Genomic DNA, 45,073 nt, shown 5'->3' with positions numbered 1-45,073 from the left:
CAGCCGGGCCGTGGCGCCTTACTTGTTGGCGGCCAGCCCCAGCTTGCGGACGATCTCCGCTTCTAGGGCGTACTGCTGGGCGGCATAGGCGGCATAGTCCTTGCCGTCCATGTAGACCAGCTCCTGCCCGTACTGGGTCAGGATCTGTTTGAAGGCATCGGATTCGGCCACCTGCTTGAAGACGGCATGCAACCTGGAAACGACGGCGGGCGGCATGCCCTGGGGGCCGGCGATGCCGAATGGCGCGTTGGCCGGCGGCGTGCCGTCCACTTCGTGCAGGGTGGGCGTGTCGGGATACTGGGCGCTGCGCTGTTCGCCCCAGGTGACCAGCATGCGCATCTTGCCGGACTGCACCATGGGCTGCACGGTGGTCGAGCCGGCGTACGCCGTGACCTGGCCCCCGATCACCGCGGTCAGCACCTCGGATTCGCCCTTGTAGGGGATATGGCGCCATGTCACGCCGTTGCGGCCGGCAATGTCTTCCATCATCACGTTGGAGGCGCTGCCGACGCTGGCCGTGCCATAGGTGACTTCATTCGGGTGCTGTTTGGCGTAGCTGATGAAGTCGGCCCAGGTCTTGTACGGCGAGGCGGCGGGCACCGCCACGCCCAGCGTGTAGCCGCTGAGCATCATGACGTAGGTGAAGTCGCGCGTAGGGTCGTAGCCCATGTCCTGGATGTGGGGCATGCGATAGACCGGGCTGGGCAGGACGGCCAGCGTGTAGCCATCGGGACGAGCAGCCTTGATGGCGCGCGCGCCCATGGTCGCGCCGGCTCCGCCGCGGTTCTCGATGACGATGGCCTGACCCAGCTCGGGCGCGGCGAGTTCGGCGAACTTGCGGATCACGATGTCGGTGGAACCGCCCGCCTGGTAGGGCACGATGATGTGGACAGGCTGGGCGGGATAGGGGGCGGCAGCGGCAGCGGGCGCCGTGATGGCGGCGCCCGCGAGCGGCAAGGCGCGGGCCGCGCAAGCCAGCGCGGCGGTGAAGTAGCGGTGCAGGCGCAGGGTCATGGTGATCTCCATTCGATTCAGGCGGCGGCCCATGCTTGCGCGAATGCGCGCTGGAAGTTTCCGCCCAGCACGCCCAGGATCTGGCTGTCGGTCAGCCCGGTCTGGTGCAGCGCGTGGGTGAACGCGGGGAATTGCGCCGGCGTCGGCGTTTCCACGGGATAGCGCGCTTCCATGACGTCGCCAAAGGCATCGGAGAAGTCGCCGCCCGATTTGGCGTACTTGGTGCGCGACATCACCATTACGTGGCGCACGGCCTCATAGGTGTCGACCGACGGGAAGTCGGTGCCGATGCCCACATGCTCGTAGCCGACCAGTTCGCCGATGTACTTCACGTTGGCGACGAAGTCCGACAGCAAGGGTTGCTGGCGTGGATCCCCGCGCCAGCTCAGGTAGGCGTGGATGCTGCAGCCGACCACGCCACCGGTCGCGGCGACCGCCTTGATGACCTCGTCCGACTTGTTGCGCGGACGCGTGATGACGGCGTTGGCGTTGGCATGGGTCAGCAGCACGGGCTTGCTGCTGTGATGGGCGGCATCCAGGCAGGTCTGCGGCGCGCAGTGGCTGAGGTCGATGGCGATGCCGACCCGGTTCATCTCTTGGACCATCTTCACGCCCAGGTCGCTGAGGCCGGCGTTGCGTTTTTCCAGGCAGCCGTCGCCCAGCAGATTGGCTTCGTTATAGGTCAGCTGGATGACGCGCATGCCTAATTCATGGAACAGGGCGACGCGGTCGATCTGGTCGCCCAGCGGTTTGCCGTTCTGCCAGCCCATGATGAGCCCCAGCTTGCCGGCCTGCTTGGCGCGGGCGATGTCATCGGCCTTTTCCACCAATAGCCAGGGCGAGTCCGGCGCCGCGCAGCGCTGGCGCCAGGCCATGCAGTCGCGCAGCGCCTGCTCGAAGTCCGCACCCATCTCGCTGATCGTGACGTTGATGGCGCTGACGCCGCCGGTCAGCATGTCGCGGGTGCTGCCGTCGCTGAAGAAGACCAGGCCGTCGACGACGGTGGCGCGGCGATGCAGGTCGACGCTGTGGCTATCCATGAAAGAATTCCCCTGTGGTTGTATGAGTGTTCGGAGGCTTGCCGCCGTCATGTGCCGTAGCGGCCGTAGCGGAATGGGTGCAGATCGATGGCCGGCGTCTGGCCCTGGATCAGTTGCGCCATGGCTTCGCCAACCGCCGGGCCGATGCCGAAGCCGTGGCCCGAGAAGCCGGAAGCCAGGTAGAGCCCGGGCAGCCCGGGCACCGCATCCATGACGGGCATCGCGTCCGGCGTGACGTCGATGTAGCCGGCCCAGGACTGCGCGATGCGCGCCGCGCGGAAGGCGGGAAAGGCCTGGACCAGCCTGCGCCACGCCTGCTCGACGCCGCGCCTGGACGGCGACGGATCCAGCACGCGATGCCGTTCGAAGGGCGATACGCGATCAGCCGGGAAATGGCGCGGGATCTTCAGTTCCTCGAAGAAACGCTTGCCGAAGCGCAGCCGCACGAAGCTGCTGTTGGCGCGCCACGCGCTGAAGAAATGAGGCATCAGGCGGAAGGTGTCGGGCACCACGTCCGCCATCGATGCGCCGAACTGCGATACCGAGTATCCGCCGTCGGCGCGCTTGCGGCAGGTGAAATCCTTGCCATTGATGGCGGCCAACGGGCCCGTGTCCAGCGGGGTCGTGCGCAGCACGGATCCGCGGACCTTCAATTGCGGGAAGTCGGCGCCCAGGTTGCCGCAGAACAGCCGCGACCAGGCGCCGGCTGCGACCAGTACCGCCTGGGTTGCGACGCGGCCGCGCTCGGTAAGCAAGGCGGATACGCGGCCAGCGCTGCGTTCCACGCCGCGCACGGCGCAGCCTTCCAGGATGTGCGCGCCCGCTGCGCGGGCCAGTGAGGCTATGCCGCGCGTTGCCAACTGCGGTTCGGCGACGCCGTCCGTGGGGCTGTACATGGCGCCCGTCCAGGCGCGTCCGGTCGACGACAGCATTTTCCGCAGCATGCGGTTATCCAGCAGGCGGGCATCCACGCCATGCGCGCGCGCGCCGTCGATCCAGGCCTGGTGGCCCGCCGCGTCCGCGTCGTTTTCCTGCAGGTAGAACATGCCGCTGCGGCGGAAGCCCACGTCCACCGTGGCCTGGATCTCCTGCCACAGCTGGTTCGCGCGCTGGGCCAGGGGCACTTCAGGCAGGTCTCGTCCCAGTGTGCGCACCCAGCCCCAGTTGCGCGACGATTGCTCGCAGGCCAGCGTGCCTTTTTCGAACACGGCGACCCGCAGCCCGGCGCGCGCGAGGGCGTAGGCAGTGCTGATGCCGATGATGCCGCCGCCGACGATGGCCACGTCGACAGCGGCAGGCAGCGCCGTGTCCGAGGCTGCGTCTGAACTGCCGTTCGCGGCCTGTGGCCTGGCGTTGGCCAGCGCCGGGTCATGGGATGGATACGCTTGCATGAAACCCCAATTTGTTTAATTATCGCTATTCGATAACAATATGCGTATATCGATAAATCTGGGTGTTCTTATACTGCTCGCGGGGCCAGGCCACAACGTAAGGGTTTCCCTAGGCCAGCTTGCTTTCCCGGTTTTTGCGGACAAAATTCCCTCCCAGCCATACACACGGAACCCGAATGTCTGAACCTTCCGCCTTGATGATCCAGTCGCTGGAAAAAGGGCTGGCCGTGCTGGAGTCCTTCCGCGGCCACGCCTCCTTGAGCTTGCAGGAGATGGCCCGCGAGAACGGCATCACTATCGGCTCGGCGCAGCGCGTGGCCTACACGCTGGAGAAAACCGGCTACCTGGCCAAGGATCCGCGGAGCAAGCGCTACAGCATGACCGTCAAGGCCGTGGGTCTGGGCTACAGCTATCTTTACCGGCAGCCCTTGTTCCAGCATGCGCATGCGGTGCTGCACCAGGTCAACCAGGAGTGCGGAGAGATCGTCAACCTTGCCGTGCCCGATGGCGACAACATGGTGTTCGTGATGCGCGTGGCGCCAGCCAGGCACATTCCCGAGTACCTGCCGGTAGGCACGCAGATACCGTGCGTGGCGACTGCCTCGGGGCGCGCGCTATGGGCCTTGTTGCCGCCGGACGAACTCGAGCTGAAGTTGCGCGGCATCACGTGCGTCAAGCACACGCCGCGCACCACCACCGATATCGGCAAGCTGCGCGCCTTGATCGAAGAGGCCAGGCGCGACCAGTATGCCTATGCCGACGAAGAGTTCTACACCGGGGACCTGAATGTGGCCGCGGTCATCCATGACGACCAGGGCAATCCCCTGGGCGCGCTCAACATATCCGTGCCCAAGCCGCGCTGGTCGTTGGAGCGCGCGCGGGAGGAATTGGGGCCGCTGGTGATCAGGGCGGCACGGGCGATCAGCAAGCGCAATTGATGCGGGCTGGCCGCGCAAGCCGCGGCCTGGCGCCCGCAATGGTCACGCCTGGACAGCACCCCAGCGGCTGGCAGAGAACTTTTCAGCCATCATCAAGCCGCCGCGCTCCGTCGCCATTTCGGCGATGGCCTCGCCCACCGCCGGTGCGATTTGAAAACCTCCACCCGAGAAGCCGAAGGCATGCAGCAGCCGCGGCACCCGGGGGCTGAATCCGATCACCGGGTTCTTGTCGGCGAAGTAGCCTTCGATGCCGGACCAGCAACGGATCACGCTGGCGCAAGCCAGGGCGGGCAGTACGGTCGGTGCGGCGCGTCCAAGTTCGGCGAGCGCGGCGCGGCCAGGCCGGCTGCGGTCTCCTGGCAGCGCGCTGCCGTAACCGCCGCCCATGACGACGTTGCCGCGCGCGACCTGCCGGGCATAGAAGCCGCCGCCTTCCACGCCCAGCGACACGCCGATCTGGGGCGTGAGCGGCTCGGTGACCAGCATGGTCGGATACTTGACCTGCAAGGGCATGTCGTCGTCGAACCACCGGGCCACCGCCGCGCCCCAGGCGCCCGCCGCATTGATGACCGTGGCGGCGCGTATGCGCCGGCCGTCGGCGGCGGTCAGCAGGAAGCCGTTGCCCTGGGTATCCGCATGGGTGATGGCGCAGTGTTCGAGCAGTTGGGCGCCGGCGCGGGCGGCGGCATGGGCGAAGGCGGGCGCCACGAGGCGCGGATTGGCCTGGCCATCTTGCGGGCACAGCGAGCCGCCGGCGAGGTCCGGACTTAGCGCGGGAAAACGGCGGCGCAGCTCGGCGGCCTCGATGATCTCCAGGCCCAGGTCGAAGTCGCTGACCTTGTCGCGGTAGGCGCAAAGCTTTTCCAGGTCGGATTCGGTGCGTGCCAGTTTCAGGTGGCCGCTGCGCACGTATTCCGCGTCGGTGCCGATGAGTTCGGGCAGGCGCGACCAGATGCCGTGCGCGCGTTGCGCCAGATAAAGTTGTTCGATCGAGCGTCCTTGTCGGCGCACGCCGCCGAAGTTGACGCCGCTGGCGCGTGCGCCGCTCGCGCCGCCGTCGATCAGCGCGGTGGCGACGCCCATGCGGCGCAGCGCCAGGGCGGCACTGGCGCCCACCAGGCCCGCGCCGATGATGGCGACTTCCGTATGCAGCGGGTTCATGGTTGCGCCTTGCCGAGCATGGCCAGGTTCAGGGGCTTGACCGGCGCCTGGCCGCGCAGGCGGCCAATGTCCGCCAAGGCCAGTCCGCGGCAGTCGGCCAGCAGTTCGGCCGCGCCCGCCTGGCACATGCGTCCCTGGCACAGGCCCATGCCGATGCGTGTCAGCGCCTTCAGTCGGTTGAGGTCGTCGATGGCGTATTGCCCGGCCGCCGCGCGCAGCGCGCCGGCGCGCACTTCCTCGCAGCGGCAAACCATGACCGAGTCGTCGCAGTTTGCGCCAGGCAAGGGAAAGGCCTGGTCCAGGCCGCGCCGGAACCGCGCCCAGCGAGCTTGGCGGCGGGCCAGCCACTGCATTCTGGCAGCGCTGACGGCGATGCCGCTGTCCGCCAGCATGGCGAGCGCGGCGCGTTCGCCCGCGAGCTCGGCCAGGACGGCGCCGCCTATGCCCGCGCCGTCGCCGGCCAGGTAGACCCCGGTGGTCGAACTGCGGCCATCGGCATCGCGGCGCGGCAGCCAGGCGCGTTGCGACGCGTCGAAGTCGAAGACGCAATCCAGCAGGTCGGCCAGCTGCGTTTCGGCGCGCAGCCCATGGCCGACCGCCAGCGCATCGCAAGCGATGGCTTGCGGCTTGCCGTCGAGGGTCGCGAGCACGCTTTCGATGCGGCCTGCGCCCTGCGCTGCGTCCAGCCGCGCGCCATGGTGCACGGCCACGCCGTGGGCGCGCAGCCATCCCAGGTAGTACAGGCCCTTGGCCAGCATGCCGGGCTGGCTCAGCAGGGCCGGCGCGGCGCGGACCTGGCCGCCCAGCGGCGCGCAGTCCAGCACGGCCTGCACCTGGCCGCCGGCGCGCGCATATTGGTAGGCGACCAGATAGAGCAGGGGGCCGGTGCCGGCGAACACGATGCGCGGTCCGAACAGGCAGCCCTGGCTTTTCAGCGCGATCTGCGCGCCGCCTAGCGAGTAGACGCCGGGCAGGGTCCAGCCCGGGAAGGGCAGCACGCGGTCGGTGGCGCCGGTGGCGAGCAGCAGGCGGGTGTAGCCCAGGGTTTCCAGTTCGCCGTCGCGGACCAGGTCCAGGCTGCCCGGCGTGGCGTTCCACACCGCGGTGGCGGCGCGGTAGTCGGCGCGGGCGGCCAGGTCCGCGCCCGCCGCGTGGATGGCTTGCGCGCGTTTCCACTCGAAGCCATAGCGCTGGCGCGCCGTGCCGCGCGGGGCTGCGCCCTGGCGATAGATCTGGCCGCCGGGCAAGGCGGCTTCGTCCACGATCACCGGACGCACGCCGTGGCGCAGCAGCGTCTGCGCGGCGCGCACGCCCGCGGGGCCGGCGCCCACCACCACCATGCGCGGCATGTCATCGGCGCCTGGAGGATTCATCGGCATGCGAGTTCTCCTGGCTGGGCGCTGACCAGCTCCATACCGTCTTCGACCGCGGTGGAACAGGCGCGCAGACGCGTGCCGTCCGCCGTCTGCACCCAGCAATCCTGGCAGGCGCCCATCAGGCAGAAGCCGGCGCGCGGCGCGCCTTCGCCCAGGGTGACGCGCAGTTGCTGCGCGGCCAGTAGCAGCGCCGTCAGCACGGTGTCGCCCTGATGGGCTTGCAAAGGCAGGCCGTTCCAGCTCAGGCGCAGCGGCGCAGAGTCGGGCGCGGACACGCGGTGCAGCAGCGGTTTCATGCAACGGTCTCCGTACGGCGCAACTGCGACAGCGTGCGGTCCGGCAGGATGATGTCGGCGTCGTAGCGCAATTCCACGACGGCTGGCATGCGGTGCTCTTGGGCGTATGCCAGCGCGGCGTCATAGGCAGGCGCGAAATCCTCCGTGCGCTCGACCGCGGCGCCGTAGCCGCCGTAGCTTTGCGCCAGCCGCGCGAAATCCGGGTTGACCAGTTCCGTCGCCAGCGCGCGGCCGGGGTAAGCGCGCTCCTGATGCAAGCGGATGGTGCCGAACAGGCCGTTGTTGAAGACCAGCACCACGATGCCCAGCCGATATTGGACGGCGGTGCCCAGTTCTTGCATGGTCATCTGGAAACAGCCATCCCCGGCAAAGCAGACCACCGCGGCATCGCGGTCGCGCAGCTTGGCCGCAATGGCTGCAGGCAGGCCATAGCCCATGGCGCCGACAGCGGGCGCAAGCTGGCTGCCCGGTCCCTTGAAGGCGATATGCCGGTGCGCGTAGAGCGCATAGTTGCCCGCGCCCACGGTGACGCAGGAGCGCCGGGGCAAGGTGGCGGCGACGTGGCGCGCTGCCGCATTCAGGTCCAGCGGGCCGGGTGTGGGCGCTAGCGCAGGGGCCGGGGCCGCTGCTACAGAGCCGCGGCAGCGTGGCTGCCATCCCGGCGTCGGCGCCAGTCCGGCGGCGGCCTGGGCGAAGCCTTCGACGCTGGCGACCATGCCCAGCGCCGGCGTGCACAGCCGACCGATCTCATTGGCGTCGGGGTGGATGTGCACCAGGGTTTGGCGCGGCGTGGGCGAGGCCAGCCATTCGTAGTTGATGGTGGTCGGCTCGCACAGGCGGGTGCCCAGCGCGATGACCAGGTCGCTGTCCATGACGGCGCGCTTCTGGTGCGCAGGCATGCTGGCGCTGACCTGACCCACGAAATTGGGATGATCGTTGTCGAACAGCTCCAGGCGGCGCCAGGCGGTGGCCACGGGCAGATCGAAACGCAGCGCGAAGTCGCGCACGGCGGCGCGCGCGGCGGCCGGCCAGCGCGAGCCGCCCAGCAGCAGCAAGGGCCGTTCGGCGGCTTCCAGCAAATCGCGCAGGCGCAGCATGTCCGCGTCGGCGGGGCGGGAGCAGGGCGCCGCCGCCGGGGCAGCCAATGCCGTGTCGGCGAGACTGGACAGCATGTCTTCGGGCAGGGAGAGGACCACTGGCCCCGGGCGTCCGCCGGTGGCGATCGCCCAGGCGCGCGCCAGGTACTCGGGGATGCGGTCGGCCCGTTCGATCTGCGCGACCCATTTCGCCAGCGGCGCGTACATGGCGCGGTAGTCCACTTCCTGGAAGCACTGGCGGTCGACGGTATCGCTGCCGACCTGGCCGATGAACAGGATCATGGGCGTGGAGTCTTCCCTTGCCGTGTGCACGCCGATCGCGGCGTTGGTCGCGCCCGGACCGCGGGAAACGAAGCAGATGCCGGGCTGGCCGGTCAGCTTGCCGTGCGCCTCCGCCATGTAGGCGGCGCCGCCTTCCTGGCGGCAGACCACGGCTTCGATCGTGTCGCGCCTGGCGTAGAGCGCGTCGATGCAGGGCAGGAAGCTCTCGCCCGGCACCATGAAGACGCGCTCGACGCCATAGGCCTGCAACTGCGCGACCAGCAATTCACCGCCGCTGCGCGGCCCGGGGGCGGGCGTGCTCATGCCGCGTCTCCTTGCAGCGCGCGCGCCACGCGCTCCGCGCCGTAGTCGCGCTCGGCCGCGGCCCGGCTGACCTTGCCGCCCAGCACGTCGTTGCGGATGGCGGCGGCGCCGCGTTCGGCGGGCAGGCCGTAGCCGCCGCCTCCGGGCGTCTCCAGGCGCACGGACTGGCCGCTGGCAAGGGGATGGCTGGCGATTTTGTTGGGCAGGCGTTGCTCGTCCGCGCGGCCTGGATTCTGCACGACGCGGGACGTGCCGCCGGTCAGGCCGCCGTTCAAACCGGCGGCGCCGAACAGCGCGGCGTCGCAGCGTATGGTGCAGATCAACTGGTCGTGCAGGGAGCGGATCTGGCGCGCGATGCCCATGCCGCCGCGATGGCGGCCCGCACCGCCGCTATCGTTGACCAGCGCGTACTCCTCGACCAGCAGCGGATATTCGATCTCCAGCGCTTCGGCAGGCAGGTTGGAGGTATTGGTCACGTGCACCTGGATGCCGTCCATGCCGTCGCCCTGCGCCCGTCCGCCCGCGCCGCCGCCCAACGTCTCCAGGTAGACGAAGGTGCCCTTGCCGTCCTGCATGGGTACGGAGAACAGCATGGAAGGCATGACGTCGTTGCACGAGGCCATGGCGCGGTCGGGCGGCAGCAGCTGGCCCAACGCGCCGATGACGGTGCCGGCCACGCGCTGCGCGGTCGTGACGCGCGCGCCCACCGCCGCCGGAAAGCGCGGATTGGTGATGGTGCCCTCGGGGGCGGTGATGGTGATGGGCTGGAACAGGCCGTTGTTGGGCATGAGCTCCGGGTCGAGCATGGCCTTCACGGCGAAGTAGACGCTGGCGTTCAAGGCGCTGGCGGGCAGGTTGAAGGCGCCGCGCGCCTGCTTGCTGGTGCCGGTGAAATCCACGTGCAGCTGGCCTTCGCGCGCCTGCACGTTGGCCTGGATGGTGACCGGGTCGCCACCCATGCCGTCGTCGTCCATGCGCTCGGTGAAGGTATAAGTGCCGGCGGGCAGTTGCGCGATGCGGTTGCGCAGGCGCCGTTCCGTGTACAGCATGATGCTGTCGATGGCGGACAGCACGGTCTGCAGGCCGGACTGCTGCACCAGTTCCAGCATCAGCCTAGCGCCCTTGTCGTTGGTGGCGATCTGGGCGCGGATGTCGTGCATGCGGTTGTCCGGTTCGCGCGTGTTGTGCGCGATCATCTCCAGCAGGTCCATGTCCAGCTCGCCCTCGCGCACGATGCGCATGGCGGGCAGGCGGATGCCTTCCTCCCACACCGTCTTCAGATGGTGCGAGGTGGAGCCCGGAACGGCGCCGCCCACGTCGGTATGGTGGCCGATGTTGGCCGCGAAGAAGCGCAGCGCGCCTTCGTGGAAGATGGGCGTGATGACGGTGATGTCGGGCGCATGCGTGCCGCCCGCCAGATAGGCGTCGTTGCACAGGAAGGCGTCGCCCGGCCGCACGCCGGCCGCGCCGTAGCGCCGCAGCACGGCGTCTATGCCGCCGGACAGCGATCCCAGGTGCACCGGCACGTGGGCCGCCTGCGCCACCAGGCGGCCGGCGGCGTCGAACAGCGCCACGGAGCAATCCTTGCGCTCCTTGATGTTGGTGGAAAAGGACGAACGGATCAGCGTGTTGCCCATCTCCTCGGTAATGGACAGCAGGCGGTTGCTGAAGACCTCCATTTCTATGGGATCGAAGGTGTCGGTGCCGGCGGCGGAAGTCGATTGCTTGGTCATGGCAGCGCCTTAGGAATTGAGGTTGACGATGAGGTTGCCGTATTCGTCGGCGCGCGCCTGCTGGCCCGGCAGCACGACGGTGGTCGAGCTCATTTCCTCGATCACGGCCGGTCCGTCCACCGGCACATCCACCGGCAGCAGGGCGCGGCGCAGGATGGGCGTGTCGACCCAGCCCGCTCCCTCGAAATACACGTTGCGGCGCTCCTTTAGGGCGCCGTCCACGGTGGCGCCGCCCGGCACGCGGGCCAGCGGCGCGCGCGGCACCAGGCCGGTGGCGCGCACCCGGCAATTGACGATCTCCACCGGACGGCCGGCGGCGTCATAGCCGTACTCGCGCACGTGCGCAGCGCTGAATGCCGCGACGAACTCGTCCAGCGGCATCAGTTGCATGCCGTCCAGCGGTACGGCGATTTCGAAGTTCTGGCCCTGGTAGCGCGCGTCGATCACGGCGGACAGGCGCTGCTCCGAGTCGTTCACGCCTTCGCTGGACAGCCAGGCCCGGGCCTTGCCGGCCAGGGCTGCCAGCGCCTGGCGGACCACCGTCCAGCCGTCGGCGGTGGCGTAGGCCATCAAGGTCTGCACGAAGTCCATGGAAATGTCGGACAGCAGGATGCCGCGTGCGCACATGGTGCCGGGCTCCTGCGGGATCAGCAGGGTGCCGATGCCGCAGTCGCGCGCCAGTTCGGCGGCATGCAGGCCGCCCGCGCCGCCAAACGCGCACAAGGCGAACTTGCGGATGTCATGCCCGCGTTCGGTGGAGACCGCGCGCACCGCACGCGCCATGTTGGAGTTGGCGATGCGCAGGATGCCGTAGGCGGCCTCTTCGATGCTCAGTCCCAGCGGGCGGGCGATCTGCGCTTCCAGCGCTTCGCGCGCCTGGCGCGCGTGGACGGCCATGCGGCCTTCCAGCAGCGCAACCGGATTCAGGCGGCCCAGCACCACGTGGGCGTCGGTGATGGTCACGACTTCGCCGCCGCGGTTGTAGGCGATGGGGCCCGGCACCGCGCCCGCGCTCTGCGGGCCGACCTTGAGCGCGCCCGCGTCGTCGATGCGCGCGATGCTGCCGCCGCCCGCGCCGATGACGTGCACATCCACCATCTGGGTCTTGACCGGATAGTCGGCCACCAGGCGGCTGGAGGTGAACAACGGCCGCAGCTCGGCCACCAGCGACACGTCGGTGCTGGTGCCGCCCACGTCGAAGGTGATCAGATTGGGCAGGCCCGCCACGCGGCCCAGTTCGGTCGCGCCGATCACGCCGGCGGCGGGACCCGACACGCAGGTGCGCACGGGGGCCGTCAGCACCGATTCCACCGACATCAGGCCGCCGTTGGAGTGCACCGTGGTCGGCTCGGCCGCCACGCCCATGGCGCGCACGGAGCTCACCAGGTTGCGCATGTAGCCGGCCATGCGCGGGCCGACGTAGGCATTGAGCGCGGTGGTCGACATGCGCTCGTACTCGCGGAATTCCGGCAGGATCTCGCTGGACACGCTCAGGTAGACGCCCGGCAGGTGTTCGGCCAGGATGTCGCGGGTGCGGCGCTCGTGCGCATCATTGCGGTAGCTGTGCATGAAGCAGATGGCGACCGATTCGACGCGGGCCGCGGCCAGTGCGCGCGCCACCGCCGCCACCTCGTCCTCATCCAGCGCCTGCAGCACCACACCGTCGGCGCCGATGCGTTCGGTCACTTCGAACCGCCACTCGCGCGGCGCCAGCGGCTGCGGCTTGGTGACGTTGTAGTCGTACAGGTGAGGACGCGTCTGGCGGCCGATCTCCAGCACGTCGCGAAAGCCGCGCGTGGTGACCAGCGCGCAGCGCGAGCCCCTGCGCTCGATGACCATGTTGGTGGCCACCGTGGTGCCGTGGCCCACGTGCGCCAGTTCGGAACCGGCGATCTCGTGTTCGCGTATCAGGTGGGCCAGGCCGGTCTGGATGGCCTCGGACGGATCATGCGGTGTCGAAGGCACCTTGTAGTAGTGCAGTTCACCGGTGTGCTCGGCAAGCAGGGTGAAATCGGTGAACGTGCCGCCTACGTCGAAGCCGACGCGAAAACGGCGGGCGCCCGGGGCGGATGCGGTCTGGGTCACGCTGGTCTCCAGGATGCTGGCGCGCAAGGCGCCGGGAGTGGGATGACCAGAATGCTATTGACGCACCATCATTCGGTCCAATCAAAGATTGGTATCAGTGATTATCACTGTGGTGAATGATTTGTCAGTACGTCAATACGGATGAGACTCAGCCGGCTGCGCCTGATCGAACACCATCCCTTGCGCCTGGCAGACCTTGAGGATCTCTTCGCGCAGCCAGCGATGCGCGGGGATATTGTCCGAACGTTCGTGCCAGATCAGGTTGACGGTGCGCGGCGCGAAGGGGAAGGGCGCTTCCACCGCTTCCAGCAAATGACTATAGGGACTGTTGCGCACGGTGTTCAGGGGTACCACGCAGATCAGGTCAGTCTCGGCCAGCAGGCGCGGGGCCAGCGCGAACTGGTTGATGGTGAGCACCACGTTGCGCTTGTAGCCGTGGGGCGCGAGTTCGTGGTCGATCAGGGTCGGGGTGCCCAACAGGCTCACCATCAGGTGGCGCGCGCGCAGGAAGTTGTCCAGGGTGAAGCGCGGCTGCGCCAGCAGCGGGTGGCCCTTGCGCATGGCGCAGACGTAGGTCAGCGTTTCCAGCGGCAGGGTGCGCAGGGACGAGCCGAAGTTCGAATACACGCCCGCCGCCATGTCGACTTCGCCTTTTTCCAGCAGCACGCCGGCGTTGTCCAGCGAGTAGGGATGCAGGTGGATGCGGACGTTGGGCGCCACTGTCTGCTGTTCCACGAACAGCGGGCGGATGACCTGGTCCGCCACGTAGTCGGACATGGCCATGCGGAACACGGCCTCGGAGCGCGCCGGATCGAAGTCGTTGCGTTCCAGCGTGTCGGCAATGCGGGCCAGCGCGTCGCGGATCGGGGGCCACAGGAGTTCGGCGCGCTGCGTGGGCAGTACGCCGCCCTGGATCTTCACGAACAGCGGATCCTTCAAGGTCAGCCGCAGCCGGTTGATGGCATTGCTGACCGCGGGCTGCGTCATATGCAGGGCGGAGGCCGCGCGCGTGACGTTGCGTTCGGTCATGACCGCGTCGAAGATGCGCAGCAGGTTCAGGTCCATCGAGGTCAGCATGGCGGTCCCGGGTGATTATCAACGTTGGTGATAGAGATCTATTTTAATTGTTGATTAGCCATATAACACGGGACCGCTTAATCTTCCCCGGGTGCAAGCGCAGTCGTTACACCACGAGGGGAAATCATTGATGGTCAAGCATCTGAAAACTCTGGCCGCTGCCTGTCTGGCGGCCGGGATCGCCGCGCCCGCGATGGCCGCGGACGCCTATCCCAGCAAGCCGATCACGATCGTCCTGCCGTACGCGACCGGCGGGTCGGCCGACATGCTGGCGCGCTTCGCGGCGCAGGCCTTGCAGGCCGAACTGGGCAAGCCGGCCATTGTCGAGGCCAAGCCGGGCGCGGGCGGCGTGCTGGGTACCGAGTTCGTCTCGCGCGCCGAGCCGGACGGCTACACGCTGGCGTTGACCGCCAGCGGCACCATGGCCGTCAATCCTTATGTCTACAAGCTGCGCTACAAGCCGCTGGAAGACTTCAAGCAGATCACGGTGCTGGTCGACCTGCCTTTCGTGGTGGTCACGAACAATGAATTCCCTGCCAAGAACCTGCAGGAATTCATCGACTACGGCCGCAAGAATCCCAACAAGATCACCTTCGGCAACGCCGGCCTGGGCACGCAGCAGCATCTGACCCAGCTCATGTTCGCCCGCGCCGCCGGCATGCAGGTCAACATCGTGCCCTACAAGGGCAGCAGTCCGGCCATGAACGATCTGCTGGGCGGCCACATCGACGCGGTGCTCGACAACACCGGCGTGCAGACGCCCTTCATCAAGGCCGGCAAGGTGCGGCCCTTGTTCGTCACCAACCCGGAACGCGTGGCGGCCCTGCCCGACGTGCCCACCGCGCCCGAGGCCGGCCTGCCGGGATTCTCCGCGGTCGCCTGGTTCGGCCTGGCCGCGCCCAAGGGCACGCCGGACGAGATTGTCGACAAGATCCAGCAGGCCCTGGCGCGCGAGTTCGCCAAGCCGGAAATGAAGCAGCGCCTGCTGGACCTGGCAATGATCCCGCGCGTGTCCACGCCGGCTGAAACCACCGCCCGCGTGAAGAGCGACCTGGAAACCTTTGGCAAGATCGCCAAAGAGGTCGATCTCAAGCCGATGTGAAGCCTTGCCGCGTCAGCGGCATGGCCCCGGCACTGCACCGTAGCGAGCGGGTTGCGCAAATTGGCAGCGCGCCCGCCATTCTTCAGCTGCGCTTCCCCAGTCCGTAAAAACCCGGGTTTCTTGGTGTTTTATATCGTACTACGATCTATTTTCGTATCACGATAAAAACTCCAAGGAGCGGGGATGGAACTTGTCGATAACCTCATGCTGGGGTTCTCCGTGGCGTTTACGCCGGAAAACCTGCTGTATGCGCTGTTGGGATGCGTGCTGGGCACGCTGGTGGGGGTGCTGCCCGGCCTGGGACCCGTGCCCACCATTGCGATGCTGCTGCCGATCACTTATGTGCTGCCGCCCGTCGCGGGGCTGATCATGCTGGCTGGCATCTATTACGGTACGCAGTACGGCGGCTCGACCACCGCCATACTGGTCAACCTGCCAGGCGAGACGTCAGCCGTCGTCACGGTTCTCGACGGCCACCAGATGGCCCGCAACGGTCGCGGCGGCGCCGCGCTGTCGCTCGCCGCCATCGGCTCTTTCTTTGCGGGATCGGTGGCCACCATGCTGATCGCGGCATTCGCGCCGCCGCTGGCCGAGGTCGCGTTCAAGTTCGGGCCGGCCGAGTACTTCTCGCTGATGACGCTGGGCCTGGTGGGGGCGGTGGTGCTGGCCTCCGGTTCGCTGGTCAAGGCGATCTGCATGATCCTGCTGGGCCTGCTGCTCGGCCTGGTCGGCACCGACGTCAATTCCGGCGTGGCCCGCTACGACTTCGGCATTCCTGAACTGCAGGACGGCATCAATTTCGCGATCGTGGCGATGGGCGTGTTCGGCTTTGCCGAGATCATGAACAACCTGGAACTGAAGGACAAGCGGGTCGAGATCACGGACAAGGTAGGCTCGCTGTATCCCAACCGGCAGGAGATCCGCGAGGCGGCGCCTGCGATCGTGCGCGGCACGGCGGTGGGATCGATGTTGGGCATCCTGCCCGGGGGCGGCTCGGTGCTGTCGGCCTTTGCTTCCTACACGCTGGAAAAGAAGCTGTCCAAGGAACCCGGGCGTTTCGGCAAAGGCCACCCGGCCGGACTGGCCGGGCCGGAATCGGCCAATAACGCGGGCGCGCAGGCGTCCTTCATCCCGCTGCTGACGCTGGGCATTCCGGGCAATGCGGTAATGGCGTTGATGGTGGGCGCGATGACCATCCACAACATCCAGCCCGGCCCCCAGGTAATGACCAGCCATCCCGAGCTGTTCTGGGGCCTGATCGCGTCGATGTGGATCGGCAACCTGATGCTGGTGATACTCAACCTGCCGCTGGTCGGGCTCTGGGTCAAGCTGCTCAAGGTTCCCTATCGCGTCCTGTTCCCCGCGATCCTGGTGTTCTGCACGATCGGGGTCTACTCGCTCAACTACAACACCTTCGATCTGTACATGACGGCCTTCTTCGGCGTCGTCGGCTACATCTGGAGCAAGCTGCGCTGCGAGGGCGCACCCTTGCTGCTTGGCCTGGTGCTCGGCCCCATGATGGAAGAAAACTTCCGCCGCGCCCTGCTGCTGTCGCGCGGCGATTTCACGACTTTCGTGGAGCGGCCGCTGTCCGCATCCCTGCTGGGCGCGGCGCTAGTGCTGGTGGTGCTGGTTGCCTTGCCGAACATCCGCAAGAAGCGCGAGGAGGCGTTCGTCGAAGAGGACTGAGGAGGCGGACGCTCCTGAACTTATGCCGAATCGCGCTTCGGGCAGCACTTACTGCCTGCCGTTCTCGATCTCCAACTGCTGCCGATACTCCGCGCCCGTACGCATCCTGACATACTCCGCATAGCGCTGGCGGTACTTCAGACTGAACACGTCAGGCCCTTGTGACCCGCGATAGAGGTCCGCCATGCCCGAGCGCTTCCACAGGTTCAGGTCGGCGCGGACTTCCGCGCGCGTCTTGGATGTGGTGGCGGGCCGGGACGGCGGGTAGTCCAGCTCGCCGTAGGTGACCAGGCCGGCGGCCTTGGCGCGTTGCAGCTCGTCGGCGACTTGGGCGCTGGTCTTGCCGGTTTGGGCGGGCGCGATGGCGGGCGGATAGTCCAGCTCGCCGTACGTGACCTGGCCGGCGTTCTTCGCCTGCTCGAGCTCGAGCCTGACCTGTTCGCGGGTCTTCGGCTCGGCCTGGACAGCCGGGGCCGCAGCGGCAACGGAAATGGCAAGGATCAACAGGGTCAGACGATTCATAATTTCTCCATGGAACGTGGTCCGGCAATCTCAACAATCCAGGGGAGGCAGATGGCCTCCCTGAGGCCGGCGCCCTTGAAAGCCGCTGTAGCGGCCGGTCTTCAAGCGGCATGGAGAAATTCTAGGGAGCGGGCGCGGACAGAATCCGGACAGGCGGATTAGCTTTCTGTAATGTCCGCCGCCACGATGCTGAAGCCTATGGTCGTGGTCCGGTTCGCCGATCTGGCGTAGCTGCGGCCGCCGTGCATGCGGGCGATGGCGGCGACGATGGCCAGCCCCAGCCCATGGTGGTTGGCGTCGAACTCGCGCGAGGTGTCGCTGCGGTAGAAGCGGTAGAAAAGCCGCGGCAGATGCTCTTCCGGTATCGGCTCACCCTGGTTGCGCACGGATATCAGGATTTCTTCGGGGGCGCCGCGCGCGATCTCGACTTCGATCACGCTGCCCGGGGCGGCATAGCGCACGGCGTTCGAGACCAGGTTGGACACGGCGCGCTGAAATAGCGTCCGGTCGACCTGGGCCGGCGCATCGCCCACCACGGCGATATCGACTCCGGCGTCCAGGGCTTCGGCCTCGTGATACTGCGTGACCTCCTGGACGATGGCGGACAGGCTGTCCTGCCAGCTGCCTCGGGCCTGCGCGCCGCGGTCGGCTTGCGACAGGAACAGCATGTCGTTGACGATGCTGGAGAGGCGTTGCAGTTCCTCCAGATTGGAGCCCAGCGTTTCCAGCAGCGCTTGCGGCGATGGGCGCGTGCTCAGCGCCAGCTCGGTCTCGCCGATCAGGGTCGCCAGCGGCGTGCGCATCTCGTGGGCGACGTCGGCGTTGAATCCTTCCATCTGCACGTAGGCGCGCTCAAGCCGTTGGAGCACGGCGTTGAACTGGCGCACCAGCGGCCGGATCTCGCAGGGCTGGCCGCTTTCGTCGAGCCGTTCGCCGATGCGGTCCGGAGACAGCTGCGCCGCCTGCTTGCCCAGCGCGTCCAGCGGCGCCAGCCCGCGGCGCACCAGCAGCGTGCCCACCGCCGCCACGACGATGGCGCCCGCCAGGGCGCAGGCAAACAGGGTCCAAGCCAGCGCCTTGCGCAGCAGGATGTCGCTGGATATGTCCAGCACCAGTTCCGCGTTCATGGCGTCGCCGGGCGCGCCGGGATAGGGCAGCGTGAAGGCGATGCGCCGCTCATGGTGGAAATCGTTGTCGCCGGCGATAGGGCTGCCGTAGTAAACCTTTTCGCCGTCAATTTCCAGCACCAGCGAGAAATCCGGACGGCCATAGAAGAAGTCGCTCAGCTTGTGGCGCAGGCGGGTCGAGTCCTGGCTGGCGGCGTTTTCCTCGACCAGGTGTCGCACGACTTCGACCTTCTGTTGCAGCAGGGCTTCCTGGCGGCTGGCCAGGTTCAGGTTGGTCGCGTAATAGACCGCGACGCAGACCAGGCCAAGTGCGATGAAGGTCTGGATCGCCAGCCAGCGCGACAGCCAGCGATGCAGCGATTTGGGGCGCTGCCCGGACATCAGTCGCTCCGCGGTTCCAGCACGTAGCCCATGCCGCGCACGGTATGCAACAGCTTCTTGTCGAAGGGTTCGTCGACCTTGCCGCGCAGGCGGCGGATCGCGACCTCGACCACGTTGGTGTTGCTGTTGAAGTTGATGTCCCACACCTGTTCGGCCAGCTCCAGCCGCGACAGGACTTCTCCCTGCTTGCGCATCAGCAGCGCCAGCAAGGTGAATTCCTTGGCGGTCAGGTCCAGCCGCACGCCGTCGCGGCTGGCGCGTCGGCGCAGCAGGTCCAGCTCCAGCCCGTCGATGCGCAGCACGTTCTGGCCGATGGTTTCGGTCTGGCCGTGGCCGCTGCGCCGGCCCAGCGCCAGCACGCGGGCCAGCAGCTCCGACAAGGCGAAAGGCTTGGCCAGGTAGTCGTCGGCGCCGTCGCGCAGGCCCTTGACCCGGTCTTCGAGCTTGTCGCGCGCGGTCAGCATCAGGACGGGGACGCGGCTGCTCTTGCGGATCTCGGCCAGCACGGAAAAGCCGTCCATGGCCGGCAGCATCACGTCCAGCAGGACCAGGTCGTATTGGCTTTCACGGACCAGATGAAGGCCAGTGACGCCGTCCAGGGCCACGTCGACCACGTAATTGTGTTCAGTCAGCGCTCGCCGCAAGTACTCGGCGAGTTTTTTTTCGTCTTCGATTACGAGTACTTTCATATCAGCGGAATAAAAAGAGTGCGCGGAAGTCCTCGGATCCTGCGTCCTATTCTAGGCGGAATCGTGGCGGGGAAAGAAACGCAAACAGGGCGGCCCAGCCGCCCTGCGCAGCGCCGGCAGGCACGCGAGACGCGTCCGCCACGGGGCCGGCGGTTCAGCCCGGGGTGTAGATCGCGTCCAGGCGGGCGCGTTCGGCCGGCGTCATGGCCTCGATTTCCGCCATGGCGTCCGCGCGGGTGCGGGAGGTGCCTTGCCTGACCCAGCCCGGCTTGGCGGCGTTCAGATTGGTCAGGAACCACTGCTTCGGGTCGGACTTGGCCACGGCCAGCTCGGCTTTCACTTCTTCGCGTGTCTTGCCGGCGGTGGCGTGGTCCGGCGCGATGGCGTAGCCGATTTCCGTATTGGTCTGGTGCCAGGTGCTGGAGGCGCTGGCGGCAAAGGGAAGGGCCAACGCGGAACCCAGGGCGAGGGCGGCGGCGACGGTTTTGATCTTCATGGATATCTCCCAGGTTGAGCGTGGCGCCGGTAGCGGTGTTCCGTCAGGCGCATACACGCTGTTTGTGTAGCGACGGTGACACTCTACGGACCGATGTCCGTCAATTCCCGAACTCCCTGATTACGTTTTTGTAAGGCCCGAGAACCTTACGGAAATGTCATTTTTCTGTCGGTCGATTGACGCGCCCGTCTGGATACATTGCCGGCTCGCACCTTCCTTGGTTGAACCATGCATGTATCTGCCTTGCCGCTGACCCTGGCGGCCCTGATGATTGCCGCGTCCGCGTCCGCCCAGGACGCAGGCGCGGTCCGCGCTCCCGTGTCCATGGAGCAGAGCCAGACAGGCGCCGTGCTGACGCTGGAGAACGCCCTGGCCGCCGCGCTGGAACGCAATCCCGGATTCGCCGCAGCAAAGAATGAGGCCGCGGCGACCGAAGGCCTGCTGACGCAGGCGGGCCTGCTGCCCAACCCTTCCATCGACGTCAGCGTGGACGATACGAAATCGGCCACGCGCACCACCACCACCATGTTGAACATGCCGCTGGAGACGGGAGGCAAGCGCGCCGCGCGGGTCAAGGCGGCAGGCCTGTCCCGGGACATGGCACGCCAGGACGTGGCGGGCACGCGGGCCGGCCTGCGGGCGGCGGTCATCGCGGCTTTCTTCGACGTGGCGGTGGCACAGGAATCCGTGCGTGTGACGCGCGGCACCGTGGACATCGCCAGTGGCGCCTTGCGGCTGGCCGAGAGGCGCGTGGCCGCGGGCAAGGCGCCACCGCTGGAAGGCAGCAAGGCCCAGGTCGCGCTGGCCAATGCGCGCATCGAGGCGCGCGGCGCCGAGGCGGCATTGCTGGGCGCGCGCCGCAAGCTCGGCCTGCTCTGGGGCGAAGCGGAGCCTGGCTTCGCCAGCGTGGGTGGGGATCTAAAAACGTTGCCGGAGCGGGCGTCCATCGACGAACTGCGCGCTGGCCTGGCCGCAACGCCCAGGATGCAGGGCGGCAAGCTCGCCGTCGACCTGGGGCAGGCGCAGCTGGAGGTGGAGAAGAGCAAGCGCTATCCGGACATCACCTTGAGCGCGGGCGTGGCCCGCGATAACGAGGCAGGCCGCAACAAGGCCCAGCTTGGCGTTTCCATTCCCTTGCCGATCTTCGACCGCAACCAGGGCAATGTCTACGCCGCCACCATGCAGGCCTACAAGGCGCAGGACCAATTCCGCGAGCTGGAATCCGGCCTGATGGGGGAACTGCTGCAGGCCGTGACCCGGTTCGATCTGGCGGTGGGCTCCGCGCGCGAGTACCGGACCGCAGTGCTGCCGGGCGCCACCCAGGCCTATGACGCCGCGCGCAAGGGCTTCGAAGCAGGGAAGTTCGGCTTCCTGGAAGTGCTGGACGCGCAGCGCACCCTGTCCGACGGAAACATCGCCTACCTGACGGTGCTGGCATCCGTGTACCAGGCTTCCGCGGATATCGACCGCATTCTCGGACGTTGAAACGAGCATAAGAAATGGCAAAACACAAAAACAAGCAACACCCCATGATGTGGACGGCGGCCGGCCTGTGCGCGGCGCTGCTGCTGGCGCCCGTGCACCCCGTGCTGGCGGCGGGCGAAGCGGAACACGGACACGCCGAGACCGAACAAGGCGCGGAGGCGCCGAAGGAACAGGAAAAAATCGCGCTGACGCCCGAGCAGATCGCGGTGGCCGGCATCAAGTCCGAAGCCGCCGCGCCTGCGGCGCTGGCGACATCCGTCCAGTTTCCGGGCGAAATCAAATTCAACGCGGACCGCACCGCGCACGTGGTGCCGCGCATGGCCGGCGTGGTGCAAAGCGTGTCGGCGGACCTGGGCCAGCAGGTCAAAAAGGGCGAGCTGCTGGCCACCTTGTCCAGCTCGGCGCTGTCCGAGCTGCGCAGCGAATGGTTGGCCGCGGCCAAGCGGCGCGATCTTGCCGCCCAGACCCACAGGCGCGAACTGCGCCTGTGGCAGGAAAAGGTGTCCGCCGAGCAGGACTACCAGGCGGCGCGCACCGCGCTGCAGGAGGCCGATATCGCCGTGCAGAACGCCGAGCAGAAGCTGCGGACGGTGGGCGCCGAGCCGCGCTCCAAGGACCTGGGCAGCCTGGAGATCCGCGCGCCCTTCGACGGCGTGGTGGTGGAAAAGCACATCGCGCTGGGCGAAGCGCTGCCGGACAACGCCAGCATCTTCACCTTGTCGGACCTGCGCACGGTATGGGCTGAATTCGTGATCGCGCCCAAGGACCTGCAGGACGTGCGCGTGGGCGAAGCGGCCAGCGTGAGCTCTGCGGCGTTTGCCGGCAAGGCGGAAGGCACGGTTTCATATATAGGATCTCTGCTGGGGCAGCAGACGCGTACGGCTACCGCGCGGGTCACGCTGGAGAATCCGGACATGGCCTGGCGTCCCGGGCTGTTTGTCTCGGTCGACGTGGTGACCCGGATGTCCGACGCCGCGGTAACGGTGGCGGCCGACGCGGTCCAGACCGTCGACAACGAGCCCACCGTGTTCGTGGAGGTGCCGGGCGGCTTTCTGGTGCAGCCGGTGAAACTGGGCAAGGCTTCGGACGACCGGGTCGAGGTGCTGTCGGGACTTGCGCCCGGCACGCGCTATGCGGTCGAAAACACTTTTGTCCTCAAGTCGGAGCTGGGCAAGGCCGGCGCCGAGCACGCGCACTGAGACGAGGCGGAACATGTTTGAACGCTTGATCCGTTTCGCCATCGAACAACGCTGGCTGGTGCTGTTCGTCACCCTGGGCATGGCCGCCATCGGCGTCTACAACTATTCCCGGCTCGCCATCGATGCGGTGCCGGACATCACCAATGTGCAGGTCCAGATCAATGCCGGTGCGCCAGGCTATTCGCCGCTGGAGACCGAGCAGCGTGTCACCTATCCGATCGAGACGGTGATGGCCGGCCTGCCGGGGCTGCAGCAGACGCGTTCGCTGTCGCGCTATGGCCTGTCGCAGGTGACCGTCATCTTCAAGGACGGCACTGACATCTACTTCGCCCGCCAATTGGTGAACCAGCGCCTGCAGGAAGCGAAGGAGAACCTGCCCGAGGGCGTGACGCCCATGATGGGGCCGATCTCCTCGGGCCTGGGCGAGATCTATCTATGGACGGTGGAGGCTCGGGACGACGCCCGCAAGCCGGACGGCACGCCCTACACCCCCATGGACTTGCGCGAGATCCAGGACTGGATCATCAAGCCGCAGCTGCGCAACATCCCAGGCGTCACCGAGATCAACGCCATTGGGGGCTACGCCAAGGAATACCAGGTGGCGCCCAGCACCGAGAAACTGGCCTCCTACGGGCTGGCGCTGACCGACATCATGACCGCGCTGGAACGGAACAACGCCAATATCGGCGCAGGCTACATCGAGCGCAAGGGCGAGCAGTACCTGATCCGGGCGCCCGGGCAGGTCAAGTCCATGGACGACATCCGCGACGTGGTATTGGCGACAGTAGAAGGCCAGGCGATCCGCATACGTGACGTGGCCGAGGTGTCCATCGGGCGCGAGCTGCGCACGGGCGCGGCGACCAGCAACGGCGAGGAAGTGGTGCTGGGCACGGTGTTCATGCTGATAGGGGAGAACAGCCGCGCGGTGTCGCAGGCCGTTTCCGTCAAACTGGAAGCCATCAACAAATCGCTGCCGGCCGGCGTACAGGCCGTGACGGTCTACGACCGCACCAACCTGATCGACAAGGCCATCGCTACGGTCAAGAAGAACTTGCTGGAAGGCGCGGCGCTGGTCATCGTCATCCTGTTCGTGTTCCTGGGGAACATCCGCGCGGCGCTGATCACCGCCATGATCATCCCGCTGTCCATGCTGTTCACCTTCACCGGCATGGTGACCTACAAGGTCAGCGCCAACCTGATGAGCCTGGGCGCGCTGGACTTCGGCATCATCGTCGACGGCGCGGTGGTCATCGTGGAGAACTGCGTGCGGCGCCTGAGCCATGCGCGGGCGCACCATGGCAGGCCGCTGACGCGCAGCGAACGCTTCCACGAGGTCTTCGCGGCAGCGCGCGAGGCGCGGCGGCCGCTGCTGTTCGGCCAGTTGATCATCATGGTGGTGTACCTGCCCATCTTCGCGCTCAGCGGGGTGGAAGGGCGCATGTTCCATCCCATGGCCCTGACCGTGGTGCTGGCGTTGCTGGGGGCGATGATCCTGTCCGTGACCTTCGTGCCCGCGGCGGTGGCGCTGTTCATGGGCAACAACGTCTCTGAAAAAGAGAATCGCCTGATGGCTTGGGCCAAGCGTCGCTACGAGCCCTTGCTTGAAATCGCGCTGCGCCGCACGCCGCTGATCCTGGCCGGCGCGACCGTCTTCGTGGTGTTGAGCGGCGTGCTGGCGGCGCGCATGGGCAGCGAGTTCATCCCCAACCTGAACGAAGGCGACATGGCGATCCAGGCGCTGCGGATCCCGGGCACCAGCCTGACGCAGTCGGTCGAGATGCAGAAGCAGCTGGAGACCCGGCTGAAGCAGAAGTTTCCGGAGATCGAGCGCGTATTCGCCCGTACCGGCACGGCGGAGATCGCGTCCGATGCCATGCCGCCCAGCATTTCCGACGGCTACATCATGCTCAAGCCTATCGACCAGTGGCCCAGCCCCAGGAAGACCCGCGCCGAATTGCTGGCGGCGATCCAGGAGGAAGCCAACAAAGTCCCCGGCAACAACTATGAGTTCTCCCAGCCCATCCAGCTGCGCTTCAACGAGCTGATCTCGGGCGTGCGCAGCGATGTGGCGGTGAAAGTGTTCGGCGACGACAACGACGTGCTGAACCGCACGGCGGCCGAGATTGCCGAGGTCCTGCAGACCATACCGGGCGCCTCGGAAGTGAAGGTGGAGCAGACCACCGGCCTGCCCATGCTCACGGTCAACATCGACCGGGCACGCGCGGCGCGCTACGGCTTGAGCATGGCGGACGTGCAGGACACCCTGGCCATTGCGGTGGGCGGCCGCGAGGCGGGAACCTTCTTCCAGGGCGACCGGCGCTTCGACATCGTGGTGCGCCTGCCCGAAGCCGTGCGCGAGAACCTGGCGGCGCTGAAGAAGCTGCCTGTCGCCCTGCCCAGGCAGGAAGGCCAGGCGCAGGCGGCCTACATCCCGCTGAGCGAGGTCGCCACCTTCGACCTGGCGCCGGGTCCCAACCAGATTTCGCGCGAGGACGGCAAGCGCCGCATCGTGGTCAGCGCCAACGTGCGGGGCCGCGACCTGGGCTCGTTCGTCTCCGAGGCCACTGCGGCCATAGGCGAAAAGGTGCAGGTGCCTGCGGGTTACTGGACGTCCTGGGGCGGCACGTTCGAGCAGCTGCAATCCGCGGCGAAGCGCCTGCAGATCGTGGTGCCGGCGGCGCTGCTGCTGGTATTCGCCCTGCTGTTCGCCATGTTCGGCAACGTCAAGGACGGGCTGCTGGTGTTCACCGGCATTCCCTTTGCGCTGACCGGCGGCGTGATCTCCTTGTGGCTGCGCGGCATTCCGCTTTCCATCACCGCGGCGGTGGGCTTCATCGCGCTGTGCGGAGTGGCGGTGCTGAACGGCCTGGTCATGCTGTCGTTCATCAGCAGCCTGCGCGAAGAGGGCAAGTCGGTGGCCGAGGCCGTGCGCATCGGCGCGCTGACGCGCCTGCGCCCGGTGTTGATGACGGCGCTGGTGGCCTCGCTGGGCTTCGTGCCGATGGCGATCGCCACCGGCACGGGCGCCGAAGTGCAGCGCCCGCTGGCCACGGTGGTGATCGGCGGCATCATTTCTTCCACCATCCTCACGCTGCTGGTGCTGCCGGCCCTGTACCGCCTGGCGCACAGGAATGACGACGCCGACGAACTTGAACTGTCGAAACCGGCGCTTGCCCGGGACTAGGCCCGACAGAGAGGCGATCCGATGAATGCCAGACCCGATATCGATATCGCTGTGCTGGGCGCAATCAGCCCGATACAGCTGTCCGTCATCATTCCCTTCCTCAACGAGAGGGAGGTGCTGCCGGCCTGCCACGAGCGCCTGCGGCGGGTGTTGAAGGCGCTGGGGCTGCCGTACGAAATCGTATTCGTGGACGACGGCAGCAGCGACGGCAGCGCCGAATACCTGCAGGCCTTGCTGCGCGAGGAGCGCGGCATCAAGCTGGTCCGGCTGAGCCGGAACTTCGGCAAGGAGGCCGCGATGACGGCGGGGATAGAGCATGCGGCCGGCGCCGCGGTCATCGTGCTGGACGCCGATCTGCAAGATCCGCCCGAGGTCATCCCCGAGATGGTCCGCGCCTGGCAGGAGGGCGCGGACGTCGTCAGCATGCGGCGGCGCAGCCGCGCGGGCGAGAGCGCCTTCAAGCGGTTCTCCGCCTACGCCTACTACCGCCTGCTGAGCCGCCTGAGCAAGGCTGCGATCCCGCCCGATACCGGCGATTTCCGGCTGATGAGCCGGCGCGCCGTGACGGCGCTGATGCAGCTGCCCGAACGCTGCCGCTACATGAAGGGGCTGTATGCCTGGGTGGGCATGCCGACCCGCATCATCGACTACGACCGCGAGCCGCGCGCCGCCGGCACCACCAAATGGAGCTACCTGGCGCTGTTCCGCCTGGCGATGGAAGGCATCACTTCGTTTTCCACCGCGCCCTTGCGCTGGGCGACGGGATTGGGCGCGGTCGCGGCCCTGGGTGGCGCCGTATTCGGCGCCGGCATCATCTTCAAGACCTTGATATTCGGCGATGACGTTGCGGGCTATCCCTCGCTGATGGCGATGATGACCTTCATGGGCGGCGTGCAGCTCATCACCATCGGCCTGCTGGGCGAGTATGTGGGCAAGACCTACCTGGAAAGCAAGCAGCGGCCGGTCTATCTGGTGCGCGACGTCCAGCACAGCGGTTCCGCGGGCGTGACGGCGTCGGGCTATGGGAGGGATGCAGCTTGCAGCTGAGCGCCCGGGCGGTGGCCGCCGGCCTGGCGGCGATATTGGGCGTGCGCCTGCTGGCGATGGTCCTGGTGCCATTCGCCGACACGTCCGAGCCGCGCTACGCGGAGATCGCCAGGCTGATGGCGGAAAGCGGCGACTGGATCACGCCCTGGTTCGCGCCGGGCGTGCCGTTCTGGGGCAAGCCCCCGCTGGGATTCTGGGCCGAGGCGCTGTCGATCCGGCTGCTGGGCCTGAGCGAATTCAGCATCCGGTTCCCGTCACTGCTGGCCACGGCGGCGACGCTCGCCATTCTTTATGCGCTGGGCCGCCGCCTGTACACGGCGCAGGCCGCCAGATGGGCCGTGCTGGTGTACGCCTCCATGTTCCTGCCCATGGTCGCGGCCGGGGCGGTGTTGACCGATCCGTTCCTGGCCTTGGGCGTCACGCTCAGCATGGCGTCATTCATCCTGTCGCGCGGGCCCGCGGCGGGGTTATGGCGCTACGGTTTCTTCCTGGGGCTGACCATCGGCCTCTTGTCCAAGGGCCCGCTGGCCGCAGTGCTGGTGGCGGGCGCCATCGTGCCGTGGATGCTGTGGCAGGGGACCGCCAGGGCCGACCTGCGGCGCCTGCCGTGGGTGGCGGGCGCCATCATGCTGGCTGTCCTGGTCCTGCCCTGGTACGTGGCGGCGGAAATCAAGACGCCGGGCTTCCTCCAGTACTTCATCGTCGGCGAACACTTCCTGCGCTTCGTCGATGCGGGCTGGAGCGGGGACCTCTACGGTTCAGCGCACCGCCGGCCCTATGGCGCCATCTGGCTGGACGGCGTCGTGGCATCGCTGCCTTGGGGGCTGTTCGGCGTCTGGCTGCTTGCGCGCCGCTGGCGGGGCTGCGGGACCGCGGCGCAGGCCAGGAGATGGCTGCGCCGTCCGCGCTGGACCTATCTGCTGGCCTGGGGCGCAGCCACGCCGGTCTTCTTCACCTTGTCGGGCAACATCCTGTGGACCTACGTGATGCCGGCCTTGCCGCCGCTGGCCCTGGCGATAGGCGTATGCCTGAGCCGCGCCCGCGCTTCTGCGCCGGGCCGTGCCGCGCTGGCCTGCATGGCGCTGGCCCCGGTTGCGGTGATCGTCTTCTGCGCCATGCTGCAGGCCAACCCGGAACGGCTCAAAACGGAAAAGCAGTTGGTCGCCAGGGCGGATGCGTTGATGGCGTCCATCGAAAAGCTCTACTTCGTCGACAGCCTGCCGTTTTCGGCGCGCTACTACTCGCGCGGGCAGGCCGGATTGGTGCCGTTGGACAGCGTGGCGACTGTGTTGCCCCGGGAGAGCGGCAGGGCCTTTCTGGCGGTGGAAAAAGCGGACCTGCCGCGAGTGCGCGAGCAACTGGGCATGGTGTTGGAGCCCGTCTACTCGAGCCGGCGCTATGTCTTGCTGATCGCGGGGCCGCAAGCGCCGCCCTAGGGCGTGCAGGCCTGGACGATCACGCTGGCAGACCGTCTGCGCCGCGTGATCCGATAGTCCGAAATGCGCATCGCCGCCGGCAGCGGCGGCGATGCTCGGCGCGTCGGGCCCGGCCAGGCCGGGCGCCTGGCCGATGCGGGCTCAGAAGCCCACGGCCTGGCCGTCGCGGCGCGAGTCCGAAGCGGCCACGTAGCCGCCTTGCGGCAGGCGGCAGATCAGCTGCGCCGAGCCGAACTCCAGGCTGTCCGCAGGAGCCACCGCGACGTTGTGGCCGCGCGCGCGCAATGCGTCGACCACGTCCGCGGGCAAGTGCGATTCCACGTTGACCACCGGCCCCTTTTCCACGCGGAAGCGCGGCGCGTCGCTCATGGCCTGCGGATTCTGGCCGAACGCCGCCAGGCGCGTGATCATCTGCAGATGGCCCTGGGCCTGCATCGACCCACCCATGACGCCGAACGACATCAGCGGCTGGCCGCCGCGCGTGACGAACGCGGGGATGATGGTGTGCATCGGCTTCTTGCGCGGCGCGACCTGGTTGGCATGGCCGGGCGTGAGCACGAAGTTCAGGCCGCGGTTATGCAGGCTGATGCCCGTATCCGGCACCACCACGCCGGAACCGAAGCCGTGGTAGTTGGACTGGATGAAGGACACCATGGTGCCGTTGGCGTCGGCCGCGGTCAGGTACACGGTGCCGCCGGTGGCGGGCGTGCCTGCGACCGGCACGCTGGCCCGATCCATGGAGATCTGGCGTGCGCGTTCGGCCAGGTAGGAGCGGTCCAGCAGGGCGGCAGCGCTGGTGCGCATATGACGCGGATCGGCGACGTGGTGGTGCAGGTCGGCGAAAGCCAGCTTCATCGCTTCGATGCTGACGTGGTAGTAGTCCGCGCTGTCGCGGCCCATGCTTTCCAGGTCGAACTGCTCCAACATGCCCAGCGCCATCAGCGCCGAGATGCCCTGGCCGCTGGGCGGAATCTCGTGCAGCTCGTAGCCGCGGAACGATTGCGAGATCGGCGCGACCCATTCGGGGCGGTGTTCGGCCAGGTCCTGGGCGCTGAGCGCGCCGCCGGTCTGGCTGGCGAAATCGGCAATCTTCTGGGCGAGTTCACCGCGGTAGAAGCTCTCGCCGCCGCTTTCGGCGATGGCGCGCAGCGTCTTGCCTTGCGCGGGAAAGCGCCACCATTCGCCGGCCTGCGGCGCGCGTCCCTCAGGCAGGAAGGCGGCGGCGAAGCCCGGCTCCTGCGCCAGCTTGGGCGCCTGCGTGGCCCATTGGCGGGCGATGGTGGGCGATACCGCGAACCCTTCCTCGGCATAGGCGATGGCGGGTTCGAACAGCTGCGCGAAAGGCAGCTTGCCGAAGCGTTCCGACAAGGCCTTCCAGCCCGCGACCTGGCCCGGCACGGTCACCGTGCCCCAGCCGGTGCCGGGCATGGCGTCGCGTCCGGCGAAGTACTCCGGCGTCCACGCGGCGGGCGCGCAGCCGCTGGAGTTCAGGCCGTGCAGTTGGCCGTCATGCCAGACCAGCGCGAACATGTCGCCGCCGATGCCGTTCATGACGGGTTCGACCACCGTCAGCGCGATGGCGGTGGCGATGGCGCTGTCCACGGCATTGCCGCCGGCCAGCAGCATGCGCAGCCCGGCTTGCGCCGCCAGCGGCTGGCTGGTCGCGACCGCGTTGGCGGCCAGGACCGGCATTTTGCGGGAGGCATAGGGGAAAGACCAATCGAAGGGTAAAGACATGGATGCGGGAACTCGTGATGAAGATTACTGGGGCGTGATGCCGGCCTGATCGATCAGCTGCTTGGTGCGCGGGATTTCGGCCTTGATGAAAGCCGCGAATTCCTCGCGGCTGCCGCCACGGGGCTCCGCGCCGGCTTCCGCGAGCTTACTGCGCAGCGCCGGATCGGCAAGCACTTTGTTGACGGCGCGGTTGAGCTTGTCGAGCACCGGGGCGGGCGTGCCTTCGGGGGCGACCAGACCATACCAAGGCGCGATGTCGTAGCCCGCGTAGCCTTGCTCCGCGATGGTGGGGATCTCCGGCGCCAGCGCCGAGCGCTTGGCGTTGGACATGCCCAGCGCCAGCAGCGCGCCGCTCTTGGCCTGGGGCAGGCCGGTCATGATGGTGTCGAAATACATCGACACCTGGCCGCTGAGCAGCGCCGGGATGGCTTCGCCCGCGCCCTTGTACGGCACGTGCAGGATGTCGATGCCGGCCACGGACTTGAGCATTTCGCCCGCCATGTGAGACGTGGTGCCGGTGCCGAACGAGGCATAGGTCAGCTTGCCCGGGTTGGCGCGCGCGTAGGCCACCATTTCCGGCAGGGTCTTGAACGGCTGCGACGGGTTGGCCAAGAGGATGTTGGGCGTGTAGGCCACCATCGACACCAGCGCAAAGGCGTCGGGGTCGTAGGACAGGCGCTTCTGCAGGAAGCGGTTGGTGACGATGGCGGCGGGGCCGCCCATCAGCAGCGTGTAGCCGTCGGGCGTGGCGCGCGCGACGGAGGCGCTGCCGATGGCGGCCGCGGCGCCCGGACGAGCCTCGACGACGAAGGGTTGGCCCAGTTCCGTCGACAGCGCGGCGCCCAGCTGGCGTGAAATCAGGTCGGTGGCGGAACCGGCCTGGAAGGGCACGACGATGCGCACCGGATGCTGCGGCCAGTCGATCGCCTGGGCGCCGGCCTGGCTTGCGAAGGCGACGGCGGCGGCGCCTGCCAGCGCCCGGATGAGACGAAACTTCATGAATTCCCCTTGATCGCGTTATGGAGTGCGTGCAGGGATTAGACGCAAGCAGGCGGTCCAGGACTATTAGGATTTGCATCCATGGATCACTGGATCCAATTTGTGTTATTTTTGCGGTTATCTATCATGGCGGCTTCGTGGGGCCTGTGCGAGGCTCCTTTTAGTGTTGACTGGCCCTAACCCTGGATCCCCAATGCTGCAATTCCAGAAGACAGCGATCAGCGCCGAAGACGAGGCGTACCTGCACCTGCAGCGCGAAATCCGCCTGGGCCGCTACGCGCCCGGCCAGCGCCTGGTACCCGAGGTGGTCGCGGCCGAGATCGGCACCAGCCGCATGCCGGTGCGCGGCGCCTTGCGCCGTCTGGCTTCCGAAGGACTGGTCGAGATCCGCGCCAACCGCGGCGCGGTGGTGCGTGGCCTGAATCAGCAGGAAATGCTGGAAGTGTTCGAAATGCGCTCCGTGCTGGAAGGCCTGGCCATGCGCAACGCGGTGCTGCACATGGGCGCCGAGCACATCCGCCGCTTGTCCCTGCTGCTGGAGCAGCTGGAGCAGGGGCCGGGCGAACCCCTGGACTGGATCACCGCGCACCGCGAATTCCACGAATACCTGTGCAGCTTCTGCCAGCAGCCGCGCCTGCTGCGCCAGATATCCGAACTGCATTCCGTCGTCGAACCCTATATGCGCCTGTGGGTGGCGCAGCCTGGCCGCGTCCTGCGGGTGCGCGAATCGCACCAGGAACTGATCGCCACGCTGCAGACCCGCGACCCGGCGCGCTGCGAAGCGGCGATGCGCCAGCATGTGCTGAATACGGTGCCTGCCTTGCAGGCGTTCCTGGAGCAGGCCGCCTAGGACTTGCGGCTTTGCTCTAGACTGGCGCCATTCCTCACGCGCCCGTCCCGCCATGACCGCATCCGCCGCCGATCTGATTCACCGCCTGGAACTGTTGCCGCATCCGGAAGGCGGCTACTACCGCGAGACCTATCGCGCCGCTGACTCCGTGACGCGCGGCGACGGCGCGCTCCGCTCGGCCAGCACCGCCATTTACTACTTGTTGTGCGACGGCGCCTGGTCCACCTGGCACCGCATCCGGTCCGACGAACTCTGGCATTTCCATGCGGGCAATGCGTTGCATGTCCATGTGCTGGCGCCGGATGGCGGCTACCGCTGCCTGCGCTTGGGCGATGCGCTGGCGGACCCCGATGCCGCGTTCCAGGCGCTTGTGCCGGCCGGCAGCTGGTTCGCGGCGGAACTGGCCAACCCGGCAGTTCCGAACGCTTACGCCTTGGCCGGTTGCACGGTGGCGCCGGGCTTCGAGTTCAGCGAGTTCGAGTTGGCCGACGCTGCCGAACTGCAACGGCTATACCCCACTCAGGCCGGCCTGATCGCGCGCCTGGCGCGCTAGTCGGCGCCTTCCGCGCCCCGGGTCGCGGCTTGCGGCTTCTTCTTGCGCCCAATCTTGGCTTCGCTCGCCAGCACGCCGGCCACGATCAGCCCCGCGCCCACCAGCGCCAGCGCCGGCAGCCGGTCACCGGCCAGGCGTCCCACGATGCCGCCCCACACGGGCTCGCCCGCATAGATGACGGTGGCGCGGGTGGGAGACACCGACTTCTGCGCCCAGTTCATGGTGAGCTGGATGATGGCGCTGGCCAGCCCCAGGCCGATCGCGGCGCCCGCCCACAGCCAGGAGAATTCGGGCACGGCTTCGCCCATGACGGGCATCAGCGCGAACGACACCAGGCCGGCGGTCAGCAACTGCACGAAGGTGACGCGGCGGCTGTCGACCTTCTTGGCAAAGTGGCCGATCAGGATGATCTCGGCGGCAATCGCCGCAGCCCCGGCCAGCGTCGCGGCTTCGCCCGCGCTGAAGTTCAGGGCGCCTGCTTGCGGACCCGCCAGCAGGATCAGCCCGGCGAAGGCCAGCGCCACGCCCACCCAGCTCATCAGGCCGGGCGGCTTCTTCAGCACGGCCCATTGCAGCAGCGGCACGATAGGCACGTACATCGCCGTGATGAAGGCGGACTGGCTGCTGGTGATGGTCTGCAAGCCGTAGGTCTGCAGGAAGTAGCCCAGGAACAGGGCGCAGCCGATGGCGATGCCGGCGCCGACCTCCTGGCGGGTGATCGCCGCCATGTGCTTGCGGAACATCAGCAGCGCCATCAGTCCGGCGATGGTAAAGCGCACGCCCACGAAGAACAGCGGCCCGCTGTGCTGCATGGCGATGTGGATGATGAGGAAGGTGCTTCCCCACAGCATGGTGACCAGCACCAGGGCGATTTCCTGGCGGGACAGGGCGAACATCGAGGTCTTGGACTTCACGGTCTGCTTCGGGCGCTACGAAATGGCGAGCAATATACAGCGCTTCGGTGACCGCTCACCGAACAGATTCCCGGATTTCGACCGGAGCAGGCATATAGCCGGGAGTAATATGACACGTCCGGCGGCTTTAGCCCGCCGACGACGACAAGCCGGTGCACGCCTCTTTTTTCTTGCCCCCGCCGCGCCTTTTTTGGCGGCGTCGGTGAATCTGGGCGCGCAAAGCGGCCACAAGAAGATATCGAGGAGAAGCACAAGTGGAGAAGCAAGAGTCGGGCGGCTGGTATTTCGGCTGGAATATCGTAGGAGCTGCGACGGTACTCACCCTGTTGACCGTCGGTCTGCGCATGGGGGTTGGGCCGTTCTTCCTGCCCATCGCGGAATCCCTGGGCTTTACGCGCAGCACGCTGTCCAGCATCGTCGCGCTCGGTATGCTCTGTTATGGGCTGGCCATGCCGCTGGCGGGTTATCTGGTCGGCACGCGCGGCACCCGCTTCGTGCTGCTGACCGGTACCGCCATCGTTGTGTTGTCGATCATCTGGACGGTCTTCGCGCGCGGACCCATCGAATTTCTGCTGTCCTTCGGGGTGGCGCTGTCCATCGGCCTGGGCTTCACCAGCCCGGTGGCGCTGACGCCCGTGATCAGCCGCTGGTTCACGCGCCAGCGCGGCATGGCGCTGTTCTTCCTTTCCACGGGCTCCATGGCCGGCATTGCGCTGATGACGCCGACCCTGACCTTCGCGATCTCGGCCGTGGGCTGGCGGGAGACCTTGCTGGCCTTTGCCGTGCTGTTCGCGCTGCTGACGGTGCCGGCGGCGCTCTTCGTCATGCGAGATGAGGCGCCCGAGCACACCGACCTGCTGCCGCACCAGATCATCGATAAGGCGGGACCGGCCAAAGCCGCCTCCAAGCGGCCTGCGCCCAATGTGCGCGCGGCGCTGAACTCGCTGCCTTTCTGGCAGGTGGCGCTGGGCCTGTTTGCCTGTGGCTTCAGCATGAACCTGCTGGGCACGCACGGCGTGCCCATGCTGATGGACCATGGCTTTGACGCCACCACCAGTTCGCTGGGCATAGGACTGATCGGCCTGGTCGCTATCTTCAGCACCCTGGTCCTGGGGCGCATGTCCGACCAAGTCGAACGGCGCGCCATCCTGGCTGCGATCTACCTCGTGCGCGGGCTGGGCTTCTTCGCGCTGGTCGCGGTGGGCGCGCATTGGGAGCTGTACGCCGCGGCCACCCTGGGCGGCATTGCATGGGCCGGCAGCATCGCCTTGTCGTCGGCCATTCTTGCGGACGTCTACGGCGTGCGGCTGGTGGGCGTGCTTTACGGACTGGTCTACCTGGGCCACCAGGTCGGCGGCATGATCAGCTCATGGCTGGGCGGCTGGGCCTACGAGACCTTCGGCACGCATTGGGTGGCCTTTGGATCGGCGGGCACACTGTTGCTGCTTGCGGCTGGTATCGCGCTTCGCTTGCCACAGCGCGATACTGGAGCCCTTCAGCGGATGAGCGCCTGACAACCCTTTCCATGTTTGCCCCAAGCTTGCGTGGCAATGTACGTACCGCTGGCCCTATCCCAAAATTCTCGCGGCGACGCTTGTTCGGCAATCGGCAGGAATGAGATGGCCGTCGATTGCCGCGCCGGCGCCCATGCTGCCGCGAGAACTGGATGGCACATTTTGATATAGTTTGAGGTTTTCCTCCTGTGGTTCGTGCTGGAAAAATAGGATGTTCCAGGCGAACGCTGTGGGACAGGCCGAACTCTCGCGCCACGAAAATTATCAAAAACTGCCGGAATCGGTGCTTTGTCGGAGAGCACCGTGGGGGCGCTTGTCTTCGCCTGGAGATTTCTAGTGAATGCTACTGACCCTGCGTACAGCCTTGCTTTGACGAAGGTAGCTGTTGTCATACCGTCGTTCAAGGTCAAGGGCCATGTTCTCGAAGTGATAGGCGCGATCGGCGATGAAGTGCATCGCATCTATGTGGTGGACGATTGCTGCCCGGATGGATCCGGTCGGTTCGTCGAGGAGAACTGCGACGATAGCCGAATTGTTGTGTTGTACAACGAGCGTAACGAAGGCGTCGGTGGGGCTGTCATGGCCGGCTATCGTGCGGCGATCGCAGATGGCATGGACATCATTGTCAAGATAGACGGCGATGGCCAGATGGACCCCGGGTTGCTGCCAGAGTTCTTGTCCCCCATTGTGGCGGGAGATGCGGACTATTCAAAGGGGAATCGCTTCTTCGACCTTGAGAGCGTCCGTGCCATGCCGAAAATGCGCCTGTTCGGCAACGCTGTCCTGTCTTTCATGACGAAACTCTCCTCGGGATACTGGAATATCTTCGATCCCACCAATGGGTTTACCGCTATACACGCCAAAGTTGCGAAGTGCCTGCCATTCGAGAAAATCAGCAAGAGGTATTTTTTTGAAACGGATATGCTGTTTCGCTTGAATACGCTCAACGCTGTGGTTGCTGATGTTCCGATGGAGGCGAAATATGCGGATGAGGTGAGTAATCTAAAAATAGGAAAGATATTGGGCGAATTCCTTGTCAAGCATGCGAGGAATTTCGTAAAGAGAATATTCTATAACTACTATCTGCGCGGAATGTCGCTCGCATCCATCGAATTGCCTCTTGGGCTGGTTTGTTTCTTATCTGGCGCGGGCTACGGAATCGCGCACTGGATAGAGTCTGCTCGTTCCGGTATTCCGACGCCGGCGGGAACTGTCATGTTTGCGGCGCTCCCCGTGATTCTTGGGGTGCAATTCCTCCTTTCATTTATTGGGCATGATATTGCGTCGGTGCCGACATGGCCGCTACAAAAAAGAAAACTGAAATGACGTATTTTCTTGCTGTTATCTGTGTTGTAGGGATTGCAGTCGGTCAAATGCTATTCAAATTTGGGGCTGTGACGTTTCAACGCAGCGGCTCATTGTTCGATCTCAAGACTTTTCTCGTTTTTTTCATTGCCTTGGTGCTGTATGGGTTGACCACCATTCTATGGGTGTATGTTCTCGCCAAGGCTGATCTTGGAAAGGTTTATCCCCTGATGGCGTTGGCATTCGTCATTGTGCCCATTGGAAGCTATTTTCTATTTGGCGAAAGATTCCAGACCCAATATTTCTTCGGTGTGATGCTGATAGTTCTCGGGATTGTTGTGACCATTAAGTCGTAATGTCCGACAATTGCCTTTTGGGGGGTGGGTGTGATTCTTGTACTGTTGTCGTTTCTGGGGCTGTCGCTATTCTTCGCATCATTCTTCAGGGTTAGGCTGCCGGTTGCTTTATTTTCGAGCATTTTGGCAGTTGTCCTGTTTCAATATCTCTTCGGTATAGTCGGCTGGCTCCGCGCCGGAGCCACGGTAAGTCTGATTGCCGGCCTGGGGCTACTGATTTTCTACTCGGTAAAGTATGGCCGAGTAATTCCGGCGGCACTTAGGCGTATTGAGTTAAAGCAGTATTGGCAGATCCTCTATCTGGTTCCTTTTCTCATTTTCTCTGCACAGGTTTCTGCGGATTTCAGATTCACCGGTTGGGATGAATTTTCGTTCTGGGGGGCGGGAATAAAAATCATCCATGCGACAGATGCGTTGTACTTGAAGGGCACGCCGCTTGTCGACGTCTTTAAGGCCTATCCTCCGGCGCAGCAGCTTTTTCAGTATTACTTGACGTTCCTCGATCCTTGGTCGGAAAGAGCGGTGCTTGTCGCACAGATCATATTCATGCTGTCGGCATTGGCCTGCGTTGTCGGCGCCTTTCACGAAAAGGGCTCACTGGTGGAGGTGTTGACCTTTTGGGCGGCGTGCGGCTTGCTGTATTTTTTTGGCTTCGACTTCAAGCATATCTATGTGGATCCTTTGCTGGCGTTGGTGTTCGCGGCCAGCCTATCCCTGGCAGCCACGAGAAATGGGGCAAAGGGGGCGTGCCTGGTCGCGATGAGTCTGGGCGTGCTGGTGCTGATGAAACAGATCGGTCTGATCCTCGCACTGCTGGTGGCCGTCGTGTACTTTTTGGGTTGTTTGATCAGAGAGAACGATGCAGCAGGCGCGGGAAGGTTGAAACGTGCCTGCTACTATGCGCTGCCCGGCATTCTGGCCATAGTCGCCGCATTTGGTTCATGGGGTTGGTACACCAAGAAGATCGGGGTTGTCACTTCCTACGCAATTCCGAGTCTGGCTTCATTATTTGTGGACCCGATGTGGGAGCGAATCGGAAAAACCGCGACTACCTTTATCGAAAGGTCCGTGGTAGGGGTTTTCGGCCTAGCGCAAGGCGGGGCGTGGCAGATACTGTGGCTGGTCTCTGTGATCGGCGCCATTGGCTGGCTGTTGGCCTTAAGCGCGGTTTGCGTGGTCGTGTCGAAAAAACGCGTGATGTTGGATCGGGCGGTGTTGTTTTCCACGCTCGCATTGGGCTCAGTCGGCTATCTGCTATTCCTGTTCCTCACCTACCTCTTTTTTTTCAGCGAGTACGAGGGCGTACGGCTCGCGTCGTTTGAGCGATACGCCGCGACGTATTTTCTGGCTTGGGCAGTCATCGCGTTGGCTGCTTATTCGGGGGCTGTGGGCGCTGCTCGGGCATGGTGGCTACGTCCAATTCTTGCGTTGCCGGTCCTGCTGGGGTTTCTGTGCTTGCCTTTGGAGTTGTGGTCCGCTGGCCCTCCGTCGCCCGCACTTTCGCAGGCGATGGAACAAAGAGGGAAGATCGATAGGCTTGCAGATATCGTCGGCGGGACGGCCAAGCAGGGGGAGAAAGTCTACTTCATCAGCCAGAATTCCACGGGCTTTGAAAAGTTCATGTTCGGCTATAGCGCGATACCATTGGAAACCCAATGGTGGTGCTGGTCCGTGGGGCAGAAGTACAACCCGGAGGATGTCTGGACTTGCAATGAAAAGCTGGAAAAGCTATTGCAGGGCTATTCGTATCTGGTGCTCTACAATGCTGACGGCGAATTCTGGAAGAATAACGCCGAGCTGTTCCCCGCCGATGCGAGGGAAGTGCAATCCGGCGTGTACCGGATTGATTGGAACGGCGATTCCCCGATATTGAAAAAGATCGGTTGACGCCCGACAGAAATATCTGTGAGGGGCAGGGCAGGCCCTCAATGCGGCCGAGCGACTACATAGATGATGTCGCTTGGCAGCAAGCGTAGGACAGGCAATGCCAAGGCCACACATGCGTATGTCGCCAGCTTCATCAGGATATTCATGTTTCCCGAGTAAGAGATCCGCGTGTAGAGTCCCCTCAGCCGCAGAGTGGGTAGGGAGCCCTGCTCCACTATCGAAAACTGGTGCTGCTGGATGAAGTGGGCGAGGTTTTCGGCATTGAAGTAATGCAGATGCGGCGAGGGCATGTCCTTTTGCCACAGGCGATCGAAAAAACTTGAAAAGCCTAGCCGGTGAAACACTTTGGCCAGGCGGTAGAACAGACCACTACTGCTCGGAAGGTTCAGCAGCAGAATGCCGTCTTTGGTGAGTCTCTCGCGACATGAGGCCAAAATCCGCGCGCTGTCCGGGATATGTTCAAACACATCATTGAAAGCGATGATGTCGAATTTTTCGTCCTGATGCAGCGCGTCCGGGAAAAACCCGACACGAACTCTCGGCTCCCTGGCCTTGGCCGTCGCATAAACTGCTTTATCCGGCTCTATGCCCAGAACGTCGAAAGATCCCGCCGCAGCTTCGAGAAACCAGCCGTGGGCGGAGCCAACGTCCAGCAGGCTTCGCGCCTGTGGATGGGCGGATCTGAGAATCTGCACAAGCTTTTTGAAGTTGGCTTGTCGTAGACCCTTGAGCCCGGATTCGCGTGCGGCTTCGTCTATGTTCTTGTGGAACTGCTGCGCATTGATATTGGGGGCTAGGGATGCACTTTCATATCCGCATTTGTGGCAGAGGGAGTGCCACTCCTGGATCCCGTTGGACTGTGCCGCAGCACAGATCGGGCAGGGCCGTTTTTCAGTTGCTTCCATAGCGATCTCGTAATGGGATGATACAAAGGCGGGTGACGTGAAAAATACCACGGGACGAAGGCAATCCTTGGATCCCGGGCTGGCTGCTCTGCAGCGAGTTGCTCGTTGTTTGCGAGGCTGATCGCGTATCGTGGGGGGCAGGCCGGACGCTGAGCGTCCGGCAACTGGCTTTATCGATCCTTCAGCAGCGACACCAGTTCCGGCACGTAGCGGTCGCCGCCGCCTTGCGTGACGGCCTGGTCGAAGGTGTGCTGCACGGCCGCGCCGATTTCGCGCACCGCGCCCGTTTCCGCAGCCATGGTGTTGTAGTAGGACAGGTCCTTCTGCGCGTTCGACATGAAGAACCGCAGCGAGGATGGATCCTGTTCCAGCAGGTACGGCTTGATGCGTTCCAGCGCCACTCCGCCGCCGCCGCCCTTGGCCAGCACATCGGCGAACACCGCCGGGTCGATGTCCGCGCGCAGGGCGCAAGCCGCGGCTTCCGACAGCAGGGCGACCACGCCCAGCGAGACGTAGTTGTGCAGCAGCTTCATGCGGTGTCCGGCGCCGATCGGGCCGGCATGCGTGATGTTCTCGGCGAAGCAGGCCAGCAGCGGCTTGCATTCCTCGAACAGCGCGGCATCGCCGCCCACCAGCAGGTTGAGCCGGCCTTCGGCGGCTTCCTTGGGGGTGCGCGTCATCGGCGCGTCCAGGAAGCGGCCGCCGCATTCTGTCACGGCCTGCGCGACTTTCACGGTGGACGATGGAATCGCCGTCGAGCAATCGATGATGACCGTGCCCGGCCGCAGGCCCGCCAGCACGCCGCCTTCGGACAGCAGCACCGCCTCGACCTGCGGGCTGCCGGTGACGCAGAGGATGATCACGTCAGACTGGGCCGCCAGCGTGGCGCCATCGGCCACGCTGGCCGCGCCCGCGGCCTTCAGCGCGTCCAGCGGCTGGTTGCCCGGATGCTCCAGCACCGTCAGCGCATGTCCGTGCTTGACCAGATTGCTTGCGATGCCATGGCCCATGAGGCCGATACCAACCATGCCGACTTTTGCCATCTTCCACTGCTCCTGCCATGTAGGGGGTTGTTATGGCGTAAATCTTACTCTGACTTGCGGGCGGCGCCGGCGCGCTTCGAATATGCCGAAAGTAGCCTTCGAATCTTTCGGATGGTAAGGCGCGGGAGCCATTCCTAAAATCGATCCACTTCTGCCGGCCATGCCTGGCGCGGATCGAACTACAACGGAGACAACCGCCCGCAGGCGGATACAGCAATGCCGCAAACCGCAAACGAGCTGGCGCCCAGCGCCGAGCGCCATTACTTCGAGCAGCTCGCGCAGGGCCGCTTCGTCATTCCCCTATGCCAGGCCTGCGCCAGGCATCATTTCTATCCCAGGGTAGTCTGCCCGCATTGCGGTTCCGACGCCCTGCGTTGGGTGGAACCCCGCGGCGACGGCGTGGTGTATTCCACCACCGTGGTTCGCAACAAGGGCGGCGACTACACCGTGTGCCTGGTGGATCTGGACGAAGGTCCGCGCCTGATGAGCCGCGTGGTCGACATGCCGGTGGAGGCGGTGGCTATCGGCCTGCGGGTCCGCGCCAGGGTCGATGCCGTGGAGGGCGCGCCGCTGCTGGTGTTCGTGGGACAGGAGGAGCGGCCATGACTAGAAGCTATCGCGGCGCGATCGCCGTCCTGGGCACCGGCATGGCCGGCCTGGGCGACTGCCAAGGCCGTTCCGAACAGGAAATCATCGCCCAGGCCTCCCACCGCGCGGTGGCTGCCAGCGGCCTGAAGATGCAGGACATCGATGGCATCATCACCTCGAGCCTGACCTCGCCCTGGTGGGTGATGCGGATGGCGGAGTACCTGGGCATCCGGCCTCGCTTTTCAGACAGCACCATGTTCGGGGGATCGTCGTTCATCGCCGACCTGAAGGTCGCGGCCATGGCGATCGAGGCCGGCCAGTGCGAGCATGTGCTGATCTGCTACGGCGCCAATCCGCGCAGCGCGCCCAGCAGCACGCAGATCAATCAGATGCGGGCGGCGCTGGACCCGCAGCCCTACGAGCATCCCTACAAGCCGTTCAATCCGGTATCCAGCTACGCGCTGGCCGCCGCGCGCCACATGCACCAATATGGCACCACGCGGCGCCAGTTGGCCGAGGTTGCGGTGGCGGCGCGCAAATGGGCGCAACTGAATCCGGATGCCTTTCTGCGCACGCCGCTGACGATCGAAGAGGTGCTGGGCGCCAAGATGATCTCGGACCCCCTGACCGTGCGCGACTGTTGCCTGGTGACCGACGGCGCCGGCGCCTTCGTGGTCACGCGCGCCGAACGGGCCCGCGACCTTCATCCGCGCCCCATCTATGTGCTAGGCGCCGGGCACGCCCACTGGCACCGGCAGATATCGTGCATGCCGGACGTGACCGTCACGCCCGCGGTGGACTCCGGCCGGGCCGCGTTCGCGGAAGCTGGATTGACTCCCGCCGACATCGACCTGGTCGAACTCTACGACGCCTTCACCATCAATCCCATCCTTTTTCTGGAAGACCTGGGATTCTGCGCCAAGGGGGAGGGCGGCGCGTTCATCGGCGGCGGGCGCATCGAGCCGGGCGGCGACCTGCCGATGAACACCAACGGTGGCGGCCTGTCGTTCACGCATCCGGGCATGTACAGCATCTTCCTCGTCATCGAGGCCGTGGCGCAACTGCGCCGCGAGGCAGGGGAACGCCAGGTGCCCAAGGCCGACGTCGCGCTGGTGCACGGCAACGGCGGGGTGCTGTCCAGCCAGGCCACCGCCATTCTTTCCCACTCCCTTTGATGGCCGCCATGATGAACAAGACAGTAGATTGCGCCGCGCAAGCGGTGGGGGATATCCCGGACGGCGCCACCGTTCTGGTCAGCGGTTTCGGCCTGTCCGGCCAACCCGTCGAATTGCTCGATGCGCTGGTGGAGCAGGGCGCGCGTGAGCTGACCGTGGTGTGCAACAACAGCGGCGCCCGCGATAGCGGATTGGCGCGGCTGATCCGGTTGGGCCGCGTGCGCAAGCTGATCGCCTCGTATCCGCGCGGCGCGGAGTCCCAGGCGTTCGAATCGGCCTATGCCGACGGCTTGATCGACTACGAGTGCGTGCCGCAAGGCACGCTGGCCGAGCGCCTGCGGGCGGCAGGTTCGGGCCTGGGCGGATTCTTCACGCCCACCGGCTACGGCACGCTGCTGGCCGAAGGCAAGGAGACACGGATGATCAAAGGCGTGGGGCACGTGTTCGAGGAGCCCCTGCACGCCGACTACGCGCTGGTGAAGGCGTATTGCGCGGATCCCCTGGGCAACCTGATCTACCGCAAGGCGGGACGCAATTTCGGTCCGCTGATGTGCATGGCTGCGGCCACCGCCGTCGTGCAGGTTCATACGCTGGCGCAGGTGGGCGGACTGGATCCGGAGCACATCGTCACGCCCGGCATCTTCGTGCAGCGCGTGCTGCGCATTCGCGACGCCCAATTGACTGGAGCCTTGCAATGATCGAACGATACTCCCGCGAGGACATCGCGCGCCGCGCGGCGGCGGACATCCCTCCCGGCTCCTACGTCAATCTGGGCATCGGCTTGCCCGTCATGGCGCTCGACTACTGGCGGCCGGAGCACGGCGTCATCGTCCATAGCGAGAACGGCATACTCGGCATGCGCGCACGCGCGGAGGCCGATCCGGTCGATCCCGACCTGACCAACGCGGCCAAGCAGAGCATCGCCATGGCCGCGGGCGGCAGCTTCTTCAATCATGCGGATTCCTTCGCCATGATGCGCGGCGGACATCTGGACTACTGCATCCTCGGCGCCTATCAGGTGTCGGAAACCGGCGATCTGGCCAATTGGTCGCTGGGCCAGCCCGGCGTGGCTGCGGCGGTGGGCGGCGCCATGGACCTGGCCGTGGGCGCCAAACGGGTCCACGTGCTGATGGAACACCTTACCCGCGACGGCCGCTCGCGGCTGCGCCGGCTATGCGACCTGCCGTTGACGGGCGCGGCATGCGTGGACCGAGTCTATACCGACCTCGCCACGCTCGACGTCACGCCCGAGGGATTCCTGGTGCGCAACATGGCGCCGGGCCTCACCCGCGTAACCCTGCAGGCGGCGACCGACGCGCCGCTGCGCTTCGCGGAGGATCTGCCCGATGCCGCTTGATTGCTCCCTCGAGGACTTTCGCCGCGAAGTCCGCGCATTCCTGCAAGAACGCCTGCCCGCCGACCTCAGGCGCAAGGTGATGGATCATCAGCGGCTGGACAAGCAGGACTTCCTGCGCTGGCACCGCATCTTGAACGAGCGCGGCTGGGTCGCGCCGAACTGGCCCGCCGAGCATGGCGGGGCCGGCTGGAGCATCGAGCAGCGCAACGTATTTGACGAGGAATGCGCATTGGCGGGCGCACCCGAAACCGTGCCATTCGGGCTGCGCATGGTGGCGCCCGTCATCATGGCCTATGGCTCCGCATGGCAGAAAAGCCACTTCCTGCCGCGCATCCTCAGCGGGCAGGACTGGTGGTGCCAGGGCTATTCCGAACCGGGTGCGGGTTCTGACCTCGCCGCGCTGAGCACCCGCGCTCGCCGCGAGGGCGATGTCTTCGTGGTGAACGGCCAGAAAACCTGGACCACCTACGCCCAGTACGCCGACATGATGTTCTGCCTGGCGCGTACCAACCCCGAGGCCAAGGCGCAAGAGGGCATTTCCTTCCTGCTCATCGACATGCGCAGCCCCGGGGTGTCGCTACGGCCGATCCGCACGCTGGACGGCGGAGTAGAGATCAACGAGGTTTTCCTCGATGAGGTCGTGGTGCCTGCCTCGCATCTGGTCGGTGAAATGGACCATGGCTGGACATACGCAAAGTACCTGTTGTCGCACGAGCGTTTCGGCGCCGCCCGCGTGGGGCGCGCCAAGCGCGAACTGGGCCATCTGCAGCGGCTGGCGGCGCAACGCCAGGCGGACGGCCGCCCGCTGGCCGAAGATCCCATATTCGCGCGGCGGCTGGCGCAGCTGGAGATCGATACGCTGGCCCTGGAGCAGACCAATCTGCGGCTGATTGCGCGCGACCAGCGGGGCGCAGGGCACGGCGCGGAAGCTTCGATATTGAAGTACCTGGGGTCCACACTGGCGCAGCGCATCAGCGTAGCGCTGGTCGACACGGCCGGTTCGCATGCGCTCGCCTATGACTCAGGTGCGCTAGAGCGTGACTATGCGCGGGGCGCTCCGACAACGGCAGAGGAACTGGAAGCCATGCCCGGCTTCTATCTCAACCTGCGCAAGATTTCGATCTACGGCGGAACGGACGAGGTCCAGAAGAACATCATCGCCAAGCTGGCGTTGGGCGAGGCCGACGACCTGAGCGTAGACCAGCGCACGCTCGATGACGCCGTCGGGCGGTACCTTCAGGGGGAGTATCCGTCTCCCGCCGCCCGGCCCGCGTTGCCCGGCGATGCGGACCCCGAAGCTTCGCCGCACTGGCGCGCCTTTGCCGAAATGGGGCTGCTGGGCCTGGGGTTGCCGGCATCGGCAGGCGGGATGGATGGCGGGCTCGCGGACTTGTGCGTACTGATGCAGCGCTTCGGGCGTCATCTGGTGGTCGAACCCTACGACGCCAGCGCGCTGCTTTGCGGCCAACTGCTGGCGCGCCTGCCGCAAGGTGGGCGGGTGAGCGCGCTGTTGGCCGAGATCGCGCAAGGCGCCGCGCCGTTGTTGGCTCATGCTGAACCAGATGCGGATTGGCCGATTGACGATCTGAACGTGACCGCTGTGCGCGAAGGCGGCGGCTGGTTACTGAACGGCGTGAAGCGGCGCATACCCTATGGCGCGGGCGCCCGGCAACTGTTGGTCACGGCACGCGACGAATCGGGAACGGCGGTATTTCTGGTCAAAGCCGATGCGCCCGGCCT

General features: G+C 65.9%; 38 protein-coding genes and 1 pseudogene. 20 read left to right on the top strand and 19 right to left on the bottom strand.

Annotated features, from left to right (window positions below; all coding sequences use genetic code 11):
• Nucleotides 1–18: 18 nt before the first annotated feature.
• Genes AC6LKD_RS22685 through AC6LKD_RS22675 form a run of 3 tightly spaced genes read right to left on the bottom strand, consistent with a single transcriptional unit; the run spans nucleotide 19 to nucleotide 3,445 of the window.
• Nucleotides 19–1,014, bottom strand: coding sequence for a tripartite tricarboxylate transporter substrate binding protein (locus tag AC6LKD_RS22685; protein ID WP_498117529.1), 996 nt, complete (start codon nucleotides 1,012–1,014; stop codon nucleotides 19–21).
• 17 nt (nucleotides 1,015–1,031) lie between these two features.
• Entirely contained in the window at nucleotides 1,032–2,054 is a 1,023-nt protein-coding gene (locus AC6LKD_RS22680) for a membrane dipeptidase (RefSeq protein ID WP_498117528.1), read from the bottom strand.
• 47 nt (nucleotides 2,055–2,101) lie between these two features.
• Complete coding sequence (locus AC6LKD_RS22675; RefSeq protein ID WP_492276679.1) at nucleotides 2,102–3,445, bottom strand: NAD(P)/FAD-dependent oxidoreductase; 1,344 nt, start codon at nucleotides 3,443–3,445, stop codon at nucleotides 2,102–2,104.
• Between the two features lie 176 nt (nucleotides 3,446–3,621).
• Here AC6LKD_RS22675 and AC6LKD_RS22670 point away from each other — a divergent pair, with 176 nt between their 5' ends.
• Nucleotides 3,622–4,383, top strand: coding sequence for an IclR family transcriptional regulator (locus tag AC6LKD_RS22670; protein WP_498117526.1), 762 nt, complete (start codon nucleotides 3,622–3,624; stop codon nucleotides 4,381–4,383).
• Nucleotides 4,384–4,425: 42 nt separating this feature from the next.
• Here the strand turns inward: AC6LKD_RS22670 and AC6LKD_RS22665 are convergent, their stop codons facing one another.
• The 7 genes from AC6LKD_RS22665 to AC6LKD_RS22635 form a co-directional block, all read right to left on the bottom strand.
• On the bottom strand, nucleotides 4,426–5,544 hold the full coding sequence (locus tag AC6LKD_RS22665) for an NAD(P)/FAD-dependent oxidoreductase (protein WP_498117524.1): 1,119 nt from the start codon (nucleotides 5,542–5,544) through the stop codon (nucleotides 4,426–4,428).
• Nucleotides 5,541–6,923 (bottom strand): FAD-dependent oxidoreductase, encoded by a 1,383-nt coding sequence (locus AC6LKD_RS22660; RefSeq protein ID WP_498117523.1) that lies wholly within the window; start codon nucleotides 6,921–6,923, stop codon nucleotides 5,541–5,543. Before AC6LKD_RS22660 ends, AC6LKD_RS22665 begins: the two co-directional genes overlap by 4 nt.
• A complete protein-coding gene (locus AC6LKD_RS22655) occupies nucleotides 6,914–7,216 on the bottom strand; it encodes a (2Fe-2S)-binding protein (RefSeq protein WP_498117522.1) in 303 nt (100 codons plus the stop codon). Before AC6LKD_RS22655 ends, AC6LKD_RS22660 begins: the two co-directional genes overlap by 10 nt.
• Complete coding sequence (locus AC6LKD_RS22650; protein ID WP_498117521.1) at nucleotides 7,213–8,898, bottom strand: thiamine pyrophosphate-dependent enzyme; 1,686 nt, start codon at nucleotides 8,896–8,898, stop codon at nucleotides 7,213–7,215. Before AC6LKD_RS22650 ends, AC6LKD_RS22655 begins: the two co-directional genes overlap by 4 nt.
• On the bottom strand, nucleotides 8,895–10,631 hold the full coding sequence (locus AC6LKD_RS22645) for a hydantoinase B/oxoprolinase family protein (RefSeq protein ID WP_498117520.1): 1,737 nt from the start codon (nucleotides 10,629–10,631) through the stop codon (nucleotides 8,895–8,897). The genes AC6LKD_RS22650 and AC6LKD_RS22645 overlap by 4 nt, the downstream gene beginning before the upstream one ends.
• Nucleotides 10,632–10,640: 9 nt before the next feature.
• Nucleotides 10,641–12,716, bottom strand: a complete 2,076-nt coding sequence (locus AC6LKD_RS22640; RefSeq protein WP_498117519.1) for a hydantoinase/oxoprolinase family protein — start codon at nucleotides 12,714–12,716, stop codon at nucleotides 10,641–10,643.
• Between the two features lie 132 nt (nucleotides 12,717–12,848).
• Nucleotides 12,849–13,793: a LysR family transcriptional regulator gene (locus AC6LKD_RS22635; RefSeq protein ID WP_013395305.1), complete on the bottom strand. Its 945-nt coding sequence runs from the start codon at nucleotides 13,791–13,793 to the stop codon at nucleotides 12,849–12,851.
• Between the two features lie 130 nt (nucleotides 13,794–13,923).
• Here AC6LKD_RS22635 and AC6LKD_RS22630 point away from each other — a divergent pair, with 130 nt between their 5' ends.
• Both AC6LKD_RS22630 and AC6LKD_RS22625 read left to right on the top strand, forming a co-directional pair.
• Nucleotides 13,924–14,895 carry a Bug family tripartite tricarboxylate transporter substrate binding protein gene (locus tag AC6LKD_RS22630; RefSeq protein WP_332013614.1) on the top strand — a complete coding sequence of 324 codons (972 nt, stop codon included), beginning with the start codon at nucleotides 13,924–13,926 and terminating at the stop codon, nucleotides 14,893–14,895.
• Nucleotides 14,896–15,078: 183 nt separating this feature from the next.
• Entirely contained in the window at nucleotides 15,079–16,584 is a 1,506-nt protein-coding gene (locus AC6LKD_RS22625) for a tripartite tricarboxylate transporter permease (protein WP_013395303.1), read from the top strand.
• Nucleotides 16,585–16,632: 48 nt separating this feature from the next.
• Here the strand turns inward: AC6LKD_RS22625 and AC6LKD_RS22620 are convergent, their stop codons facing one another.
• From AC6LKD_RS22620 to AC6LKD_RS22605, 4 genes are all read right to left on the bottom strand, one after another.
• Nucleotides 16,633–17,106, bottom strand: coding sequence for a DUF4148 domain-containing protein (locus AC6LKD_RS22620; RefSeq protein ID WP_498117517.1), 474 nt, complete (start codon nucleotides 17,104–17,106; stop codon nucleotides 16,633–16,635).
• A gap of 158 nt (nucleotides 17,107–17,264) precedes the next feature.
• The gene (locus tag AC6LKD_RS22615; RefSeq protein ID WP_498117516.1) at nucleotides 17,265–18,614 is read right to left on the bottom strand and encodes a heavy metal sensor histidine kinase; all 1,350 of its coding nucleotides are present in this window, start codon (nucleotides 18,612–18,614) and stop codon (nucleotides 17,265–17,267) included.
• On the bottom strand, nucleotides 18,614–19,303 hold the full coding sequence (locus AC6LKD_RS22610; RefSeq protein ID WP_498117515.1) for a heavy metal response regulator transcription factor: 690 nt from the start codon (nucleotides 19,301–19,303) through the stop codon (nucleotides 18,614–18,616). The genes AC6LKD_RS22615 and AC6LKD_RS22610 overlap by 1 nt, the downstream gene beginning before the upstream one ends.
• 154 nt (nucleotides 19,304–19,457) lie before the next feature.
• Nucleotides 19,458–19,799: a DUF4148 domain-containing protein gene (locus AC6LKD_RS22605; RefSeq protein WP_013395299.1), complete on the bottom strand. Its 342-nt coding sequence runs from the start codon at nucleotides 19,797–19,799 to the stop codon at nucleotides 19,458–19,460.
• A 228-nt stretch (nucleotides 19,800–20,027) separates the two neighbouring features.
• Here AC6LKD_RS22605 and AC6LKD_RS22600 point away from each other — a divergent pair, with 228 nt between their 5' ends.
• From AC6LKD_RS22600 to AC6LKD_RS22580, 5 genes are read left to right on the top strand one after another with little or no spacing between them, the layout of a single operon-like run.
• On the top strand, nucleotides 20,028–21,284 hold the full coding sequence (locus tag AC6LKD_RS22600; protein WP_498117514.1) for a TolC family protein: 1,257 nt from the start codon (nucleotides 20,028–20,030) through the stop codon (nucleotides 21,282–21,284).
• A gap of 14 nt (nucleotides 21,285–21,298) precedes the next feature.
• Entirely contained in the window at nucleotides 21,299–22,483 is a 1,185-nt protein-coding gene (locus AC6LKD_RS22595; RefSeq protein ID WP_498117513.1) for an efflux RND transporter periplasmic adaptor subunit, read from the top strand.
• A 13-nt stretch (nucleotides 22,484–22,496) separates the two neighbouring features.
• Complete coding sequence (locus AC6LKD_RS22590; protein ID WP_492276666.1) at nucleotides 22,497–25,667, top strand: CusA/CzcA family heavy metal efflux RND transporter; 3,171 nt, start codon at nucleotides 22,497–22,499, stop codon at nucleotides 25,665–25,667.
• A gap of 21 nt (nucleotides 25,668–25,688) precedes the next feature.
• Complete coding sequence (locus AC6LKD_RS22585; protein WP_013395295.1) at nucleotides 25,689–26,714, top strand: glycosyltransferase family 2 protein; 1,026 nt, start codon at nucleotides 25,689–25,691, stop codon at nucleotides 26,712–26,714.
• On the top strand, nucleotides 26,705–28,150 hold the full coding sequence (locus AC6LKD_RS22580; protein ID WP_498117512.1) for an ArnT family glycosyltransferase: 1,446 nt from the start codon (nucleotides 26,705–26,707) through the stop codon (nucleotides 28,148–28,150). The genes AC6LKD_RS22585 and AC6LKD_RS22580 overlap by 10 nt, the downstream gene beginning before the upstream one ends.
• A 141-nt stretch (nucleotides 28,151–28,291) precedes the next feature.
• Here AC6LKD_RS22580 and ggt read toward each other — a convergent pair whose 3' ends face one another.
• Both ggt and AC6LKD_RS22570 read right to left on the bottom strand, forming a co-directional pair.
• The gene (gene ggt / locus AC6LKD_RS22575) at nucleotides 28,292–29,887 is read right to left on the bottom strand and encodes a gamma-glutamyltransferase (protein ID WP_498117511.1); all 1,596 of its coding nucleotides are present in this window, start codon (nucleotides 29,885–29,887) and stop codon (nucleotides 28,292–28,294) included.
• A gap of 24 nt (nucleotides 29,888–29,911) precedes the next feature.
• Entirely contained in the window at nucleotides 29,912–30,886 is a 975-nt protein-coding gene (locus AC6LKD_RS22570) for a Bug family tripartite tricarboxylate transporter substrate binding protein (RefSeq protein ID WP_013395292.1), read from the bottom strand.
• Nucleotides 30,887–31,079: 193 nt separating this feature from the next.
• Between AC6LKD_RS22570 and AC6LKD_RS22565 the strand changes: the two genes are divergently transcribed.
• Both AC6LKD_RS22565 and AC6LKD_RS22560 read left to right on the top strand, forming a co-directional pair.
• Complete coding sequence (locus AC6LKD_RS22565) at nucleotides 31,080–31,736, top strand: GntR family transcriptional regulator (RefSeq protein ID WP_498117509.1); 657 nt, start codon at nucleotides 31,080–31,082, stop codon at nucleotides 31,734–31,736.
• Between the two features lie 52 nt (nucleotides 31,737–31,788).
• Entirely contained in the window at nucleotides 31,789–32,289 is a 501-nt protein-coding gene (locus AC6LKD_RS22560; RefSeq protein WP_498117508.1) for a cupin domain-containing protein, read from the top strand.
• On the opposite strand, the gene AC6LKD_RS22555 is transcribed toward AC6LKD_RS22560, so the two are convergent.
• Entirely contained in the window at nucleotides 32,286–33,185 is a 900-nt protein-coding gene (locus tag AC6LKD_RS22555; RefSeq protein ID WP_013395289.1) for a DMT family transporter, read from the bottom strand. The two genes, AC6LKD_RS22560 and AC6LKD_RS22555, sit on opposite strands and share 4 nt — an antisense overlap.
• Before the next feature lie 272 nt (nucleotides 33,186–33,457).
• Between AC6LKD_RS22555 and AC6LKD_RS22550 the strand changes: the two genes are divergently transcribed.
• From AC6LKD_RS22550 to AC6LKD_RS22535, 4 genes are all read left to right on the top strand, one after another.
• Nucleotides 33,458–34,717: an MFS transporter gene (locus tag AC6LKD_RS22550; protein WP_498117507.1), complete on the top strand. Its 1,260-nt coding sequence runs from the start codon at nucleotides 33,458–33,460 to the stop codon at nucleotides 34,715–34,717.
• Nucleotides 34,718–35,053: 336 nt separating this feature from the next.
• Nucleotides 35,054–36,043 (top strand): glycosyltransferase family 2 protein, encoded by a 990-nt coding sequence (locus AC6LKD_RS22545; RefSeq protein WP_498117506.1) that lies wholly within the window; start codon nucleotides 35,054–35,056, stop codon nucleotides 36,041–36,043.
• Entirely contained in the window at nucleotides 36,013–36,378 is a 366-nt protein-coding gene (locus AC6LKD_RS22540; protein WP_498117505.1) for an EamA family transporter, read from the top strand. The genes AC6LKD_RS22545 and AC6LKD_RS22540 overlap by 31 nt, the downstream gene beginning before the upstream one ends.
• 30 nt (nucleotides 36,379–36,408) lie before the next feature.
• On the top strand, nucleotides 36,409–38,265 hold the full coding sequence (locus AC6LKD_RS22535) for a hypothetical protein (protein WP_498117504.1): 1,857 nt from the start codon (nucleotides 36,409–36,411) through the stop codon (nucleotides 38,263–38,265).
• Nucleotides 38,266–38,303: 38 nt separating this feature from the next.
• On the opposite strand, the gene AC6LKD_RS22530 is transcribed toward AC6LKD_RS22535, so the two are convergent.
• Together AC6LKD_RS22530 and AC6LKD_RS22525 are read right to left on the bottom strand one after the other, a co-directional pair.
• Entirely contained in the window at nucleotides 38,304–39,170 is an 867-nt protein-coding gene (locus AC6LKD_RS22530) for a class I SAM-dependent methyltransferase (RefSeq protein ID WP_498117503.1), read from the bottom strand.
• A gap of 170 nt (nucleotides 39,171–39,340) precedes the next feature.
• Nucleotides 39,341–40,213, bottom strand: coding sequence for an NAD(P)-dependent oxidoreductase (locus AC6LKD_RS22525; protein WP_207472401.1), 873 nt, complete (start codon nucleotides 40,211–40,213; stop codon nucleotides 39,341–39,343).
• A gap of 216 nt (nucleotides 40,214–40,429) precedes the next feature.
• On the opposite strand from AC6LKD_RS22525, the gene AC6LKD_RS22520 reads away from it, so the two are divergent.
• From AC6LKD_RS22520 to AC6LKD_RS22495, 6 genes and pseudogenes are all read left to right on the top strand, one after another.
• Nucleotides 40,430–40,819 (top strand): Zn-ribbon domain-containing OB-fold protein, encoded by a 390-nt coding sequence (locus AC6LKD_RS22520; protein WP_498117502.1) that lies wholly within the window; start codon nucleotides 40,430–40,432, stop codon nucleotides 40,817–40,819.
• Nucleotides 40,816–41,976 carry a thiolase family protein gene (locus AC6LKD_RS22515; protein WP_498117501.1) on the top strand — a complete coding sequence of 387 codons (1,161 nt, stop codon included), beginning with the start codon at nucleotides 40,816–40,818 and terminating at the stop codon, nucleotides 41,974–41,976. Before AC6LKD_RS22520 ends, AC6LKD_RS22515 begins: the two co-directional genes overlap by 4 nt.
• 8 nt (nucleotides 41,977–41,984) lie before the next feature.
• Nucleotides 41,985–42,674, top strand: a complete 690-nt coding sequence (locus tag AC6LKD_RS22510) for a 3-oxoacid CoA-transferase subunit A (RefSeq protein ID WP_498117500.1) — start codon at nucleotides 41,985–41,987, stop codon at nucleotides 42,672–42,674.
• The gene (locus AC6LKD_RS22505) at nucleotides 42,671–43,333 is read left to right on the top strand and encodes a 3-oxoacid CoA-transferase subunit B (protein WP_498117499.1); all 663 of its coding nucleotides are present in this window, start codon (nucleotides 42,671–42,673) and stop codon (nucleotides 43,331–43,333) included. The genes AC6LKD_RS22510 and AC6LKD_RS22505 overlap by 4 nt, the downstream gene beginning before the upstream one ends.
• A pseudogene (locus AC6LKD_RS22500) lies at nucleotides 43,323–44,510 on the top strand (acyl-CoA dehydrogenase family protein); the annotation flags it as partial. The gene AC6LKD_RS22505 and the pseudogene AC6LKD_RS22500, both read left to right, overlap by 11 nt.
• On the top strand, nucleotides 44,505–45,073 hold a 569-nt coding region (locus AC6LKD_RS22495), incomplete at its 3' end, for an acyl-CoA dehydrogenase family protein (RefSeq protein WP_498117530.1). The pseudogene AC6LKD_RS22500 and the gene AC6LKD_RS22495, both read left to right, overlap by 6 nt.

Source organism: Achromobacter sp. D7-1, from assembly GCF_059760445.1.
The sequence above is the reverse complement of the archived record's forward strand: the minus strand, read 5'-3'. Positions and strand labels throughout refer to the sequence as shown.

Excerpts from the sequence above, each read along its gene's own strand:
- AC6LKD_RS22505 (WP_498117499.1), top strand. The coding sequence starts at position 42,671 with ATGATCGAACGATACTCCCGCGAGGACATCGCGCGCCGCGCGGCGGCG.
- AC6LKD_RS22670 (WP_498117526.1), top strand. The coding sequence starts at position 3,622 with ATGTCTGAACCTTCCGCCTTGATGATCCAGTCGCTGGAAAAAGGGCTG.
- AC6LKD_RS22515 (WP_498117501.1), top strand. The coding sequence starts at position 40,816 with ATGACTAGAAGCTATCGCGGCGCGATCGCCGTCCTGGGCACCGGCATG.
- AC6LKD_RS22610 (WP_498117515.1), bottom strand. The coding sequence starts at position 19,303 with ATGAAAGTACTCGTAATCGAAGACGAAAAAAAACTCGCCGAGTACTTG.
- AC6LKD_RS22660 (WP_498117523.1), bottom strand. The coding sequence starts at position 6,923 with ATGCCGATGAATCCTCCAGGCGCCGATGACATGCCGCGCATGGTGGTG.
- AC6LKD_RS22645 (WP_498117520.1), bottom strand. The coding sequence starts at position 10,631 with ATGACCAAGCAATCGACTTCCGCCGCCGGCACCGACACCTTCGATCCC.
- AC6LKD_RS22555 (WP_013395289.1), bottom strand. The coding sequence starts at position 33,185 with ATGTTCGCCCTGTCCCGCCAGGAAATCGCCCTGGTGCTGGTCACCATG.
- AC6LKD_RS22635 (WP_013395305.1), bottom strand. The coding sequence starts at position 13,793 with ATGCTGACCTCGATGGACCTGAACCTGCTGCGCATCTTCGACGCGGTC.
- AC6LKD_RS22685 (WP_498117529.1), bottom strand. The coding sequence starts at position 1,014 with ATGACCCTGCGCCTGCACCGCTACTTCACCGCCGCGCTGGCTTGCGCG.
- AC6LKD_RS22525 (WP_207472401.1), bottom strand. The coding sequence starts at position 40,213 with ATGGCAAAAGTCGGCATGGTTGGTATCGGCCTCATGGGCCATGGCATC.
- ggt (WP_498117511.1), bottom strand. The coding sequence starts at position 29,887 with ATGTCTTTACCCTTCGATTGGTCTTTCCCCTATGCCTCCCGCAAAATG.
- AC6LKD_RS22600 (WP_498117514.1), top strand. The coding sequence starts at position 20,028 with ATGCATGTATCTGCCTTGCCGCTGACCCTGGCGGCCCTGATGATTGCC.
- AC6LKD_RS22605 (WP_013395299.1), bottom strand. The coding sequence starts at position 19,799 with ATGAAGATCAAAACCGTCGCCGCCGCCCTCGCCCTGGGTTCCGCGTTG.
- AC6LKD_RS22560 (WP_498117508.1), top strand. The coding sequence starts at position 31,789 with ATGACCGCATCCGCCGCCGATCTGATTCACCGCCTGGAACTGTTGCCG.
- AC6LKD_RS22590 (WP_492276666.1), top strand. The coding sequence starts at position 22,497 with ATGTTTGAACGCTTGATCCGTTTCGCCATCGAACAACGCTGGCTGGTG.
- AC6LKD_RS22540 (WP_498117505.1), top strand. The coding sequence starts at position 36,013 with ATGGCCGCTACAAAAAAGAAAACTGAAATGACGTATTTTCTTGCTGTT.
- AC6LKD_RS22675 (WP_492276679.1), bottom strand. The coding sequence starts at position 3,445 with ATGCAAGCGTATCCATCCCATGACCCGGCGCTGGCCAACGCCAGGCCA.
- AC6LKD_RS22570 (WP_013395292.1), bottom strand. The coding sequence starts at position 30,886 with ATGAAGTTTCGTCTCATCCGGGCGCTGGCAGGCGCCGCCGCCGTCGCC.
- AC6LKD_RS22630 (WP_332013614.1), top strand. The coding sequence starts at position 13,924 with ATGGTCAAGCATCTGAAAACTCTGGCCGCTGCCTGTCTGGCGGCCGGG.
- AC6LKD_RS22650 (WP_498117521.1), bottom strand. The coding sequence starts at position 8,898 with ATGAGCACGCCCGCCCCCGGGCCGCGCAGCGGCGGTGAATTGCTGGTC.
- AC6LKD_RS22595 (WP_498117513.1), top strand. The coding sequence starts at position 21,299 with ATGGCAAAACACAAAAACAAGCAACACCCCATGATGTGGACGGCGGCC.
- AC6LKD_RS22585 (WP_013395295.1), top strand. The coding sequence starts at position 25,689 with ATGAATGCCAGACCCGATATCGATATCGCTGTGCTGGGCGCAATCAGC.
- AC6LKD_RS22680 (WP_498117528.1), bottom strand. The coding sequence starts at position 2,054 with ATGGATAGCCACAGCGTCGACCTGCATCGCCGCGCCACCGTCGTCGAC.
- AC6LKD_RS22565 (WP_498117509.1), top strand. The coding sequence starts at position 31,080 with ATGCTGCAATTCCAGAAGACAGCGATCAGCGCCGAAGACGAGGCGTAC.
- AC6LKD_RS22620 (WP_498117517.1), bottom strand. The coding sequence starts at position 17,106 with ATGAATCGTCTGACCCTGTTGATCCTTGCCATTTCCGTTGCCGCTGCG.
- AC6LKD_RS22625 (WP_013395303.1), top strand. The coding sequence starts at position 15,079 with ATGGAACTTGTCGATAACCTCATGCTGGGGTTCTCCGTGGCGTTTACG.
- AC6LKD_RS22510 (WP_498117500.1), top strand. The coding sequence starts at position 41,985 with ATGATGAACAAGACAGTAGATTGCGCCGCGCAAGCGGTGGGGGATATC.
- AC6LKD_RS22665 (WP_498117524.1), bottom strand. The coding sequence starts at position 5,544 with ATGAACCCGCTGCATACGGAAGTCGCCATCATCGGCGCGGGCCTGGTG.
- AC6LKD_RS22520 (WP_498117502.1), top strand. The coding sequence starts at position 40,430 with ATGCCGCAAACCGCAAACGAGCTGGCGCCCAGCGCCGAGCGCCATTAC.
- AC6LKD_RS22615 (WP_498117516.1), bottom strand. The coding sequence starts at position 18,614 with ATGTCCGGGCAGCGCCCCAAATCGCTGCATCGCTGGCTGTCGCGCTGG.
- AC6LKD_RS22655 (WP_498117522.1), bottom strand. The coding sequence starts at position 7,216 with ATGAAACCGCTGCTGCACCGCGTGTCCGCGCCCGACTCTGCGCCGCTG.
- AC6LKD_RS22530 (WP_498117503.1), bottom strand. The coding sequence starts at position 39,170 with ATGGAAGCAACTGAAAAACGGCCCTGCCCGATCTGTGCTGCGGCACAG.